Here is a 57,671-nt window from a genome sequence, read left to right as displayed (position 1 = left end):
TTCCAAATAAATCTTCTTTGAAACCTTGTCTGATAAGCCGTGACGGATTCCGGATATTCTTTCATAAGGGATAATTTTAATTCCGGCGAGAGAAAAGTCATTCGTCTCTTCTATCATAATAAAATCATCAGATGCTTTTACAATGAAACCTAAAATTGAAGAATCATTTTCAAGATTAACTTTCACAAAATCACACTTGTCAATATGTTTTTGGATGATTTTTTTGAATACTTTATCAGAATAAGTTTTATCAGACATAATTATTTTAGAAATATTAAACTAAAATAAGCTATTCTGCTAAAAAGAAAGGTAGAATTGATTTTAAAAAGAAATTAAATTTACTCTATCTTAAAAATCAAATTTTATAGAGGACTGTTTTAAAGAATATTAACTTCCCTTTCCAGTTCAATTCCGAATTTTTCCTTCACAGAGTCAATAATCATCGTCGAAAAATCAAAAATTTCTTTTCCTGTTGCATTTCCGGTTGCGTTGACAATCACTAAAGCCTGTAATTGGTGAGAAGCAACATTCCCGATTTGTTTTCCTTTCCAACCACATTGTTCGATGAGCCAGCCTGCGGGAACTTTCACAAATTCACCATTCGGATAACCTTGAATATTAGAGAATTTTTCTTTCAAATTTTCAAATTGATCTAAAGGAATTGTTGGGTTTTTAAAGAAACTTCCGGCGTTACCAATTTCTTTTGGATCGGGAAGTTTACTTTGTCGGATGTTGATGACAGCTTTCGAAATATCCTGAATAGTAGGATTTTTTATTCCTGAATTTTCCAGTTCAGATTGTATGGCACCGTATTCTGTTTTAATTAAATGATTTTCCTTTGTCAACTTAAAACGAACTTCCAAAATCACATATTTTCCTTTTCCTTCCTGCTTAAAAATAGAATCTCTGTACCCAAATCTGCATTTTTCAAGATCGAAAATTTCCACTTCCAAAGTTTCAAGGTTTAAAACTTTACAGTCAACAAAAATATCCTTGATTTCCGTTCCGTAAGCTCCTATATTCTGCATCGGTGAAGTTCCTACATTTCCCGGAATTAAGGAAAGATTTTCTAATCCGCCATAATTTTTATTTAAACAAAAAAGGACAAATTCATGCCAGTTTTCTCCCGCTTTTGCAGTCACTAAAACCTCTTTTTCATTTAAAACCTCTTCAGAAATTCCTTTTAAATTTAATTTAATAGCTAATCCGTCAAAATCTTGAGTAAACAATAGATTACTTCCGCCTCCAAGAAATAAAAGTGGGAGAGTTTGAGTGTGAGAGTGTTTAAGAGTTTCAATTAATTCTTCTACAGAATTTATTTCAATGAAATATTTTGCCTTCGCTTCTACACCAAAAGTATTAAAAGGTTTTAATGAAAAATTTTCCTGCATTGGATTTTGTAAATGTTAGAATTAAATTGGATCGTTTTATTGATATTCTTTAGGAAGAATCTTTAAAATTTGCTGTTTAAAATTAGCAAATTGCCTGTAATGAATATCATTTTGTGCATTAACGTAAACGTGAGATTTTTTGTTGGTCTTAATCTGAAAACTCTCATCAATTCCGTCAATCGGTTGAATACTTGGTGAGCTTTCGACGCTATCTAAATTTTTGATTTTAAAACAAGAAGTGATGTTTTTCCAATTCTTTGGATTTATTGCAGAGTGCCATTCTTTGTGCTTCTTCGTCAAGGTTTCTCCGGTTTCGAAATGAATAGAATCTTTTGTTACTTTTACAACCCTGTAATATCCTGATTGACCGCCAATTTCTGATAAACCAATAAAAGTGATTTCTTCAGTCTTAGAATCTGAATTTTTATCTGCAGTTTTTTGACTGCACGAAAAGAAAATCAGCAGTAAAAACATTGAAAACAAGATTTTCAAACCATTCATTTTTACTGCTGATTTATTAAGATTAAAGATTAAACTCTAATTTATATTTTTCAAGTGCATTTTTCAGAATTTCTGCACTTTTTCTTAAATCTTCTTCTTTCAAAACGTAAGCAATTCTTACTTGTTTTTTTCCTAATTCGGGATTGCTGTAAAATCCTCCTGCGGGAGCAACCATAATGGTTTCGTTGTTTAAAGTGTATTTTTCAAGAAGCCATTGCGCAAACTTTTCTGTATCATCTACAGGAAGTTCTGCAACACAATAAAATGCACCTTTTGGTTTCGGACAAATAACTCCAGGAATTGCATTCAGCAAATCAACCAAAACATTTCTTCTGTGTGTATATTCTTCTCTTACAGCTCTAATATAAGCTCCGTCATTTTGGTGAGCTGCAGTTGCTGCAATTTGTCCTAATAAAACCGGACTTAATCTTGCCTGAGCAAAAAGCATTGCCGCATCGTGAATTTTTTTAGAACGGGTAATTAAACATCCGATTCTTACGCCACACATTGAATAACGCTTAGATTCTGAATCGATAATAATGCAGTTTTCTGCCAATTCAGGAAAAGCAAGCATAGAAATTTGTTGTTTTCCATCGTAAACATATTCTCTGTAAACCTCATCAGAAATAACAACAATGTCATATTTAATAGCAATTTCTGCTAATTTTTGAAGTTCTTCTCTTGTATAAAGATATCCTGTAGGATTTCCAGGATTACAGATGACGATTGCTCTTGTTTTTGCAGTGATTTTTTTCTCAAATTCTTCAATCGGAGGAAGTGCAAAACCTGTATCAATAGACGAAGGAATTGCAACTACATTCACATTGAAAGTACTTGTGAAACCATTATAATTTGCATAATATGGTTCTGGAATAATTACTTCATCACCGTCATCGCAAAGCGTAGAAATAGCAAAATTTAAAGCTTCTGAACCACCGTTTGTAACAATGAAATTATCTGGAGTAAGATCTGTAAAATCTAAAGAATGATAATATTCTGTCAATGCTTTTCTATATTCGATATTCCCTTCTGAAAGAGCATATTCTAAAACTTTTAAATCAATGTTTTTTAAAGCATTAAGAGCAGTTTCAGGAGTTTCTATGTCCGGCTGACCGATGTTTAAGTGATATACTTTTGTACCTCTCTGTTTAGCCTGTAAGGCAAAAGGAACCAGTTTTCTTACCGGTGAAGGCGGCATCTGCTGCGCTCTGTTTGAAATGTTTGGCATTGTCTAAAAATTTGTATGTACAAAAATAGCAAAATATTTCGGCTCACCTCAAAATATCAAAGAAGGTTGTAAAGTATTATGTTTTGCATTTTAATTATTATATATGTGTTAATAATTCTAAAATTGAAATCATTTTAGTTGTGTAATCGATTATGCTTTGGGTTTATTTTGTTAATATTTTGATTTGGTTAAAAATAATTTAAAATTAATATTGCGGTTTTGTATTTAATTCTTAGTTTTACGCAACTAATAAAAAAATAAATATGAAAGTAAAAAGACTCTTTGGTCTTGCTGCTGTTGCTGCTTTATTTAGCACACAAAATGTAGCGGCTCAATACTATTATCCAGTTGCTGTAAGCGGATTTACAAGTGATGTAATCGCAAATGGAGTGGGCAATGCCACTGCAAGTACTACTGCTTCTGTAGATGCAGTAGATTACGCATATGTTTCTAAAGATTTTATGGCTACTGCAACGAGTCCGGCAATGACTTATGGACTTCCTGTAACTGGTCAATTTATGGGGGTGGTAACTACAACTCCTGGAATGACTTATCAGTTAGCGAGCTACAGTGCAAGTAATGCGTTGAAGTTAAATGCCACATCTGATTCTGGAACATTAACATTTGCTACACCTACTGCTGCATTTAATTTATATTTCTTGGCAACAGGAGGAAGTGGCTCTGGAACGGTAAGTGCTGTCGTTAACTTTAGTGACGGAACAAACCAAACTTTTACAGGGTTGACAGTGGGAGATTGGTACGATCAGGCTAACTTCGCAATACAGGGTATTGGTAGAATTAAAATTACAACGAATGCATTAGAAGATGGAGGTGGTATAAATCCCAGAATTTATCAGATTCCATTAGTCATTACTGCTGCGAATCAATCTAAAACTGTACAAAGTATAGCATTTACTAAAACAGCTGGAACAGGATTTGTAAATATTTTTGGTGTTTCTGCTGATAAATATACAACGTGTTTAGCACCTTCCGCTGTTACGGCATCCGCTGTTACAGCGAGTTCTGCTACAGTGAGTTGGACTGCCCCGGCAACACTTCCAACAAACTATGATATTTACTACACATCATCTACTGTAGCTCCAAGTACTACTACAGCTCCTACAATATCAAATATTGCTAGTTCATCATTATCTGCTAATTTTACAAGTGGAATAAATTCAATGACCAAATATCATGTTTGGATAAGATCTAAATGTGGTAGTAATACAGGTGAATGGGCTTATGGTACTACCTTTACAACACCATGTACTACATTCCCTGCATCTTATACAGAGAATTTTGATACAACGGCGGTTGGTTCTACAACAAATACCAATGCACCGATGTGTTGGTCATATTTAGAAACAAGTGGCTTTGCAGGTTACGGATACGTAACAAACAGTAATTCAAATTCTCCTACAAATAGTTATTATTTATATAATTCTTCTGGAAATTCAGGAAATCAAATGTTGGTTTCTCCGCAAACAACTGCATTGTCTGATGGAACGAAAAGAGTTAGATTTTTTGCGAAAGGAAGTTCTGCAAATTATACAGTACAAGTAGGTACTTTAACAAATCCGGCAGATCCAACTACATTTGTTTCATTCAATACGACAACTTTAACGACCACCCAAACTCAGTATACAGTTAATATCCCATCTGGTGGTGGTTCTTACTTGGCATTTAGGCATAATTTAGGAGGCACCTTTAGAGGGATTTATCTTGATGATATTACAGTTGAGGCTATTCCTTCTTGTTTGGAAGCAACTTCGCTTACAACATCAGCTGTTACAGCAAACTCAGCAACATTCAGCTGGACTGCTCCTGCAACTGCTCCTGGAAACGGCTACGAATATACTTATACAACTACAAATACAGCACCTACAGGAAGCGGAACTACTACTTCAGGAACTTCTGTTGTAGTGTCATTGCCTGCTCCTAGTACAACATATTATTTATGGGTAAGATCAAAATGTACAACAACTGATCTTAGCGCTTGGACAAGTATTGCAGTAAGTACCAAAGCTGTAAACGATGAGTGTTCCGCACCAGTTCTAATTACTCCTGGAGCATCATTTACAACTAATCCAATTGTTGGAACAACTGTAGGAGCAACTTCTACTACAGATGCAACTGCTACTCATACTTGCCAAACTACGGGTTATAATGATACTTGGTATTCTGTGGTGGTTCCAGCAAGTGGAAGCATTAAAATAGAAACACAATCTGTTTCTGGTTCTGCTGTTACAGATACGGTTTTAGGTGTTTACACAGGGGCTTGTGGTACCTTGACACAAGTAGGTTGTGATGATGATAGCTCAACTGACGGAAATTTCTCTTTGGTTACTTTGACAGGGCAAACTCCGGGAGCTACTTTGTTAATTGGAGTTTGGAACTATTCAGCTTCTACCAGCGGACAGTTTAGAATTTCTGCTTACGATGCTTCATTATCAACTTCAGAGGCTGCTGCAGCTAAAAAAGAAGTTAAGGTCTATCCAAACCCGTTCACTGACATTATTAATATCTCAGAATTTAAAGATATTAAAACAGTGAAAGTTACTGATGTAGCCGGAAGAACTCTTAAAACAATTGAAAATCCTACTAAGGAAATCAATTTAAGCTCATTGAATTCTGGACTGTATTTGATTACAATGTATTTCAAAGACGGTTCTCAAAATACCGTGAAAACCATTAAAAAGTAAACTATTTTTGAATTATTTTTTTATAAGCAGCTCTACATCTTTTTGTAGGGCTGTTTTTATTTTGTTTAAAATTTAAGTTTAATCAAAACCATTTATTTTTAAATTTGTTAAAAATTAAAACAATGCAAACTCCCAAAACAACTGTAGAAGATTATTTCTTGCAAATTCCTGAAGAGAGACAAGAGGTTTTTAAAAAAATGTTTGATACCATCACAGATAATTTGCCCAAAGGTTTTCAACAAGGAATCAGTTATGGTATGATGGGTTGGCAAGTCCCCTTAGAAACATATCCCGATGGTTATCATTGTACTCCAGGTTTGGCGCTGCCTTTTATGAGTTTAGCTTCGCAGAAGAACTTTATCGCTTTGTATCACATGGGAATGTATGCAAAACCAGAGCTTTTAGATTGGTTTGTGGCTGAATATCCGAAACACTCAAAAAGAAAGCTGGATATGGGGAAATCTTGTGTACGTTTCAAAAAAATGGATGAAATTCCTTTTGAACTGATTGCTGAGCTAAGTAAAAAAATGACTGTTGACGAATGGATTGATATTTATGAAACCAATTTTAAAAAGAAATAATTTTTTTGACCATGTATTAATTTTCGCTTTTCTGATAATACTTTCAGGATGTAAAAATTCAATTTCATCAGGTTTAAAAAATGGAGATTTGTTATTTGTCACCGCAAAAGAAACGGGTTTATCTGGAGCAATTAATAATGTTACTCAAAAACAAAAAAACGCTTCGTTTGATCATATCGGAATTTTACAAAAAAACAAGAATGGCACATTTGTACTTCATGCGGCTCCAAAAGGTCGTTCTCAAAGACAAAATTTAAATGATTTTCTTAAAGATCAAGCTGAAGACGGACAAAAAGTGGTGGTTTACAGATTAAAACCTGAATTTCAGAAAAATATTCCGAATGCGATTGAAAAAGCAAATTCAATGGTAGGAAAACCATATAATTTCAATTATATCTTAGACGAAAATTCTTATTACTGTTCAGATTATATTGAAAGAGCATTTAGAAAAGATCAGATTTTCAAATTAGAACCTATGACTTTCATTGATCCAAAAACCGGAAAAACCAATTCATTTTGGGAAGAATTTTATACAAAAAAAAATCTCAAAGTTCCGGAAGGGGAACTTGGTTGTAATCCAAACGGTTTAGCAGCTTCAGACAAAATTCAAAGAGTTAAAGAATTACAATAATCTATTTTTTGCCACAAATGCACGAATTTAATTAAGTATTTAATTTTTAAAGAAATTGATTTAGTTTAAAATAAAATTCGTGCATTCGTGGCTGTTTTTTATTACTTAAATGACGATAAAGACTGGAGAAACTGTAAAGCTTCTCTTTTTTTGTGTTAAAATTGAAATTTATTACCCTACTAATTTGGTGGACTAATATTTTTTTATACTTTTGTCAGGAATTAATTATTAAATATTTCAAAATGTAATTCACAAAGTATTGTTTAATCAAAATGTTTTAGTCATGATTACACCCAATTTGCAGGCGCAACCAAAGAATGCAAACCTTATCAAAAAAGAGCTGATCTTAGAAGTAGAATTGAACGGGAAAATGAAATTCGATCATCTTTTAAATGCAATTTATCAGCAGATGGGAATCTGTTATAAAGTATTGAGCGCAAATGTGGAGTATATGAACGGTAACAATTTTGGCTCATTTCAATTATACATCAATGCCACTCAGGAAGAATCTCAGGAATTGGAATTTTTTCTGAATAATAATAAACTCTTGAATACCACTGTTGAATATACCTGCAGAAAGTATTCATAACTGTAAGTCCATATAGTTTGAGGGGCGTTCAATTTATTGAGCGCTTTTTTTATTTCTAAAAAGTGACTTAGTTTTAAGATTATTTCTAACATTCTTCAATTCGAGCAAAATTCTGAAAGAATTTGTAACGAGAATTTCTTTCTATCATCAAAATTCTCAATACTTTTTTTAAAAATCTAGTCGAAGAAACGGAGTTGAATTAATATTCATTACAGATTTTATTCAACTTTCCGATAAAAAGTCTATTTTTAATCTAAATTAAATTACAAAATTATGATTCCATCACTTATTATTGTCGGTGTTTTAGTTATTGCATTGCTCTACGGAGTTTCTATTTACAATCGTCTCGTAAAATTGAGAAATTTGGTTCAGGAAGCGTGGAGTAGTATTGATGTAATGCTCAAAAAACGTCACGATTTGATTCCGAATTTGGTTGAAACCGTAAAAGGCTACGCTACTCACGAGCGTGAAACTTTGGAAAATGTAACCAGAGCGAGAAATCTTGCGGTAGGTGCAGATTCTGTAGAAGGAAAAGAAATTGCAGAAAAAAATCTAAACCAGGCGATGGTTAATTTATTCGCCGTTGCAGAACAATATCCTGATTTGAAAGCAAATGCTAATTTCCAGCAGTTACAGGCAGAATTAAGTTCAATCGAAAACGATATCGAAAAATCAAGAAGATATTATAACGGAACGGTGAGAGAAAACAATACTTTGGTAGAATCTTTCCCAAGCAATATTGTCGCAAATATGTACAAATTTGAGAAGTCTAAATTTTTCGAACTTGAAAATATTGCAGACAGAGAAGTTCCATCAGTAAAATTCTAAGGAATGAAAAAGCTTATAGCATTTCTATTTCTTCTTTTCTTTTCTCTGGGTTTTGCACAGGATGAGGTTGTTGTTCCCGACCAATTGGCTATTGTCAATAATACGGAGCGGATTATTAATTTCCATGCAGATATTGATGTCAACAAAAATTCAGGGTTAAGCATTACCGAAAAAATAAAAGTTCACAGTGAAGGTGAAAATATCAAACGTGGAATTTTTCGAACATTGCCTTTGGTAAGAAATCTCAATGATCGAACACAAAAAGTAAACTACAACATCGTTTCTATAAAGAAAAATGGAGTAGATGAAGATTATCACGAAGAAATTGAGGATGGTTATCTTAAAATTTATCTCGGAAATAAAGATATTATTTTAAGTCCGGGAGATTACGATTACGAAATAAAATATACTACAGAAAAACAAATTGGTTTTTTTGAAAAATACGATGAATTATATTGGAATGTCAATGGAACAGAGTGGGATTTTCCGGTAGACCGTATTTCAGCAACCGTAAATCTTCCTCAAGGTGCAGGAATTATTCAGAACTCTTGTTATAAAGGTGGTTACGGAAGTACTTCTCAGGATTGTTTGGCTAAAGTTCTTTCCGAACATTCGATTGAATGGAGCGCAAAAGATTTAGTTTTGGGAGAAGGTTTAACGATTGCGGTTGGGTTTAAAAAAGGAATTATGATTCCGCCGCCACCGCCAACTTTTCTTGAAAAGTTCGGAATTTTGATTGCCGGAATTATCATCTTTTTAGGACTATTGATGTATTACTATTCAACCTGGAAAAAGTATGGTGTCGATCCCGAAACTCCAACGGTTTATCCGCAGTTTAATTCGCCAGATGATTTATCGCCGGCTTCATTAGGTTATATTCAGAGTGAAAATTTTAAAAATAAATATCTTACCGCAGCTTTGGTTAATTTAGCCATAAAAGGCTATGTTCAGATTATTGAAAGCGAAGATTCCGGAGTTTTTGGTTTGTTTAAATCGAAACAATTTTCTGTAAAAAAGCTGAAAAATCCTGACCAGAATTTACCAAAAGAGGAAATCAGTTTGATGAACAGTTTATTCACAACTGGATTAGACACTGTAAAATTTGATGGAAAATATGATTCTAAAATCGAACAAACGGTTCGTAGTTTTCAATCAGCGCTTAAATTTGAACACGATAAATTACTAAATGAAGGAAATAATTCTAAAAAGCTGATTTTACCAATTTTATTGATTTTAGGAGTATATTTTCTAGGACTTTTTGTGAGTTTCACCATTTTCCCTGAATTTGAAAAAGTGTTTTTAGGAATTTTCATTCTAGCTATTTTAACCGTAGCATTTGTAATTGCTATTATAGTATTTAAATTTTTTCCGGGATTATTTAAGCTGTTTTTGGTTTTCCCGCTTTTAGCATTTGTTCTTTTAGGAGTATTAATGTACCGTGGAAGTGATTTTACGATCGATAATAATTTTAATGTCTGTTATATTTTTATTGTTTTAAGCTTTATGTCGTTGGTGATTTATCAGTTTTTGATTAAAAGACCTTCAGAAGAAAAGCTAAGAAAAAAATCTTTGATTGAAGGTTTCAAAATGTACATGGGAGCTGCAGAAAATCAACAAATTAAATTTCACAATCCACCAGAAATGACTCCGCAGTCTTTCGAAAAATTATTGCCTTTTGCAATGGTTTTGGGAGTTGATGAAATTTGGGGTAAGAAATTCGATGATTTACTCAAAAAAATGTCTTACGAATATCAAAGCAATTGGTATGTTGGTTCTTCAATGAATCATTTTGCAATGGCAAGTGTTTTAAATTCAAGCTTAACGCAATCTATACAGTCTTCGGCTACACAGCCTTCAAGTTCGGGAAGCAGCTCTGGTTCCGGTTCAGGCGGTGGCGGATTTTCCGGCGGCGGTGGTGGCGGTGGCGGTGGCGGCGGTTGGTAAAATTTCAAACATGAAAAATTTTATACAAATTATCACTTTATGCTTTAGTTTTCTTGTTTTTGGGCAGGAGAATATTATTGCAGTACCCACACGATCGGAAGATTTTGTTGAAACAAATCAAGATAATAGTCAACGTGAAAGAATTGTTTCTTTTAATGCAGATATTGATATTGCAGAAAATGCCGATGTAACGGTAACTGAAATCATCAAAGTTTTTGCGACAGGAAATGATATTAAAAGAGGGATTTTCCGTGCTTTGCCGACAGTAAGAAATATTAATGGCGGAAAAGTTCCAATAACTTACGAAATTATTTCTGTTGAAAAAGATGGTATCTCAGAGTCATTTCACAAAGAAACTCAAAATGGTGTCTTTAATCTTTATATAGGCAACAAAGATATTCAGCTAAATTCTGGTTTTTATACCTATAAAATTGTGTATAAAACGCAGGACCAAATTGGTCACTTTAAAGGATACGATGAGTTTTACTGGAATGTAAATGGAACAGATTGGGCATTTCCTGTCGAAAATATTCAAGCAGTCATTCACTTACCAAAAGGAGCAGGTATTCTCCAAAATTCTTGCTACACTGGAAATCATGGAAGTACCGAAAAAAATTGCATTAGTGAAAAATTATCATCTACAGAAATAACCTTCAAAGCTAATAATTTAGAATCCAGGGAAAATCTAACAGTTGCTGTCGGTTTTAAACCGGATGTTTTAAAAGAACCGTCTGCTTTTAATAAATGGCTGAAAAAAAATAAAACAAGTTTTCCGATATTTGCTGTAGGATTTTTATTATTGCTATTTTATTATTACAGTTGGAATAAGCATGGTAGAGATCCGGAAAAACCAACTGTTGTTCCGCAATACAATCCTCCTGTAAGTCTTTCTCCTGCAGCTTTAGGATATATTGATAAGGCTGAATTTGAACTCTCTCAAACGACTGCAAATCTGATTGATTTGGCTGTAAAAGGTTTTGTGGATATTGATGAGATTAAAACTGAAAAACAACTTTTTGGGTTCTCAAAAGTTTTCGACATAAAGATGCTCAATAGAGACAGTGGTTCTTTGCCGGAAGACCAAAACATATTGCTGAAAAAAATGTTTGGGAAAAACAAAAAGGTTTCGATAGCGGGGAATTACAGTCCGAGATTGAAAAGGGCAATCAGTGATTCTCAGGAAAATATTGCTGCTAAAAATTCGGTATATGTTGAAACCGTTTCTAATGCTAAAACGGTTTATAAATGTCTTAAAATTATTTTGATCGCTTTCTTTGTCTTGCTTATTATCAGTGCTTTAGTGACCGAAAGTTATAAAGCTCTTATTATGGCTATGCCATTAGTTTTGTTTAATGGTCTATTCTTAGCATTGCTGAATTATCTTTGGAAAGATAAGAGCAAGAAGCTTTTCTGGATTATTTTGATTTTTACGGCTCCGTTTTTTATTCCGATATTTTTTATCGCATTTTCTGCTTCAGATGATATTTCATATTTTGAATCAAACTGTTACAAGTTTTTGATCTTTGGAGTTATTTCCCTTCTTCCGTTTCAATATTTTATGAAAAGACCAAGCGTTGAAAGATTGGATATGAAAGCTCAGATTGATGGTTTCAAAATGTATCTTGGTACTGCAGAAGAAAATCAGCTTCAGTTTCATAATCCACCTGAAATGACGACTGATTTGTACGAGAAGTTCCTCCCTTATGCTATTGTCTTTGACGTAGATGGTATTTGGGGAAAGAAAATGCGAAATAAATTGAAGGAAACGCTTAATGCTGAAGATCCTGAGATGATTCAACAGCAGCATTTTAATTATAGTTTTGCATCGTCTTTTTCGCAGAGTTTAGCTGCAACATCAGTAGAACCTCCTAGAAGCTTTAGTTCAGATACATCTTCTTCATCGTCTGGTTCATCATCTTCCTCAAGATCTTCAAGCAGTTCATCCTATTCAGGAGGATCAAGTTCCAGCGGTTCTTCAGGAGGTGGTTCATCTGGAGGCGGTGGAGGCGGCGGAGGCGGTGGTGGTTGGTAACCATTGTCAAAAGTTAATTTTATTTAAAACATTAAAACATTATTATTTGAAAAACTTCTAAAATAAATTAAAATGTTATTTACAATAAAGAAAAGCGTTCAGAAAATAAATTCCGAACGCTTTTTATATTTTACTGTAAAATGTAATTTTGCTAATATCTAATATCTAATATCTAATATCTAATATCTAATATCTAAAAATTAAATTCTTTCAATATCCGCTCCAATCGCTTTCAATCTTCCGTCAATATTTTCGTAACCACGGTCAATTTGCTCAATATTGTGAATAATTGATTTTCCTTCAGCTGAAAGTGCTGCAATTAAGAGTGCGTTTCCAGCTCTGATGTCGGGAGAAACCATTGTCGTGCCTCTTAATGGAGATTCTTGATTTAAACCAATAACTGTTGCTCTGTGCGGATCACATAAAATAATCTGAGCCCCCATATCGATTAATTTATCAACGAAAAATAATCTTGACTCAAACATTTTCTGATGTACCAAAAGACTTCCTTTTGCCTGAGTGGCCACAACTAAAATAATGGAAAGCAAATCTGGAGTAAATCCAGGCCAAGGTGCATCTGAAACCGTAAGAATAGATCCGTCGATAAATTTCTGAATTTTATAATTTTCCTGAGATGGAATGTAAATGTCATCACCGCTTTGTTCAAGCTGAATTCCTAATTTCCTGAAAGTATTTGGAATAACACCAAGCTGGTTCCAGTTAACATTTTTAATGGTAATTTCAGATTTCGTCATGGCAGCAAGACCAATCCAGGAACCGATTTCTACCATATCCGGAAGCATCGTGTGTTCTGTTCCTCCCAAATGAGTTACTCCTTCAATCGTCAATAAATTTGAACCGATTCCTGAGATATTTGCACCCATTCTGTTCAGCATTTTACAAAGTTGCTGAAGGTATGGTTCGCAAGCTGCGTTGTAAATTCTTGTTTTTCCTTTTGCTAAAGCTGCGGCCATTACGATGTTTGCAGTTCCTGTTACAGAAGCTTCTTCCAAAAGGATAAATTTTCCGTTAAGTTCTTTAGCTTTTAAAGAATAGAAATATTCTTCTTCATCATAATGAAATTCTGCGCCAAGTTCAACTAAACCCTGAAAGTGAGTGTCTAATCTTCTTCTTCCAATTTTATCACCTCCCGGAGTTGGCATATACGCTTCACCGTAACGAGCCAACATTGGTCCCATCAACATGATTGAACCTCTTAGTTTAGCACCGTCTTTTTTAAATTCATTAGATTTAATATAGTCAAAATTAACTTTATCTGCTTTGAAAGTAAAATCTCCGTGAGCATTTTTAGTTACTTTTACTCCAAAATCACCTAAGATTTCAATTAATCGGTTGACATCATGAATGTCGGGAATGTTTTTAATTCTTACCTCTTCATCTGTCAACAAAACAGCACATAAAATTTGAAGCGCTTCATTTTTTGCTCCTTGTGGAGTAATTTCTCCATGTAATCTCTTTCCTCCTCTTATTTGAAACGTCCCGTTCATTACCTTCTATTCTTATTATTGTTGTTATTAGTGAATCTTCTTTTGTTAATATTATTGTTAGAATTACCTTGATTTCTATTGTTATTATTCTTGTTAGCATTATTTCTATTAGCGGTTGCATAATAGATTTTACTTTTATCAAGAGCTTCAATATTGGTTAAATCAAGTCTGTTTTCTGAAAGTTCTTTCAAATGACGGAAAATTACGTCATCTGTTACGTGTTCCTTATTATAAACATTGTAAGATTTCTTCATATTATTGGCAATCACTTCAATCAAGGCTTCTTTTTCGTCGCCTGGTTCTAGTTCTATTGCTTTTTCGATTAACTGAAGAATACTTTTTCCGTAAAATTTGAAATCGCCCTGAAGTTTTGGATATTCCATTCTTTTGGGTTTCTCCTCAAGTTCTTCTTTAGTAGGGAAGGGGTAAACAGGATCGATATCTAAATCATGATTTGATAAAATATATAAATGATCCCAAAGTTTATGTTTATAATTGTCTTCATCACGAAGTTGTGGGTTTCTCTGACCCATAAAATCGATGATTGCCATTGCCATTTCGTTTCTTTCTTCTTTTGTAGAAAGCTCCTTACAACGCTCAACCAATTGCTGTATGATTCTGCCATATTCCGGCATATTAAGCTGGGTTTTTTGGGTATTGTATTCCATAGTCTGCAAATATATGGATTAATAAAAATATGGGTTCAAAAAACTTAAAGGTTTATAAAAAATTAATAAAAATTCTAAGGTTTTTCAATTAATCAAATGTCAAAATTTAAACCAAATCAAACTTCTATAAATTTCTTTTTCTGATGTTTATCGGGAAGAAAACATTTTTGAGCCGAAAGTTTCATGCGGTTTCTTGAAATCATATCGTAAATACTATCACTGATAAACTTTGGCAATAAAGAACCTACAACCGAGACTTTATAAATTCCACCCAATAAACTGGCGATTTTTAAAACGGCTTTAGATTTTACTAAATAGTATTGATGAGGTTTCCAAAGATATAAAGTGTTGAATTGTTTTCTTTCTAAACCTCTTTCAGATAAAAATTTCTGCCCGAAATCCGATTGTAGGGAGGCAAACATGAATTGGTCTTTTTTATCTCTTTCAAGAATCCATTGTACCCAAAAATTACAGACACCACATTCGCCATCAAAAAAAACAATATGTTTCTGCTCCCAAGTTTCCTGCATGATTTCCGTTATTTTATTTTAAATTTCGTCTCTTCGATTTCTCTTTTGAAATAAGTAATCAATTCTTTTCGTTGAAGATCGGTGAGTTTTGCATCTTGATGACCTATATAATATGATTCTAAAGGCATTTCGTGTTTTTCAAGCATTTCTACACACTCTTCCATTTTATGAATTTGCCTTTCCGGCTCATAAGTTGCAAAAATTGAAAAATTTAGATGTCTTCTTCCTTCAATTACATGATTTTTCAGCCACCAGGAAGCAGGAGCTATACTCGAATACCAAGGATATTTTGTTTCATCAGAATGACAGTCGTAGCAAGAAGTATTGATGAGTTTTGCAACCTCGGGTTTTGTATTTTTAATTTTGAGAAAATCCATTCCGGGATTTAATGGAGCATTTGTTTTATCAATCGGAAAAAACTGAATGATTACAAAAGCAACTAAAATAATAACCAATATTTTTTTCATAGAATGAAATTTTTGAAAGTCTGAAAATTGAGAACAAATCAAATGCCTAAACTTTAAATATAAGAAAATTTAGGCAGTATCGGTTTGTAAATTAGTGATTTATATTAATCATTTTTAAATGCTAAAAAATAAAGACCTATCTTTGCAAAAAATTGAGCTCCAAAAGTTGGAGTAACTCATTGATAATCTTGTCCTATCGCTTTGTCGAAGGATTATTAAACATTTTTTATGTCAAATATTGTTGCTATTGTTGGGCGTCCCAACGTAGGAAAATCCACGTTATTTAATCGTTTATTAGAAAGAAGAGAGGCTATTGTAGACTCTACTGCAGGGGTAACCAGAGACCGTCATTACGGAAAATCTGATTGGAATGGTGTAGAATTCACTGTTATCGATACAGGAGGTTATGATGTAAATAATGACGATGTTTTCCAGGGAGAAATCTCTAAACAGGTTCAGTTGGCAATTGACGAAGCTACTTCGATTATTTTTATGCTGAATGTGGAAGAAGGTCTTACCGATACAGATTATGAAATTCATGAAATGTTGAGGAGATCAAACAAACCGACTTATATTGTTATTAATAAAGTTGATTCTGCGAAAGAAGAAATCGACGCTACAGAATTTTACCAGTTAGGAATAGACAAATACTACACTATTTCTTCTGCAACCGGTTCTGGAACCGGAGAAATTTTAGATGATATCGTAAGAGATTTCCCAACGACTGATTATAAAGATCCTTTCGAAGGATTGCCAAAAATTACCATTGCAGGTCGTCCAAATGTAGGTAAATCTACAATGACGAATGCCTTACTTGATGCGGAAAGAAATATCGTCACTGATGTTGCGGGAACTACAAGAGACAGTATTCAAACGCTTTACAATAAATTCGGACACGAGTTTGTGTTGGTTGATACTGCAGGAATGAGAAGAAAATCTAAAGTAAATGAAGATTTGGAATTCTATTCTGTAATGCGTTCTATCCGTTCTATTGAATATTCCGATGTTGTTGTCATTATGGTTGATGCAACTTTGGGATGGGAATCTCAGGATATGAATATTTTCGGTTTGGCCCAGAAAAACAGAAAAGGTATTGTAATTGTGGTCAATAAATGGGATTTGGTTGAAGATAAAACAACAAATACTGTAAGAGATTTTGAGAACTCAATCAAAGAGAAAATCGGTCAGTTCAGCGATATTCCGATTTTGTTTGTTTCAGCCTTAACGAAGCAGAGAATCTTGAAAACTGTTGAAATGGCAATGATTGTTTATGAAGACCGTAAGAAGAAAATCAAAACGTCTAAACTAAACGAAATCATGCTTCCTATTTTTGAAAGAACTCCACCACCTGCAAATAAAGGGAAGTTTATCAAAATAAAATATTGTGTACAGCTTCCAACGCCGTCGCCACAATTTGTATTCTTCTGTAATTTACCACAATATGTAAAAGAACCTTACAAAAGATTTGCTGAAAATCAATTGAGAAAAGAGTTCGGATTTACCGGAGTTCCTATTGAAGTATATTTCAGACAGAAATAATTTACCATCCCTTTTAGATTTCTAAGAGGGATTTTTATTTTTTATTTCATAATTTTGTTTTTAATCTAATTTTGATTGTTTTAATCAATAGGAACGGGCTTTAGCCCGTTTTTTATAAGAGATAGATCAAATTGGCTTTAGCCAAAACTTAGCATTTGTAAATAAATTTAGCTTCAAAACTTTTAATAATCATGACAGTAGTACTTTCACAACAATTTTCTTTAGTAAACTCTTGGATTAACGAATTGAGGAATGTAGAAATTCAGCATGACAGAATGAGATTCCGTAGAAATATGGAAAGAATTGGTGAAATTGCCGCTTTTGAAATCAGTAAAGATTTAGAGCAGAAAGAAATTGAAATTCAAACGCCTTTAGATACAATCATAGTTAAAGAAATTGCTGTGCAACCTGTAATCACAACCATTTTGAGAGCCGGAGTTCCTTTATTTGAAGGAATTTTAAATTATTTGGATAAAGCCGATTGTGGTTTTGTTGCTGCTTACAGAAAACACGATGCCAATGATTATTTTTCTATAAAACAAGATTATTTAACATGTCCGAATATTGATGGAAGACCACTTATCGTTGCAGATCCAATGTTGGCAACCGGAGCTTCTTTAATTGAAGCCATCAAAGATTTATTAACCAACGGAACGCCAACTCAACTTCATATTGTTGCTGCAATTGCTTCTAGACAAGGCGTCGAAACGATCGAAAAAGCTTATCCAAATGCAAAATTGTGGGTTGGAGCAATCGATGAAAATTTAACTTCAAAAGGTTATATTACACCAGGATTGGGAGATGCAGGAGATCTAAGCTACGGTGAAAAATTGCAGAGATAAATTTCTCCAATCATTTATTTTCCAAATAATTTTCACATTTAAAATTCTTTTATTTTTACGGGTACTGAAATTTTAAAATAGACCGAAGGAAAAATTATTTTTTCTCGTCTAAAATAAAAACTGACCGAAATGAAAATCGAAATATGAATTTCGAGCTTGTTTTTTATCAGTATCAGAAAATGGTGTATAACCTTGCATTGCAATATACCCAGAATACAGAAGATGCTGAAGAAATAACTCAGGATGTTTTTGTGAAAATATCTCAAAAATTAGATGGCTTTAAAAACGAGTCGTCTTTAAAAACATGGATTTACCGCATTGCGATAAATACTTCTTTAGATTTTCTTAAACATAAAAACTCACAAAAAAGATTCTTTTTCGGTTTATTAAGAGATTCTGATCATGAAAACAAGCAATATGAGCCGACGGATTTTAATCATCCAGGCGTAGTTTTAGAGCAGAAAGAAGAAATAATGAAAATATTTGGTTGTATTAATATGCTTCCAAATGATCAAAAAACGGCAGTCATTTTATTGAAAATTGAAGGCAATTCTCAGCAGGAAACTGCCGATATTATGAATCTCAGCCAGAAAGCGGTGGAGTCTCTTTTTCAGCGTGCGAAAAAAAATCTTATCCAGAAACTAAATCAACAGAAGGAATATGAAAAATAAATCGTCTAAATATGTAATGGAAGATCAGTTACGGATATTGGAAAATATTAAAGAAGTTGAGGCTCCTTCACAACTTTATTCGCAAATTCTCAGAAAGATTGAGAATAAGAAGAATGAATTTGTCTCTCCGAAATGGATTTTAATGGCTGCAGCGATGATCATCATTTTAATCAGCTTTAATATTAAACTTATTGACAGTAAAAAAGATTCTTCCAAATCCGATTTTGATGTCTTATTTATGATAAAATCACAAAATACCTTTTCTTATGAGTAAGAACAGTTTTTATATTTTTATCATAATTGGTTTGCTGGCTTCCAATCTGTTATTGGCAGTGTTTATTTTTATGAAAAAACCTCCGCACCACTCTGGTCCTAGAGATCTGATCATTGAACGCCTTCATTTTAATGAAAATCAAGTACGGAAATATGATGATCTAATTGTGCAGCACAGAATGCAGATCAGAGAAAAAGAGCATGAAATGATTGGTCTCAAGACGCAATATTATTCTTTGTTGAAGAATAGCAGTCAGGAAAATAGAGACTCTCTGGTTCAGCAAATCGGAAAGGTAAGTATGGAAACCGAAAAAATAAATTTTAAACATTTTCAAGATATAAAAAGAATTTGCCATCCCAATCAGATAAAGAATTTTGATGATCTTATTGATGAATTTGAATCTTTGTTTGCTACGGGTCCAAAACCACCACACGAGAGATGAAAAAAAATTATTTCGTTTTTATTTTTTTCGCTTCGGTGAATTTTCTTTTTTCGCAGAATACCTTTGCCGGATTAGAATTTAGTCCGGTTTGGGGTTCTGAAAAATTGGAAAAGGATAAAAAATATACATTGAAAGATGATGTCATTTCCATATCTAAATTAAAATTTTACGTTTCGGATATCTGTTTTAAAAAATCAGGAAAAACAATTTATAAAAATCAGGAAAAATCTTTTTTAATTGACCTTGAAAACAAACTTGAAATAAATTTTGATAAAAATATTTCTGAAGATTTTGATGAAATTCAATTTATTATAGGCATTGACAGTCTTACCAATGTATCGGGAGCAATGGGAGGCGATTTGGATCCCGTAAACGGAATGTATTGGTCATGGCAAAGCGGATATATCAATTTTAAAGTTGAGGGTACTTCAAAAAAATCTACATTTCCACACAAATATTTTCAGTTTCATGTGGGAGGTTATTTGCAGCCTTTTTCCGCTTTACAAACTGTTGTTTTACCATTAAAAAATAAACGGAACACAATTTTGATAGATATTTTGCAGTTTTTATCGCAAATTGATTTGAATAAAACTCATACCGTGATGTCTCCGGGAGAAAAATCGATGATTTTGGCTCGTCAGTTTCAAAAGGTATTTTTTGTAGGTAATTAATTTGATGTTTAAAATTAAAGATTGTTATGAATTTTAATAGTAAATATCATGTAGCAATAAGAGGAATAAAAAAATACCTTTTTCTTTTTTTGTTCCTTCTTCCTTTACTGGCTTTTACCATACAAGATCTTTACAAACTTTATATTCCCGAATATTTTCCTAAACCTGTCTATGATTTTAACAAAGAACCGCTTACCCGTGAAAAAGTAGAACTAGGAAGAGTTTTGTTTTATGATCCTGTTTTATCAAAAGACGGAACCATTTCCTGTGCTTCCTGTCATACTTCATACAATGCTTTTGCACATACAGATCATTCATTAAGTCATGGAATTGGTGATTCTATCGGTAAACGAAATGCTCCTGCTCTTTTTAATCTTGCTGGCAAAAACAATTCATGTGGGATGGAGCGATCAATCATATTGAAGTTCAGGCTTTAGCTCCGATTAGTGATAAAAAAGAAATGGCAGAATCTCTAGAGAATGTGATTAAAAAATTACAAGGAAAAAAAATGTATCGAACCCTTTTTTATAAAGCTTTTACCGATAGTACAATAACCGGACAGCATTTGTTGAAGGCTCTTGCCCAATTTCAGCTTACGTTGGTTTCGGCGAATTCTATATATGACAAAGTAAAAAGCGGAACAGAAAATTTTACTGAAAAGGAGCAAAAAGGCTATGAACTTTTTAAAAGAAATTGTAATTCCTGCCATCAGGAACCACTTTTTTCGTCTTATAAATTTGCGAACAACGGCTTGCCGAAAGATTCATATTTGAAAGATATTGGAAGAATGGGAGTTACCCAACGAAAGGAAGACAATTTGATGTTCAAAATACCTTCGCTCAGAAATCTCAGTTATTCTTATCCTTATATGCACGATGGGAGATTTACAAGATTGAGCCAGGTTATAGATCATTATACAAAAGGTATTCAGTCGAACTCAAAAGTTTCGAAAGAACTTGCCAAAAAGATTGTACTTTCCGATAATGATAAAGTCGATCTCATTGCATTTCTACTCACATTGAATGATAGAGAATTTGTGAAGAATTCCGATTTCCAGTTTCCGAAAGAAATTTTACAACAACCCGAAGGAAAGTAAATATAATGTCGTCTAAACAATTATTGAAAACTTCACATCAATAAAAGGAACTTCAAAAACATAAGCATGGGAAAAAAAAATACATTTCTGTTTTTATCTTTACTGGGAGCTTTTGCAGATGCTCAAGGTCCCGCAATTACTTCTTGGCTGCAAAATACTTCTGCAACTGGAACTTATTACCCGAACGGAAATTCTACACCTCAGTCAAACAGTATTTTGGTAAATTGTCAGGCTGTACAATATTCTGTGAGTAACGTATATATTTCTACAAAAGGTATCCCTGCTTATCCTACAGGTCCTTTTCAGGACGGAAATCCCAATCAGGCAGGAAATCAAAATGCTATTTTTAAATTCCCTTTAACTCCTGTACAAAATACAGGAACTCCCACTGCGACAGCATTAGGAAATATTGCGGTTTTTATCAATGGTGTTGCTGGATTTGATCCTAAGGATGGTGCATCTTGGAAATCATCCACAAACGCTTGGGCAGGTGGTCCTGTAGGTGGAACGGGTGATGGAGTTTGGCAACGTGATGCAATTGTTTATGAAAAATTGGGATTCGACTGCTCCAAAGGACATCCTGCAGGTACAAATTATCATCATCACCAGAATCCTTCAGCTTTTAAATATGACCTGAATGTAATTTCTACGGTGTGTAATCTTTATGATGCAAATGGGCTTTACACGATTAATACTTCTCAACATTCTCCTCTTATTGGCTTTGCTTACGACGGATATCCTATTTACGGAGCTTATGCTTACAAAAATGCAGACGGTACAGGTGGAATTATCAGAATGAAATCGGGATATCAGCTAAGAAATATTACAGTAAGAAATACGATTAATGGAGCTTCTGTTACTGCGGGTCCTCCGATTAATTCTACTTATCCTTTAGGATCATGTATTCAGGATTATGAATGGGTGGCTCATATAGGGCAGGATGATTATCTTGATGAACATAACGGAAGATTTTGTAAAACGCCTGAATATCCCAATGGAACATATTGCTATTTTGCAACTGTAGATGCGAATCACAATTCTGCTTATCCGTATTTAATAGGACCTACTTATTACGGAGTATATGCCAACAGAAAAGTAACGTCGGTAACAGAAACTACAACTACTTATCATTCCAACCTGGCTGTCTCTGAAGCTGAATTCAAAAATATCAATACGGTTTTGTTCCCAAATCCTGTTAGCGATTTATTGTTGATACAGGTTGATCATTTATTAAAATACGATTTAGACATAGATTTATATGATATGTCCGGAAAGTTGGTGATGAAAACACAATTGGTTAAAGGTAGTACCATTGCTTATTTTGATACGCAGACTCTGTATAACGGAAGCTACATTGTAAAAATTTCTAATGATAAAAACACGACTTCAAAGAAAATTATCGTAAAACATTAAAATTTAAAAACTTAAACTAAATATATTCAAAAAACAAATGATGAAAAAAAACTTAAAACTATTGCTTTTTCCCGCTTTCTTTGTTGTGGCAATACTTTATTCCTGCTCTGGAGATGATGTGTATGAAGGAATTCCTGTTAATCAGGAAGAGTATCCTGGGATTTTGGCGGCTTTTGGTTCCAATATCAATTTAAGTAGTCTCGAAAATTATGCTAATCAAGCCAAACCGGCATATATTACAAGAGATAATACGGCTGGAAATCCTATTACTGATAAGGGAGCGACTTTGGGAAGGATGTTGTTTTATGATAAAAATTTATCCAAAAACAACACGATTTCATGCTCAAGCTGTCATAAACAGGAACTTGCTTTTGGAGATAATGTTGTTGCAAGCGTAGGTGTAAACGGAAATACCGGAAGACATTCAATGAGGCTTGTAAATGCCAGATTTGGAAATGAAATGAAATTTTTCTGGGACGAAAGAGCAACAAATTTAGAAGCACAAACTACTTTTCCTATTCAGGATCATAATGAAATGGGTTTCAGCGGAACAAATGGAGACGGAACTCTTCAGGATCTGATAGCCAAACTTCAAAACATTAAATATTATCAGGAAATGTTCAAGTTTGTTTATGGAGATGCTACTGTTACGCAAACCAGAATTCAGAATGCTTTGGCGCAGTTTATCAGAAGTATTCAGTCTTTTGATTCTAAATATGATGCAGGAAGAGCAACAAGTCCTAATGATCAGCAACCGTTTGCGAATTTTACAGCGCAGGAAAATCAGGGTAAAAATCTATTCATTGCACCTCCTGTCTTCAATGCATCAGGAAATCGTACAGGAGGCGGATTGGGTTGTGCAGCTTGTCACGCTGCTCCGGAATTTGATATTGATCCAAACTCCAGAAATAATGGAATTATAGGAAAAATAAGTGGTGTAGGAATAGATATTACAAATACGAGAGCGCCAAGCTTAAGAAATGTAACGAGAAGTAACGGTATGGAGAACGGGCAGTTTATGCACACCGGAAATCTTACCACATTGCAACAGGTTATTGGTCATTATGCAAATATTAATCAGGCAGCAGGAAATACAAATCTTGATCCCCGTTTAACTCCGAATGGTGTCGGGCAAAAATTAAATCTGACTGCTCAAGAAACTGATGCTGTCATTGCATTTCTAAAGACGCTATCGGGAAGCGATGTTTATACCAATAAAAAATGGGCTAATCCTTTTAAATAATTTTTGATTTTTCTAAAGCTGTTCTCCACGGAACAGCTTTTTTTTGAAACCTTGATTGAACCATTGAAAAAGATTAAGATAAATTCCAAAAATCTTTCATCAGATTCAATAATAAATTAGGACGTACTTTATCCATCGGATGTTTCGTGCCGGGAAGTATGGCTAATTTTGCGTTCGGAATATTTCTGTAAACTTCAATGCTTTCTTCGAGTGTTACCATACTATCTTTATCTCCCACCATAATCTGAACCGGAAGATTGATTTTCTCCAAATGATTTTTTAATGGTGGATTTTTACCCAAAGAAATCATCATTTCAGAAATGGCAGGAAGTAATTGTCTCCATTTTTCACCATGTTGGTTTTTTAATAATTCAGCATATTTCGGAATTTTTTCTGCAATAACTTCAGGATTCAGCATCTTGCTTTCTTTCAAAGCTTGTTCTTCAGTCCAGTCGAATTTTGTTCCTAAAGTCATAATGGAATTCAATATTTTTTGATTTTCCAAAGCATAACAAAGCGCAACATAACCACCCATGCTGTGTCCGAAAATATGAATATCATTCAAGTTTTCTTTATCAATAAATTCTTTTAATTCTTGTGTGTATTTTTCAATCGTAATTCCATTTTCAGGAATTTCAATATTTCCGTGCCCTGAAAATAGAGGCTTATGAATAGTGAAATATTTGGAAAGTTCTTTTGTAAATGGCTCAAAAATATCACTGTGACCTAAAGCGCCGTGTAATAATATAAGATTTGGCATCATGATTAGTTTTTATTAAAATTATAAAAAAGAATAGAAAATATTACCGTCAAATAAAAGATAAATCTTATCAGAGTATTATTCATCCATCGCCATCACCAAAACACTCACTTTATTATCTCCAGCTTTCAAAATTTCCCAAGCAATCGAAGAAATCGTGTTTCCGGTTGTGAAAACATCATCAATCAGTAAAATATGTTTCCCCGAAATTTTTTGTGTAATAGAAAATGTATTTTCTGTAGCCAAACGATGTTCCTTATCTTTCAAAGCTTGAGCTTTTGAATAGTGGTTTCTTTTCATTACATCATGACTATAAGGAATTTCATAAAACTTCGATAAAGTTTCGGTAAACAAATGAAGCTGGTTGTATCCTCTCTCTTTCAGTTTTTTAGAATGTAAAGGAACAGAAACTAATAAATCTGGTTTTTCATCTTTAAAATCTAAATGGTCTGTCGTCCATTCAGCTAAAACTTTTCCTGCTCTTTCACGGCTTTTATATTTTAATTCGTGAATAATTTTTCGGCTTAAACTTTCTTCTTCAAACTGCATGAGAGAAAAAGCGTTCTCAATAGGAAAAAGTAATTTGCATTTTTCCTTAATGTAATTGTTCTCAAAAAAATTGAAATGGGTAAAATGAATTTGCTCAAAACAAAGATTGCAAACCAACGAATTGCCATCAATTATTTTATTGCAATGAATACAGCGATTCGGAAAGAAAATATCTAAAATCATTTGTGTGTTTTGTGAAACTAATTTAATCAAAATTATTCAAAGAAATGAGTTCAGATTGAAAATCCTATCTTTGAATATGGGTTTGATTTTTGAAAAGCAGATATTAATAACGGAAGAACATATCGACGGAAATAATCATGTCAATAATGTTCAATATGTGAAATGGGTTGAAGGAATTGCTGGTGAACATTGGGATTCTGTAAAAGATAAATTAGGTTTTCCAAACGATATTTGGATGTTACTTGATCATCACATTCAATACAAAAAGCAGGTTTATTTGAATGATTTAATTACCATAAAAACCTATCCAAAACCTCCCGAAGGAATTCGTCAGCCGAGAAAAGTTGAGTTTTATTGTAATGATCAGTTGGTTGTTGATTCTTTGACGCTTTGGGTTTTTATTAATAAAGAAACACAGAAAATTCAAAGGTTGGATGAAGATTGGCTAAATAAACTTTGATTATTCGCTCAAGATTTTCACAATCATATCAAACTTAGATTCATCGATAGTTCCTGTGATTTCCTGAATGTTTCCGTTTTTGTCAACAACAAAAGTCATAGGATTTCGGATGAGCTTGAAGTACGATTGCAGTTCTTTTAAAGAATCTGTGACATGCTGAAAATTGAATTCATGTTTGGTTAGAAATTTTTCAACTCTGTCATTGTTATCGTGAGTAATGGCTATAAATCTAACTTTATCTCCTAATTTTTCTTTTAATTTATTTAAATAAGGAAGCTCTTCAATGCAAGGGTTCGCAAGTGGTCGACCAAAAATTGATGAAAGTAGGCTTGTCTTTTAAATAATCGGATGTAAAATTTTTCCCATCCTGATTTTTATAGTTTTCAATCGGGAAATGTTTTCCTATTTTGTTTTCGAGAGAAGGATGTGTTGTCAATACTCTTTGTTGAGCAGCAATAAATGAGCTTATTGTTATTAAAAGTAAGGTTATAGTTTTCATATTTTGATAACGCATTTATTTAAATCTTATTTTTCAGCCGTAAATTTTAATTATTTTAATAAAAATCCTTTAGAAAATTAAAGAAGGTATGGGTTTAAGCTTTTATTTTTAAGAAATATCATTATTTTCGTCGTTCAATAAAAACTCCATGGAAACAAAAATCACTGAAAATCGTTTTGAAGAATTTGAAAAATATAATGTACTGTCTGACAAAGACGTTTTTACAAAAATCTGGACTGAACCTCGAAGGGTTTTTAGATTTATAAATGACACCCGCTATGAAAAATATTTTTACTTACTTTTATTTTTAGCAGGTGTGGTAAGAGCTTTTGAACGTGCAAGTTCAAAAAATATGGGCGATCACTCATCATTGTTTTCAATAGTTTTCGGATGTGTAATTATTGGTGGAGCTTTGGGGTGGATTTCCTATTATATTTATGCGGCACTGATAAGCTGGTCCGGAAAATGGTTGAATGGCGTTGGAAATACTTCTTCCATTTTTAGAATGATGGCTTATGCAATGATTCCTTCAATTTTAGGTTTGTCCTTTTTATTTTTGCAGATTGCCGTTTACGGTGTTGATTATTTTACGGATTTCGCAGGATATTTAGAAACAAATATTGTCGCAAACATCGTTTTCTGGATTTCATTCATCATAAGTATTTTATTATCGCTTACAACTCTTGTTTTTATGGTAATCGGGCTTTCAGAAGTGCAAAAATTTTCGATAGGTAAGGCTGTTTTAAATCTTATTTTACCGGTTTTAATTATTGTTGTTCCGATTGTTTTAGTTGCATCGATTGCAATGGTATTTTAGTTAAATCAAAATTAAAGTCAGGCAAAGGTCATTCGTTTACATATTGAATTTCCTTATCTTTGCACCATGATACGTATTACAAAAATTTTTACATTCGAAACTGCTCATGTTTTGTACAATTATGACGGAAAGTGTAAAAATATGCATGGACATTCTTACAAACTTTTCGTGACTGTAAAAGGAAAGCCAATCAATGATCTAGAAAATCCTAAAAATGGAATGGTGGTAGATTTTGGTGACATTAAAACCATTGTAAAGGAAGAAATTGTTGATGTTTGGGATCATTCAGTTTTAATAAATGGCGTTTCTCCGCATAGAGAAATGGGTGAAGAGCTTGAAAATAAAGGTCAGAAAGTGATTTATTGCAACTTTCAGCCAACTTGCGAAAATATGTTATATGCTATTGCAGCGAAAATAAAAACAAAACTTCCGGAAGGAATTTCTTTAGCCTATCTTAAACTTCATGAAACCGAAAACTCTTACGGAGAGTGGTTTGCAGAAGATAATCAATAAATTTTTGCTGAATTTAAAACGTAATAAGTGCTAAAGACAACCATCAATTTAGAACCCGGAAAAAAAGTTTACTTTGCTTCAGATCAACATTTTGGTGCACCAGATCCGAAACAGAGTAAAATTCGTGAGCAGAAATTTATCCGTTGGATGAATGAGATCAAAAATGATGCTCAGGTTTTGTTTTTGATGGGTGATTTGTTTGATTTTTGGCATGAATGGAATCACGTTATTCCAAAAGGTTACGTGCGTGTTCTCGGTAAAATTGCCGAATTAAAAGATCATGGAGTTCAGATTTATTTTTTTGTCGGAAACCACGATTTGTGGATGAAAGATTATTTGGAAGAAGAAATTGGATGTACCGTTTTTTATAAAAAACAATATTTCGAAATCGCAGGAAAACAGTTTCTTTTAGCTCATGGAGACGGATTAGGACCCGGAGATAAAGGGTATAAAAGAATGAAAAAAGTTTTTACAAATCCTGTTGCTCAATGGTTTTTTAAATGGCTTCATCCGGATATTGCTATGAAAATAGCGTTGTATATGTCTCAGAAAAATAAAATGATTTCGGGAGATGAAGACAAAGAATTTTTAGGTGAAGACAAAGAGTTTTTGATTATCTATTCTAAAAAAAAGCTGGAAACTGAGAAAATCGATTATTTTATTTATGGTCATCGTCATTTGCCGATGGTTTTAGATTTAGGAAAAGATTCAAAATACATCAACTTAGGAGACTGGATTTCGTATTTCACCTATGGAGTTTTTGAACATGATTTTGAGTTAAAAACTTTTGAAAAACAGGAATAAAAAAAATTACCCCAAAAGAGGTAATTCTTGAATAAAGGTTCTACAGCCTTTATTACTAATCCATATTCCGCAGTTCATGTTACAAAAACCTAACCAAAATTGGCTCTTTTAAATAAATTAATTGTGAATTATTAAGCTTAAATCCATAAAAGATTCATTTTGAATCAATAAGCTTTACATTTAATCTGAAAATTACATTGAAAAATATTTTTGACATACAAACCGAAGAAGATTTTTTGACAGCTTGTCTCGAAACTTTCCGTTTTCAATATGAAAATATTGATATTTATAGAAAGTTTGTTGATTATCTGAATATCAATCCTCAAAATGTAGATTCGTTGGCGAAAATTCCTTTTTTGCCGATTGAAATGTTTAAAAATCATCAGATTTTAAATAAAAATATTTCAACAGATTTGTTTTTTCAGAGTTCTGGAACAACGCAGATGAATTTGTCTAAACATTTTATTGCTGATACAAATCTTTACGAGGAAAGTATTTACAAAAGTTTTGAACAGTTTATTGGAAAGCCGGAAGATTTTATTTTCTTAGGTTTATTACCAAGTTATTTGGAAAAACAAAATTCGTCGCTGATTTACATGGTTGATTACCTAATGAAAAAATCTGATAAGCGAGAAAACGGATATTTTCTTTATAATCACGAAGATTTATTTACATTATTGAATGATTTAAAAGATAAAAAAGTTAGTCTTTTTGGAGTCTCTTTTGCACTTTTAGACTTTTTAGATTATTGCAACTCAAACTCTCAAACTCTCAAACTCTCCAACACTTTGACCATAATTGAAACCGGTGGAATGAAAGGCAGAAAAGAAGAAATGACAAAAGATGAATTGCTGGAAATTTTGCAAAACGGATTTAAAACCAATAAGATTTATTCTGAATATTCCATGACGGAGTTACTTTCTCAGGCATATTCTTTAGGTGAAAATATTTATCAGTGTCCAAGTTGGATGCGGGTTTTGGTAAGAAATGCTGAAGATCCTTTTAATTATGAAAAAGAGGGTAGAACCGGAGCGATTAATATCATTGATTTGGCAAATATTCATTCGTGTTCATTTATTGCAACTCAGGATTTGGGTAAAATAATAGGCGATAAATTCCAAGTATTAGGTAGAATTGATCATTCTGATATTCGTGGTTGCAGTTTGCTTGTTTCTTGATTTGAAATTTAAGATTAAATGAAACTGAAAATTGAAGAACTTGTTCATGCTTATATTCATTCTCAATGTGATTTTGAGAAAGAAATTGTATTGACCAATCACTTTCAGGCGGATTGGGAAGCTGATATTTTGATTATTAATGCAGAAGGTTTCAGTCATGAAATAGAAATTAAGCTTTCAAAAAGTGATTTTAAAAATGATTTTAAAAAATCTTACGTCAATATTTCTACAGGCGAAAAATTTTTAAAACACGATAAAATTTGTTGTGGAGATTATATTTGTAATTCTTTCAGCTTTCTATTACCAATGGGAATGATTGAACATTCTGCAATTCCTGAACATTGCGGAATTATCGAATTTTATCACAATGTTGATTCTTGGGAAACTGAATTTTATTTAATTCGAAAACCTAAAACTGTTCACGAAGATTCTTATTGGAAATTGGCAGATAAAGATTTATTTATTAGAAAAATGGCGCTCAATCTTTTATACAAGAAAATGGAAGTCAAAGGAAAACACAAAGAACTCATCTTTAAAAATCCTTTTGATATTAAGAAAATAAAATAGAAAATCCTGTCCGATAAAGACAGGATTTGATTTTTATATAAATTCTGAAACTATTTCGCTTCAGGTTTTTCAATTAACAAATTGTAAGTAAATGCTGCAAAAATTCCTCCTAAAACTGGTGCTACAATAAATAACCATAGTTGAGAAAGTGCTTCTCCGCCTGCAAAAATTGCCGGACCGATACTTCTTGCCGGGTTTACAGAAACTCCAGTGATTTTAATTCCCACGATATGTATTAAGACTAAAGCCAGTCCTATTGCTAAACCAGCAAATCCACCATTGATGTTTTTTGTAGAAGTTGATCCTAAAATCACCATCAAAAAGATGAATGTGAAAACAAATTCCGCCACGAAAGCTGCAGTCATGTTGTAAGCATCTAAATATCCTGTTCCCCAACCGTTTGATCCTAAAGCCCAAGGTTTCATTTCTGCACCGGGATGATTGATGAAAATCAGGTATAGAATTCCGGCTCCGATGATGGCTCCAAGAATTTGAGCGATCACATAACGAACTGCTTCGTCCATTTTCATTCTTCCGGCTGTAACCATTGCAATAGAAATTGCGGGATTAATGTGGCATCCTGAAATGTGGCCAATCGCATAAGCCATTGCTACGACACTTAAGCCAAATGCAAAGGAAATTCCTAAAAGTCCTACGCCTGTAGTTCCATCTGCGCCTGCAATAACTGCGCTTCCGCAACCCATTAATACCAAGACCATTGTTCCGAACATTTCTGCTACGAATTTTGAAGTTTTTGAAATCATCTTTTAATGTATTTTTAAATTAGAGAGCTAATGTACAAAAATTAATAATTTATTATTTATATATTTTTAATATTTATAAATTGGGTGTTGTGGTCTATTTTTTAATGATTATTTAATTATTTAACATAATTTACAGGTGTTTTTTTAATCGTAAATTATTATGACGTTGCATTAAATTAATATCTTTGAGCGTAAGAAAATCAAAATTTACTTGTTTTAAAATTCTAAATAGCTTTTCATGAAAAAGTACCTGTTTATAATTCTTATTATTTTTTCACATTCTTTTTACAGTCAAAAGTCGACAAAATCTCTTCCTTGTTATGATTTAACTGAGGTTTTGAAGGTTGAGCCAACTGCGCTTTATAAGCCACATTTGGATGCATCAAAAAGTTTTAATGTGAACATTCTGAAAAACACTTCTCAGGTTCAGAAATACATCAACAAAGGGAAGTTTCACACGGTTAAAAAATCAGGAAAAGGATTTAAGGTTCAAAAATTAGATTACAGCAGAGCATATTTAGTTTCAAAAGCAAAATCCACTTTAGAAAAAATCGGTTCAAAATTCAGCAAAGAAACTAAAGGCCATACTTTTACAGTTTCTTCGATTACGAGAACGCTTGAAGATCAATGCAGACTGAGAAAAGTAAATTCTAATGCAAGTTTAGGGATTAGTTCACATAATTATGGCAATTCTTTCGATATTTCTTACGTTCGTTTTAACGGAGTTTTAAAAAATAATCCAAAAATGGAAGTGGCTTTGGAAAAGGTTTTAAAATATTATGCTGATGCAGGTCGAATTTATTATATTAAGGAAAGACAGCAAAGTTGTTTTCATGTTACGGTGAGGAATTATTAAATTATTCTTATTTATTAAACAGATGTTTGTATAGCTTCTGTAGATTCGATAAATTTATGGCCTAAACTTAAAAAACCTTTATTAATGCAGAATCTAAACAGAGATCAGTACACCACAGCAGTGGAAGGATGGATGACTTCTAAGACCGATTTACGAAGTCTTGAAAATCTTTTCCCGGAGAATTATATTTTTAACATCACCCCAGAACAAGTTGATTGGCTTAAAAAAGCAAACGCAAACAAAGAATTTTGTGCTGAAGTTGGCGTTATTGAAGGTCGATTAAACATCATGCTTTGCCCACTTGACGAAAAAGGAAATAAAATGGCAGTAGGAGAAGTTCCATATTCTGTTTTCGAACCTTTAGAGCAAGATTTAAAACTCACAGAAATTCAGACCTATACGGTTGTGAAGAATGCTGTTTTGTCGAAAGATATGCGCAAAATAGATAATGATTCTGATATGTTTATGCCGGTTGCGAGCAAACCAATCATGGAGCAGGATAAAGCGGTTGATTCTATTGAATCTTGGCAAAGTAACGGACAGGATTGGTTTTATGCTGAATACAAACAAAACGGAGGGAAAAGTATTTTCAATAAATTTTATGTTCCGTTTGATAAAATCACCAAATCTGAAGTGGAAGTGAGCTTCGTTTGTTCATTTGGATTAAAATATTCTGAAATTTATCAAAAGCAGCTTCCTGCGCTTATTTTTATTTCTTTTGTTAAAAATCTAGGCGGAAGTACAGAAACAATTTCGAATACCTTTGATTATGCAAAGCCTTGTCCTCCGGTTTGCAAAATCCCTGATGGATTTGAATAGAAATTTAGATTAATAAATGGTAAATTTTTATAAAACATTTTTGTTTCTCAATTACGGATTACTTTTAATAATAGTTTTTCTGATATTTTGGAAATATACCATTCTAAATAAAAAAGAAAAACAATATGCGTATTATATTGTTTTTCTTTTTCTTGTCGAATTAATTAGTCTTTTTTTTGCTTATGTAATCGAATTACAAGATACTTCATTCATTTATCCGTATTACATAGCTGGAGAATTTTTACTTCTTACAAGTTTGTTTATTAAAAAGCTTGATTTGTCAAAATATTTATTTGGGATAACTTCTGTTGTTGCATTGTTATTTTTAATTACCAGTAATATTCCAACAATTACATTTAATTTTGATGAAGTAAAAGTGGGATCAAATATTATCATTATTTGCCTTGCCGGATTTACACTGGTTCAACAGGTTAAAAACAATAAGAATGTAAATAGATTTACTTTGATTGATGCTTGTATTTTCTTTTATTATTCTGTTTCGGTATTTGTTTTCATTATTTTTCAGCAGCTTCAAAATCTTTCGGAAGATAATTTCTATATGGTTTTAGGAGTTAATACAGTTTTGTCAAGTATTCTATACAGTTCATTTATTTATACCTTTTTAAAATTAAAGAAGTAACCCTAAATATCAACCTGCTAGTTTTAATAATCGTCACATTGGCGATTATTGTATTCTTTATTTTGGTGCTTTACAAAACATTTATTGATCGTATTGTCAGAGAAAAAGATGTACAAAGCAGAGCTGAAATTCAGCATCAGAAGCAGTTGGTTTTAGAAAATACCAAAGTTCAGGAAGAAGAGCGAAAAAGAATTGCCGTTTCAGTACATGATGACATTGGTAATAGATTAAACATCCTTTCTTTATGGTTAAATAATTTGGATATTGAAGATGAATCTACTTCAGAAGTTATTTCCAACCAAATCTCTGAACTGATTGATAGTACAAGAAGTATTTCTCATTCCTTATATCCTGTGAATTTAGAGAAACTTGGTTTGATTTTATATATTGAAGAATTAATTACCAATTTATCGGCAAGAATCAATATTTCTTTGCACGTTTCTTCAAAATATACTCAAAGAGATTTATTTGTAGAAGTTCAGATTTATCGTATTATTCAGGAGTTTACAACGAATGTGATTAAGCATTCTACAGCAGACAAGATCGATATCATGATTAAAGATTTTCAAAGTTTTACCGGAATTGTTATCTTTGATAACGGACAAGGTTTTGATTACGAAAAAGTTAAAAAAGGAATGGGAATCAAAAACATAGAATCCAGAATGAAATCGATGGATGCAGAATTTAAATGGAAAAGTATCCTCAATAAAGGAAGTCGATTAATTTTTAAAATTCAGAAAAAACAATGAGTGAGCAAATAAAAATTGCCTTGGTAGATGATGAGCAGTTGATTCTTGAGGGTGTAAAAATGCTTTTGTCTAAAGAAAAAAACTTTTCGGTAACGACGATGGCAAATGATGGAAATGTTTTTCTCGAAAATCTTGAAACAATTGACAGCGACAAATTTCCCGATATTGCATTAGTTGATGTACAAATGCAACCGATGAATGGTTTTGAATTGGTCGAAATTTTAAAAGATAAATATCCAAACTTAAAAATTATTATTCTTTCTTCGCATTACAAAACATCGGTTTTGGGCTACATGGTGAAATTAGGAGTTTCTGCGTTTCTTCCGAAAAATTCCAACAAAAAACTTTTTATAGAAGCCATTACAAAAGTTCATGAGAACGGAATCTTCTTCACCAATGAAGATCACGAAATGCTTCTTTCATACATGAATAATTCTTCAAAAAAAAAGTCACTCTTTGATATGGAAGACGATCTTTCGGAAAGAGAAAGAGATGTTGTCAAATTAATCTGTCAGGAATTAACCAATAATGAAATTGCCGAAAAACTTTTTATCAGTCCACGCACGGTAGAAAGTCATCGTCAACGGGCCATTGAAAAAATTGGAGCAAAAAATACGGTGGGAATCGTAATTTACGCCATCGTTAATAATATTTATGCCCCCGCTTAAAAGAAATTGATTCCGTAGAAATACGGAGTTTTTTATTTACGTATTTCTACTCATATTATTCCCAATTTTCGGTCGTTACTTTGTCATGTTCATTTAGAGCAACTACATGAAATTACTGATGATTGAAAATTCCTGCTTAATTTCAGAAATTATATTCTAGGCAAACGTTCTTTTTAAAATTTAGCGGGGAGCTGTCATTTAGACGGCTCTTTTTTTATTTTCCTGTCATTCATTTCTTTTCCGTATTTTTGCACCCGAAAAAGATTCACATTCATTATTCACTTTTAATATTCATTTCAAATGCTTTCGGTTCAGGGTTTAGGATTACATCATTCGGGTAATTATTTATTTCAAAACGTAAATTTTACCATTAAAAAAGATGATAAAATTGGTTTGGTTGGTAAAAACGGAGCAGGGAAATCTACGCTTCTGAAAATGCTTTCCGGAGAAATTACTTTCTACGAAGGAAACGTTGTTCCTGAAGGAAATATTACCATCGGATTCCTAAGACAAGATCTTGATTTTGTGAAAGGAAGAACCGTTTGGAACGAAACCATGCAGGCTTTTGAGCAAATTAATGCATGGAAAGATGAATTGGAAGAAATAAATCATCAATTGACGGTAAGAACCGATTACGAAAGTGATTCTTACACAGATTTGATCAACAGAATGACAGATTTGAATGATCTTTTGATGCACCACGATGCTTATAATTTGGAAGGTGATATCGAAAAAGTTCTATTTGGTTTAGGATTTAAAGCAGATGATTTCCAAAAAATCACCGATGAATTTTCCGGAGGTTGGAGAATGAGAATTGAATTGGCAAAATTGCTTCTTCAGAAAAATGATTTGATGCTTCTCGATGAGCCTACCAATCACTTGGATATGGAATCGATCATCTGGCTGGAAAACTTTTTGAAAGATTATCCCGGAGGAATTCTTTTGGTAAGTCACGATAAACAATTTATGACTGCTGTTTGTAACCGGACTTTTGACGTAAACAACAGAAAAGTAGACGATTATAAAGCTAATTATTCTAAATATTTAATCATGCGCGAAGATCGCCGTGAAAAACTGATTCAAGCTAAAAAGAATCAGGATGCGGAAATCAAGCAAATGGAAGATAACATTAATAAATTCCGTGCGAGCGCAACGAAAGCTTCTTTTGCCCAGTCTTTGATTAAAAAATTAGATAAAATTGAGCGTATTGAGGTTGATAATGATGATGTTTCGAAATTCAATATCCGTTTTGTACAGTCTGTAGTTCCCGGAAAAGTTATTTTTGAAGCTGAAAAATTAGGTAAAGCTTACGGACAAAAGCAGATTTTCAGTGATGTAGATTTCATCGTTCAAAGAGGCGATAGAATTTCACTTTTAGGACAAAACGGACAAGGAAAAACGACTTTAGCCAAAATTCTTGCCGGAGATATTAAAGAATTTTCAGGAAACTGGAATTTGGGTCATAATGTAAACATTGGTTATTTTGCTCAAAATCAAGAGGAAGTTTTAACTCCAAATAAAACTGTTCAGGAAGAGGCAGAAGACGCTGCAACTGAAGAAACAAGACCGAGAGTTCGTGATTTATTAGGATCTTTCTTGTTTCAGGGTGAAGCAGTAAATAAGAAGACAAAAGTGCTTTCTGGAGGTGAAAGAAACCGTTTGGCGCTTTGTAAATTGCTTTTGCGTCCTTTCAATGTTTTGATTATGGATGAGCCTACCAATCACTTGGATATCCAGTCTAAAGAGATTATAAAATTGGCTTTGCAGAGGTTTGAAGGTACATTAATTGTGATTTCTCACGACAGAGAATTTTTACAGGGATTGAGTGATAAAATCTATGAATTCCGTGACGGTAAAATGAAAGAATTTTTAGGCGACATCAACGAGTATCTTGATTTCAGACAAAAAGAAAGCATTCGTGAAATTTCTGCTGAAAAAGCAAAACTACATGGTGATGAAGCTAAAGTTGAGGTTAAAGTCAAGTCTGAGCCAAAAGTTGAAGTTCAGTCGAATGTAATCGTTAGTAAGGAGCAGAAAAGCATTCAGAATAAACTAAAAAAAGTAGAAGAAAAAATTTCTGAACTGGAAACTGTCATCGAAAATTTTGAAGCTACATTTACTAAAGAAAACCCTTCTGAAGAAACTTTAGAAAAATACAATAAAACCAAAGAAGAGCTTGATCTTGCATTACAGGAATGGGAACATTTGGGAACGCAGTTAGATTAATATCTAAATTTAAAATATTGAAAGATGGGCTTTGGTTCATCTTTTTTCTGATAGAGTTTGACCTAGGAAGCAGGAGCGTAAAGAAAATTTAAATAAAAGCCGTTAAAAAATTCCCATTGTTTGAGCGAGCCATATTGAGTCAAATGAAAAACAAATTTTGAATGCGAGCGAGTTTTGGGGATTTTAGGATTTTATTTCAATTTTTAGCGGATGATTCCAGTCTTGAACTTTTGGATACTTTTGTTTCAAGACAAAAGTATAATATTCAAAATCATAATTATTTAATATTTACTTTTCAAAAATTAATGTTTATTGAAACCTCTTTCAATAATTTTTTATAATTTTGTCCCATGATTTTCAAGGAAAGCCGACAACTAAAAAGCTTTATCTCAAAACTGATGTTTGGGATTTACTTTTTTGCGTTGTTTTCTTCAAGCTTTCACAGTCATGATTCTGCAGATGTTTTTGTAGGTTTTAATCTTAAAAAATCTGAGAATAATATTTCAAAATCTGATGCGAAAGAAAAAGCAGGCGACTGTTTGGCTTGTCATTTCTTAGCGACAGGAAATACTTTAGTTCCGGATGAATTTAGTTTCACTTTGATCAAACATACTCATGAGGTAGAGCAGGTTTTTGCTGTACAGGAAAAAATCTGGTCACAAACTAAATTTTCTTTTCAACTTCGGGGACCTCCCGCAATTTCATAATCAATAGATTCTTTTTCGGATTTTTTTGCTTTAAATTTTTCAAAGTTTGAATAATTTTAGATACGTGACGTATTTTAATTAAATTAATCCTGTTTTTCAACCATTAAGGTTAATTTAGGAATTAAGTTTTATTAAGAAAATTACATAGATTTTTTAAATTATCTCTTAAAAGCGAAGCTCAACTTAATTATTCTAAACTGCTCAAATAAAATCTTAATGGTTACAATTTAGCGTAAAGGTTTATAGTTCCAAAAAAATCCAATTCAAAATTTTAACGAAATGTATTTTCATGTTATTCATTTATTATAATGAGTGATCTGAAACTTACGAAATCTATCTATTTACAATGAAATTGATATATAGTTTATTGCTGATCCTTTGCGGATTTGCAATTGCAAACGCACAGAAAACTTACACGGTTGAAGGAACTGTTCAGGATTTTCACGATAAAACCATGCTTGAAAATTCGGTGGTGAAAATTGGTGATTTTACTTCTAAAACTGATAAAAAAGGTAAGTTTTCATTTAATAATATTCCTGCAGGAAAATATCAGCTCATTGCAAAACACCCTCTGTGCGATGATTATACTGAAAATGTGGGAGTCGACAGAGATTTGCATTTAGCCATTACTTTAGAACATCACATCGGCGATATTGAAGCTGTTACAATTCACGGAAGCCATAAAACAAAAGGTTCTGTGATTATGAGTACGCTTAATAAAATTGAAATTGAGAGAAATTCTACGGAAAATTTAGGGAATTTATTATCAAAAATTTCGGGAGTTACAGCCTTGAAAACAGGAAATAATATTTCAAAACCTGTGATTCGTGGTTTGTACGGAAGTCGAATTTCTATTCTAAATAATGGAGTGAAAATGGCAGAGCAGGAATGGGGAGTTGAGCACGCTCCCAATGTTGATGTGAATGATTTTGAACACATCGACGTCATCAAAGGTGCATCTGCTTTGAAGTACGGAAATGAAGGAGTGGGCGGAGTTGTCGTTTTGGAACCGGCTATTTTACCAAAAAAAGATACCATCATGGGAAGCCTGAAACTGTCAGGAATTTCTAATGGAAGAGGAGGTGAAATTGCTGCAAATGTTGCTAAAACTTGGGAAAACCAATGGTTTGTAAAAACCGGCGGAAGTTATAGAAAAACGGGAGATCAGTATGTTCCGCATCATACGTTGCAGAATACAGGTCAGGAATTTAATTCTTTCAATTTCTCTGTCGGAAAACATAGCTTTCTACAAGGTTTTGATGTTTCATACAGCGGAATCAATCAGGAATTTGGGATTTATAAAGGTGCACACTTGTCGAGTCCTGAAGATTTTTACAATGCGGTGAATTTCGGTCAGTCCTATTATTTAGATCAGTTTACACACGACATCGACAATCCGAAGCAGGAAGTGGCGCATCATATTGCAAAACTTTCGGCTTACAGAAGATTTGCTGATTTTGGAAAACTGACTTTTCAATACAGTTTTCAATTAAACCGAAGAAAAGAATTCGACATCAGAAGAGGTGAATTAAATGATTTGCCATCAATGGATTTGAGGTTAATTACACATTCTGCAAGTTTGGTTCACTTAATTGAACGCTCAAATTGGAGTTTGGAAAGCGGAATTTCAGGAGCCTTTCAAGATAACTTTCCTGATCCGGCAACAAAAGCAAGACGTTTGATTCCAGATTATTATCGATATGATACAGGAGCTTTTTCTGTTTTTAAATATCGTTTTAATTCAAAATTTAATGCAGAAGCTGCAGCGAGATATGATTTCAGCAGATATGATGCCTACAAATATTATGATTCTGATAAGTGGAATGATAATTATGCAGACTTGTTTCCGCAGTTTTTTGTGAGCGAATCGGGAAGCAGAAATTTGACGAGACCAATTTTAGATTATCATAATTTTTCAGCAAATGTTGGATTAGATTATAAGCCAACTCAGAATTTTGAGTTTAAATTAAATCTTTCTCGAGCAGATAGAAGCCCGAATGCTGCAGAATTATTCTCAGACGGATTGCATCATTCTGCAGCTGTGATGGAAGAGGGCAATTTAAGCATTAATAAAGAAACGGTTTATAACGTTAATCTTTCTTTAGCAGGACAGTTTGATATTTTGAAAGGTCTTCATATCGAAGCGAGTCCGTATTTGATGATTTCGGATAATTTCGTAAACCAGATTCCGACGAGTGTTTTGAATACAAATAGAGGCGTTTTTCCGGTTTGGACGTATCAGCAAATTAAAGCGAGAATTTATGGGTTGGATGCCGATGCAGAATTATCAATTCTGGATAATGTAAAATGGAAATCAGGATTCAGTATCTTGAAAGGTGACGATCTTTCGAATAATGAACCATTGATTTTAATGATGCCCGCAAAATTGAGAAATTCAGTAGAGCTGAATCTTAATAAACCAAAGAATTTCTATGTCACTTTAGAAAACGAAAATACATTTAAGCAAAACCGTTTTCCGATAAGAAATTTACCGGTTACTTTTATTAAAGACGGCGTGGAAAGGAATGAAACCGTTGATTTCAGCTCTACACCCGCTGCGTTTAATTTATTTAATGCTTCAATAGGAGCAGACTTAATTAAAAATCTGAATTTGAATTTCAGAATCAATAATGTATTTAATGTAGAGTATCGCGAATATCTGAACAGACTCAGATATTATATGAATGAACCCGGAAGGAATTTCGTGGTGACTCTTAAATACAATTTCTAATTATTTACAACTTAAAATTTAAAATTAAAATGAAAAAATTTATCAATATTACATTAGTTCTTTTTGCTGCACTTTTTATCTTCTCTTGTAGGAATGACGACGATGCGGTTCCTGAAGATGTTCATGAGCATGACGAAATCGGGAAAGTGGTTTTAAAATTAACGAATAAAAATGATGCTGCAGATGTTCAGACTGTAAACGTAATTTCTGGTGTAGCTGATGCGCACTTACATTTACACCAAGGTGATACTTATTTGGCGGAATTGGATTTCCAAATTAAGCATGACGATCATTATCATTCTTCAGACGAAATTGAAGAAGAAAAAGACCATCATTTCATTACTTTCGGTCCTGCAAATGCAGATATTGTTGTGATGAGAGCTACAAATGATATCGTAAGAACAGATGGACAAAAGTTAGGTTTAAGAACAGAATGGAAAATTAATTCTACACAATCAACAGGAAAAATGAATATTAAATTGATTCATGGACCTACAACTGTTAATCAAAATTATCCTTCTGCAACGAATCAATTAGGCCAGACTACAGGAGGCGAAACTGATGTAGATATTACGGTTGACGCACATTAATATTTAGTCAAACAAATTTTTAATATTACAAAAAAGCATTATTTCGGTAATGCCTTTTTTATTTTAACGTATTATAACAAAAGGAATGTCTTGTTTTAATAAAAAATTCATATTTTTGCAACCTAAAATTTTAATCAATAATGAAGGTTACCGCAAAAAACCATGATGATGTAAGTGCATTGCTTACAGTAACATTGGAGAAATCTGACTACAAAGAAAAAGTAGAAAAGCAATTGATTAATTATGCTAAAAACGCACAGGTTCCTGGTTTCAGAAAAGGAAAAGTGCCTTTGAGTATGGTTAGAAAGCAATATGAAGCAGGGATTGCATTCGAAGAAATCAACAAACAAGTTTCTGATGCTTTAAATAACTATATCAACGAAAACAAACTAAGATTAGTTGGTCAGCCGGTTCCACAGCCTGTAAATGATTTCAATCATAATGCAGAGAAATTGGAAGTAGCTTTCGAAGTAGGCTTCGAGCCGGAATTCTCTATCGATCTTTCTAAATATGAAGCTGCACACTATAAAGTTTCTGCTTCAGATAAAGAAATCAACAAGAGCATAGAAAATATGCAAAAGCGTTTTGCTGAGCAGGTTCCGCAAGACAAAATCACTAAAGATTCTTACATCAATTTCGAAATTACTCAGGTTGTAGAAGAAGATGCAGAAGGTGAGCACAATCACGCTCCAAAAATCGCTACCATTACTGCTGAGAACAAAGCAGCTTTCAAATTACTTAAAGGTTTGAAAATGGATGAGTCTGTGAAAGTTTCTAAAGAAACTCTTGCTTCTGACGAAGATTTAGCTAAAGAATTAGGTTTCGCTAAAGAAGAAGTTGAGCATTTACACCACGCTGAAGTTGAGGTTAAAGTAAAAGATTTCTATAGCTTAAACTTGGCAGAACTTAATCAGGAATTATTTGATAAAGTTTACGGTGCAGATACTATTAAAACTGAAGAAGAACTTAAAGATAAAGTGAAAACTGAATTAGACGAGTACTTCCAGCAAAATGCAGACGTACACTTTGTAAACAAAGTGTTGGAGCAGGTTTCTGAAAAAGAAGAAGTGAAACTTCCTGAAGAGTTTTTAGTAAAATGGTTAGTATTCTCAAACCAGAATATCCAGTCTGAAGAGCAGGCTAAAGAAATTCTTGAAGCTGAGAAAAATCAATTGAAATATCAGATCATCGAAGGTAAATTGATGAGTGAAAACGATATTCAGTTAGATTATGCTGATGTTTTGGCTCAGGCTGAGCAGTTGGTAAGAAATCAATTGGCAATCTACGGAATCCACCATTTAGGTGACGAAGAAGTTCAAAAATATGCTGCTGAAATGTTGAAAGACCAAGAGCAGGTAAGACAAATTTCTTCTGAAGTAGCAATGGCTAAGTTGAAAGACGTTATTCTTGAAAAAGCAACTAAAAAGGAAACTGAAATCTCTCACGACGAGTTTTTAGAAGAACTTAAAAAATAATTTATTTTAAAATAAATATTTGAAAACCTCCGATTCTTCGGAGGTTTTTGCTTTTTTTTGATTTATGTGATGTGTTTTTATGTTTTTATTGTAGAAAAAATATTGTAACTTCCTGAATATTAAAAATTCTACAATATGAAAACAACTCTATTCTTTGAAAAACCTCAAACTTCAGATTCAGTTTTATACGACGTGAAATTGAAAATTTCATTGGCATTTTTATTCATGGTAATGATTGCAGGATTTGTAAATTTAAAAGCGCAAACATCTAAAATAATTCCGGATAGTAATGTTTCCGGAAGCTTTTTGAGTCCTTTAGCAAATTCTGCAAGAACTTATCAGATGTTGATTGATGATACTCAGCTTACTCCTTTGGTTGGTAAATATCTCAATTCTATTTCATTCAGGCTTTTAGCTTCTGCATCTGCACCTTGGCCTGCAGCAGATGCTACATTCAGCAGTTATCAGATCTATTTAAGTAACGGAGTAGATCCCGCCAATCGACAATTAGATTTTGCAGCAAATATTACCGGAGCTCAAACAATGGTAAGAACAGGTGCTCTGGTTATTCCAGCCGGCTCTTTAACTTCAGGAGGCGATCCTAATGCGTTTAGCTATAATATTTTGTTTGACAGTCCATATCTTTACAATGGTGGAAATCTAATTATGGAAATACGTCATACAGGAAGCAACTCAACCTCTCTTTCTACACATGCCGTTACAAGCACCAATACTTCAGCTGGATATGGTACTCTTTTTTCTGCATGTTGGCAAGCATCAGGGTCGGTAACAAATGGTAACTTTACTTACATAAAGATTAACTCTCTTGATGCACTCGGCGTAAAATCTGTAACAATTGAAGATGGCTTTTCTATCTATCCGAATCCTGTAAAAGACAATCTTTATGTAAAATCAACGAAAGAGATTACAGAGTTTAATGTATTTAATTTTGCAGGTCAGAAAGTATTGTCACAAAAAAACAACACAAAAATTCCTCAATTAAATACGTCTTTATTACAAAAAGGAGCTTATATCCTGCAGATGATTGATAAAGAAGGAAATTCTACTTCTACGAAATTTATTAAGGAATGATAAACACTTTTTAATAAGAAAAGTTTAAACTGATTTTATTAAAACAACTATAATAACCTTCGAATTAACGAAGGTTTTTTTGTTTGCATAACAAATCATTCAATATGCTTACCTTTACTGCCTTAATTTAATAACGAAACCGAATATGTCTTCGGATTATTTTATAGGTTTCAAAAGGTTTAGATAAATAATTTTAATATGAAAAAGATCATCATTCCATTTTTCTCAGCGGTATTATTTACAACATCGGTCAATGCAAATGTTCATACAACTACTGTAGAAATTTCTGCCGTAAAATCACAACTTACTTCGCAACAAATTATAGATAAATATCTTGATGCTCTTGGCGGAAAAGCAAAACTAGAATCTGTAAAGTCAATTATCAGCGAAGATCTAATTTCCACTCAGGGGATTGATATCACATCTGTAACTAAAAAGATGGGGAATAAATTCAAATCTGTGCAGATGATTGTAGGAAGAGAGATTGTAAGTATTTTTGATGGAGAAAAAGGATATTCTAATCAAACAGGACCTAGAGTAGATTTTACTCCTGATAGAATTTCAGAACTAAAAAAAGCAAAAACGATAGACGCATTAGGATTAGATGCTTCTAAATTTACTGCTGCAGTAGAAACTTTAGACGGTAAAACCTGCAATGTATTGGTTTCCGAAAATGTGAAGATGTATTTTGACAGTTCTACAGGTTTGCTTTACAAAACAGGAAACGCTCTAAGCGGAGCCGTTATTAAAAGTTACATAACTGTTGACGGCATTAAGTTTCCGGAAGTTATGGAAGCTGAAGGAGGCGGACAAAAGTTGGTTATTAAAACAACAAAAGTTACCATCAACTCTGGTATTACTGATGCAGATTTTAAATAATCCTTATTAAATAGACAATAAAAGCCGGTTTTTGACCGGTTTTTTTGTTTTTAAAACTTTAACGCAAGTTTAACTAAATTATTAGTGATTAAATTTCTTGGAGTTGGGATAAATATTTAATTTTATCTCCGAGAAAAGATTTAAAATCAAATTGTATGAAAAAAATTTTATCGTCAGTAGCGGCTCTTGTATTAATGTCGTCTATGGCTTTCGCGCAGAACATCCCAATGGATCCTTCTGTAAGAACGGGTACTCTTCCAAACGGAATGAAATACTATATCAAAAAAAATACATTACCTGAGAAAAAAGTAGACTTCAGGCTGGCTATCAACGCTGGTTCAATCCTTGAAGACGAAAATCAGAGAGGTCTTGCTCACTTTATGGAGCACATGAACTTCAACGGAACAAAAAATTTCCCGGATAACAAATTAGTCGATTATCTACAGTCAATCGGAGTAAAATTCGGACAGCACCTTAATGCTTACACAAGTTTTGACGAAACGGTTTACATGCTTCCTGTTCCTTTAGACAAGCCGGGTAACCTGGATTCTGGTCTTAAAGTAATGGAAGATTGGGCATTCAACGCAACATTAACTGATGCTCAAATCAATAAAGAGAGAGGAGTTGTTTTAGAAGAATTAAGATTAGGTTTAGGTGCAGACAAAAGAATGTCTGATAAGTATTTACCTAAATTATTACACAAATCTCAGTACGCAAACAGATTACCAATCGGTACAAAAGAGGTTCTTGAGAACTTTAAGCCGGATGTTATCAGACAATTTCACAAAGACTGGTACAGACCAGATTTGATGGCATTGGTTGTAGTAGGAGATATTAATGTAGATGAGGTTGAAAAGAAAATTAAAGATAATTTCAGCAAATATAAAAACCCTTCTAAACCAAGAGAAAGAAAAACTTTTGATCTTCCAAACCACAAGGAAACTTTGGTAGCAATTGAAACTGATCCGGATGCAACCAATTCTATGGTTCAGTTCATCATGAAAGATGCAGATTCTTATCAGCCGGATGTTACGGTAGAGCAGTACAACCAAAGTTTGATTGAGAACATTTCTACAACAATGCTAAACAACAGATTGAGAGAATTGGTCAATTCAAACAATCCTCCGTTTACATTTGGTTCTGTTTATCATGGTGGAACGTATGCAAGAACTAAGGAAGCTTTCCAGGGATTTGCAATGGTAAAAGAAGGAAATCAGATTAGCGCATTGAAAGTTCTGTTGGAAGAAACGGAAAGAGCAAAAAGATTCGGTTTCACACAGGGAGAATTAGACAGAGCAAAATCTCAGATTATGTCTAATATGGAAAGATCTTACAACAATCGCGACAAAACTGAAAGCGATATGTTGGTAGACGAATATGTAAGAAACTTCCTCGAGCAGGAACCAATGCCGGGAATTGCCTGGGAATATGAAGATACGAAGAAGTTTTTGCCAACAGTTACTTTAGCTCAGACGAATGAGGTAATCAAGAAAATGGTGAAAGACGACAGTAGGGTAATCGTGATTACAGGTCCTAAAAAAGACAATGTAACAATGCCTACAGAAGCTTTAGTTCTAAAAACGTTTGATGATGTAAAATTAGCTGATCTTAAACCTTACGAAGAAAAAGCTACGATCAAAAATTTAGTAAAACCTTTTAAATCTGAAGGGAAAATTGCTAAAACTGAAACTGATGCTAAATTAGGAACCACAACATGGACGTTAAGCAACGGTGCAAAAGTAACTTTCAAAAAGACCGATTTCAAAGATGATGAAATTGTGTTCTCAGCGAGAAGCTTAGGTGGTAATTCATTAATCAACGACACTGATTACAACAAAACGCAGTTTGCTTATCAGGCTCTTACTGAAGCTGGTGTTGCAGGTGCTTCAAAAGCTGATCTTACCAATTATTTAGCTGGAAAACAGGTGAGCGTAAATCCTTACATCAGCGGTACTTTGGAAGGTGTTTCGGGTAGAACCAATCAAAAAGATTTAGGAACTGCAATGGAGTTGCTATATGCTTATTTTACAAGTTTAAATTACAGTCCTGAAGCATTTAATGCCTACAAAGTAAAGCAGTCTGCAATGTTGGATAATATTTTATCTAATCCTCAGACTTATTTCGCTAGTGAACACGCTAAGTTTACGAATCAGAAAAATCCAAGATTCATCGGTATTCTTCCGTTAGAGAAAGATTGGGCTGCGACTGATTACAAAAAAGCGTACGATATCTATAAAGAGAAATTTGCCAATGCAGGAAACTTCCACTTCTATTTTGTAGGGAATATTGATGAAGCTAAATTTAAAAATGAAGTTTTACAGTATATCGCAAGTTTGCCTACTACAGGAAAAACTACGAACTTCAAAGATACAGGATACAGAGGAATCACGGGTGATCATACCAAAGTATACAAAAAAGGTAAAGATCCGAAGAGTATGGTGCAAATCGTTTTCTCTGGAGAAACTGCTTACAACGAAAAAGAAGCTTTGGCTCTTTCAGCTTTAGGTGAGGTGGCTACAATCAAAGTGATTGAAAAACTGAGAGAAGACGAGAGTGGAATCTATGGTGGTGGAGCAAGAGGTTATATCGGAAAAGTTCCTTACGGAAGTTATTCTTTCAGCTTAAGTTTTCCTTGCGGACCGGAAAATGCTGATAAATTGACAAAAAGTGCAATTGCAGAACTTCAGAAGTTAATTGATAAAGGTCCTGAGCAAAAAGATCTTGATAAGTACAAAGAAGGTGAGATGAATGACTATAAAACAGACATCAAAGACAATTCTTATTGGATGAGTGCTATTTCTAAAAATCAGTTGGATGGAAGCGATAAATACGAAATCCTAAATTATGAGAGTAAAGTAAAAGCATTAACTGTAAAAGATCTACAGGATGCTGCTAAAAAATATCTTACTAAAAATAGAGTAATAGCAACTCTAATGCCTGAAGACGGGTGGGAAGCAACGGCAAAACCAACAGCTACCACAGTAAAATAATCTTAGTCGATTACATATATTGAAAACGACCGCAGGAATTTTCCTGCGGTCGTTTGTTTTTAATGCTTTGTTTTTAGTTAATAGGATTGCATCCTATTCTATAGAAAATCGTCCCTTCGGGACTTTGATTTAAATATAAAAAAAGAAAAGTTCTTAATCTATTTTGCAAAAAGTCCATCAACCAACAACTGTCAACCAACAACTATTTCCCGTACTCCTTTTTCCACTCCTCCGCAACATCGCTTAAAGTAGTGTAAAAATCTTCGCCATATTTTCTAGTAAGTGGAGTTTTCAGGAACTTATATACAGGAACCTGCAATTCTTTTCCTAAAGTACAGGCATCGCTGCAAACATTCCATTCGTGGTAATTCAAAGCAGAAAAAGTAGAGTATTCTGTAATTCTGATTGGATATAAATGACAGGAAATAGGTTTTTGCCAATCTACGGCACCATCTTCGTAAGCTTTTTCAATTCCGCATTTGGTAATACCTCTTTCATCGAAAGTAACATAAGCGCATTCTGCATTTTCAATCATTGGAGTAACATACATTCCGTCCATTGGATCGGTTGTCCATGTTCCTTGTTCATCTAATGCTTTAATTCCGGCTTCAGTAAGATAAGGTTTAATCTTGTCATAAATATTATCTAAAATAACCAGTTCGTCTTTATCCAAAGGAGCTCCTACGTCACCTTCCACACAACATGCACCTTTACATTTGGTAAGGTTACAAACAAATTCTTCAGAAAAAATATCTTCAGAAATTAATTTATCGTCTATTTGAATCATAATCTTTTTTTTAAAATAAGTTAAAGTGAGTTCCAGCTTTAAAAGCAATCAAACTTACAATGGTTAACCACACGCTTACTTCCTGCATCCAATATTTTGGTAGGAATTTCATCATTCTGCTCAATATAATCGTCGAAGGAAAAGCCAAAAGCAATAGATACTCATAACTTTTATCCATATAAAGGATGATACTTATTAATTGGGCCAAAGAAAAAACCAACAGGAAAGTATATTTATATCGACTTACAGGGCTTTTCTTATTATAATGCTTAAAGTGATCATAAATTGCATAAATCAGCATCAAAATAATCGGAATCAATGGAATTAATTCGGTGTAATCTGTCACCATTTTCATCTTTCCAAAAGGAATATAATCAGTATTCCAAAAATAAAACTGAAAGAAAAACATTACTGAGAAATAACTCAGCGCAATCATCGTAATTCCCAGAAGAAATCTGAAAATATTTAAACCGACTCTTTCAGACGTTACAATTAAATGAATTAATACAAAACACATCATCGGCCAAGTTGTAGGTAAGAAAATAAAATTTAACGCTACAATAGATCCTACTAAAACGTAAGATTTCTTTCTTAAATCTTCATCTGTACTCGTTAAAAGCAACAAAAGAAAAGAATTGGTAAGAATCGCAACGGCAATTCCGAGGTCAAGATTACCATCGTACAATCCGAAAATAAAAAATGTATAGAGAAAAAGTGGCAAATGCGTATTATAATTCAATGCAATTGCATTAAAACAAAAATATCCCAACGCAATTCCTACGAAAGTAATTACTGCTATAACTCCTTCATAAGTGTTGAAATTCAATATGTTAAATAATATTACTACTAAAAGAAGAAAACCAATATAAACAGGAATTGAAAAAATATTGCTTTCTTTTGAAAGTAATCTAAACATTTTTTATAAATTTGTGCAAAGTTAATTTAAAAAAGGAAAATAATGACGTCTTTCTTTCTATTCTTAAGTGATGCATTCAAATGGGCATTCGGTTTCTACGATATTTTCGGAAACGTACTAAACTGGGTTTTATTCGCAGTTTGTTGTGTATTATTTACTTATTGGTGCTACGTTTTGGTGGCAACTCTTGGGAATAATAAAGATAAAGACTATTTTTCTCCTACAGAAGGGAAGCATCCTTATTACGATCCAACGATCTATAAAAAAGAAGGTTAATTAATTGGTTATATAGAAAAAGACCGGTCAAATTTTTTGATCGGTCTTTTTTATTTTTAGTTGAAGCTCTACTTTTATTAGTGAATAGGAAGGACTAACACGGGAACTTTCGAATCTTTTGTCAGTCCTTTCGTTAAACTTCCTACAAAAACATCATAAATGCCGCTTCTTCCGTGAGAACCCATTACAATGTAACTGGCATTTTTTAGATCAGAATATTCCAAAATAATATCTTTGGCGATACCTTGTTTCAGAATATGTTCACATTCTACATCCTGAGCAAGAATTCTTTGGTTGATTTTATTTAAAAGCACCAATTCTTCTCTAATCTCATTTTCTTCAACTTCCGGAAAATACTGATATCCCATATCTCCGATTGCAAAACCTATGTCTGTAGGTGCAACGTGAATAAGGCAGATTTTTCCCTTTACTTCTTTCGCAAATTTTACGGCTCCATCTACGAGTTGATCTGTTTTTTCTCCAAAATCGACAGGTAAAATAATGTTTATCATAATTTGTAATTTAAGTCTTTTAAAGGTATGAAAAAAACAGACCAATCTCAAATGACTTTTTTACATAATTCTTATATCTAAGACTTTTTCGTCTTCAAGATAAGCTTCCAAAACATCATTTTCAGAGACTTTTCCCACACCTTCCGGAGTTCCTGTGAAAATCAAGTCTCCAACTCTCAATGTAAAATACTGCGAAACAAAAGCAATAATGTCATCAATACTGAAGATCATATCTTTTGAATTTCCGTTTTGTACTTTCTCTTTGTTTTTGAGAAGCGAAAAATTCAAAGATTCAAGATTATAATTTTCTTTTTTGAAGAAATTTCCCACAACAGCCGAACCGTCAAAACCTTTCGCCAATTCCCATGGAAGACCTTTAGATTTTAAATCACTCTGCAAATCTCTCGCAGTAAAATCAATACCCAAACCGATTTCTTCGTAATGCTTGTTTGCAGATTCTTTTTGAATATATTTTCCTCCTTTTGAAATCTTTACAACAACTTCCAGCTCATAATGTACATCATTCGAAAATTCCGGAATGTAAAAATCATTTCCTTTCAAAACAGCCGTATCGGGTTTCATAAAAATTACAGGCTTGTCTGGAATAGCATTTCCCAGTTCTTTTGCGTGTTCGCTGTAATTTCTTCCTATGCAGATTATTTTCATAGTTTATTTTTATTTATTCATGCGTAAATTCATTCTCACAATAATAACACACATATTTATCGCTTGACAACAAAGAAATTCCAAAGAAACTCGTCGAGCTGTCATCTTTATAAATATGATTGGAACCACATTTCGGACAAACAAAATCGAATTTCGGATTCTCAATCGTATGTTCTACTTCAAGAGCAAACTTTTCATTTTCTTGGTAATCAGTTAAGACCTTTTCAGCATTATCAAAATCATTTTCGAAAACCTGCAACTGAATTCCGCCAACAGCTTGTGAAAGCAGCCAATCCGACTGTATCAATTGCTCGTTTGCTATAAAACTATTAATTCCATTTTCTGCAAGAATCTGTTTATCACGATTAGCTTCCAAAGCAGTTTCATAAAATTTAAATTTAACTAAATCATTCATCTTTTAAATTTTTATAATTATTTTATTGCAAATCGAAGATTCGACGTAGTTAAAAGCAACAAAGAATGTGCTGGAAATAAAAGTTTACAAACTTACTTGTTTTTTATAACCTAAAAATTAAAATTTACTTGAAAGCTGAATTTTAGTAAAAACTTTTTTTGTGTACAAAGGAAAATCAGCATTTTGCAGCCATCCGAAATATCCCAAATCTTTTTGGAAAACTTCTTTTACAATCTGTCCTTTATATTTTCCGAAAGCAAATATTTCCTGATTTTTTGCATTGTAATGAATCATTCCAGCTAAGTCGGCAAATTTATTCTGAGTAGAAAATTCACTCAGTTCAGCAATTTCATTAGAAATATCATCGTATTTTCCAACTTGAGCGTCTAAAACTTCAAACGTTGCCAAAACATCAGCTTCAGCAGAATGGGCATTTTCTAAAGTTTTCCCACAATAAAATTGATAAGCTGCACCCAAATTTCTTGGTTCTTTTTTATGGAAAATTGTTTGTGCATCAACCAATTTGAATTTACTCAAATCAAAATCGAAATCTGCACGAAGCAATTCTTCAGCCAACAAAGGAACATCGAATCGGTTTGAATTAAAACCTCCCAAGTCTGTGCCTGTAATCATTTCAACAATTTTCGGAGCAATTTCTTTGAAAGTCGGTGCATCTTTAATGTCTTCATCATAAATTCCGTGAATCTCGCTTGATGCAATAGGAATCGGCATTTCAGGATTTACTCTCCATGTTTTACTTTCTCTTGAAGAATCAGGATTTACTTTTAAAATACAGATTTCAACAATCCTGTCTTTTCCAACGTTAGTTCCGGTTGTTTCAAGATCGAATACGCAAAGCGGTTTGTATAGTTTTAAGTTCATTTGTTTTATTAGTTATGAATTATAAGTTATGAATTATGAGTATTAAGAGCGATTAACTTATCACTGAAAACCCATCATTTATAACTATTTAAGTTGTTTTTGAAATATTAATGAAATGAAAATATAGTAAAGAATAACCAACGGAATTCCGACAGTTTTAAATATAATTAAAATAAGAATTGCGCCAATTAATAAAGCGATTTTTGGATAATTATCCTGCAACTTCATTGATTTGAATTTCATTGCTATCATTTTGATTGGGCTGATTAAAAGCCATGATGAAATTGCCGTTAGAAGCAATAAATAAAATTCATTTTCAAATAAAAAAGAAAAAGCGGTAGATTCTTTATGAGCGAAATATAATCCAAAAATCAAAATTGTATTTGAAGGAGTGTTCAAGCCTTTAAAATAATATTTCTGATCTTCATCCAGATTAAAAATTGCCAGTCTTAAGCATGAAAAAAGCGTAATTATAAATCCGAAATAAGAAATCCAGCGATGTTCTTTAAGAAGAAAATATCCGTAGTCAATAAAATTTAACGAATTACTGTTTTCAAATTCAAGAAGAGAAACAAAAATTGTCAATCCAGGAATCAGTCCGAAACTTACCATGTCTGCCAAAGAATCAAGCTGGGTTCCCAAATTGGAATTGGCTTTTAAAGCTCTCGCCACAAACCCGTCAAAAAAATCTAAAACCAAAGATAAAATAATGCAGATTGCAGTTGTCTGATAATCGCCTAAAATCAAATGTACAGCACCAACACAACCCGAAAAAAGGTTTCCCAGTGTGATGGCATTTGCCAGATTGTTCTTTATGAAATTCATGAGAGCAAAATTACATTTTTTAAAAATTTTAACCTTAATTAATATGAACTAAAAATTACAATCCTGTGAATTTAACGTAAATTTGCGTCGCAAATTTGTTATCGGCCAAAATTTTAAAGTAAAGTTTTGATTGATAACGTTTCATCTTTAAAGACAAGTATATACAAATGAAATCGCCATGATTTGGAAACTTAACCATTTATACAATGTAGCGATTGAATATGTCCTATGAAAAAAATAAATATCTACTTATGAAATTTTTTAAAGAATTCAGAAAAGAAGAATTCCTGATTTTGTGCTACAGGATTTTTTTGGCTTTTGTGTTTTATCAGATTGCGAGACTTCTGTTTTGGTTTTTCAATAAAGATTTAATAAAAGTAGACAGTGTTTCAGATTATCTGAGTTTGGCTTTTCATGGGATTGCTTTTGATTTGACGGCGATTCTTTATGTGAATGTGCTTTTTATTTTTTTAAGTTTAATTCCGATTGTAATTAATACTAAAAAAGTTTATCAGAAAATTCTTTTTTGGATATACTTTATCACCAATGGAATTGCTTATACCATGAATTTCGGAGATTTTATCTATTATAAATTTTCTCAGACAAGACTTACTTCGGCAGCTTTTCAGGTGGCAAAACATGAAACCAACATCATGAAAGTTTTTACCACATCAACCAAAGAACACCCTTTTGTGATTTTATGGTTTGTGGTGTTGATGATTTTATGGGTTTTTCTTTATAAAAGATTTAAAATTACTGAAAGAAAACCTATTAAGCTTGTTCCTTATTTTATTTGGTCGGTAGTGACTTTGTGTATTTCTGCAGTTTTAATTGTTGGCGGAATCAGAGGCGATTTTAAACATAGTACAAGACCAATTAACTTGGTGGATGCCAATAAATTTGTAAAAACTCCGATTCAGGGAAATCTTGTTTTGAATTCTACTTTTTCGTTTTTCAGAACATTGGGGACAAATAATTTTAAAGAAGTTCAGTTTGTTGATCAGAAATTTATTGATGAAAATATCAATACTTATAAAACGTATGACAGACAGGTCCAGGATAAACCTAATATTGTCATTTTTATTGTTGAATCTTTCGGAAGAGAATATTCAGGAGCATTTAATAAAGATAAAAACATCAAAGATTACGTTTCTTATACACCGTTTATCGACAGTTTAGCTAATCAAAGTTTGATTTTTCCAAATACTTTTGCTAACGGAAGGCAATCAATTCACGGAATGAGTAGTATTTTGGCAGGAATTCCGAGTTTGACGGATGCTTTTACAAGTTCGCCTTATTCAAACCAAAAAATTCAGTCGATTGTTTCGGTTTGTAATGATTTGGGTTATGATACTTCGTTTTATCATGGTGCACCGAATGGTTCAATGGGCTTTTTAGGTTTTGGAAATATTTTAGGTTTCAAACATTATTACGGAAAAGATGAATATCATGGTGATCAGGATTTTGACGGAATGTGGGCAATCTGGGACGAACCTTTCCTTCAGTATTTTGCAAAAAATGTAGGAAAGCAAAAACCTTTTATGGCGACAGTTTTTACTGCTTCATCGCATCATCCATTTAAAATTCCGGTAAAATATAATGGGAAATTTAAAAAAGGTAATATTGAAATGCATGAACCAATGCAATATACCGATTATGCGATCAAAGAATATTTTGAAACTGCGAAAAAACAGCCTTGGTTTAAGAATACTATTTTTGTCTTTACAGGAGATCATACCAATCAGGTTTATTATTCTGAATACGAAAAAGCGATGAATCGTTTTGCTGTTCCTTTAATTTTTTATTCTCCAAATCCAGCTTACAATTTAAAAGGTGTAAATAATGAATTGGCACAGCAAATTGATATTTATCCTACTTTGGCAGATTTAATTGGTTACAATAAAAAAATCAGAAGCTGGGGAAGAAGTTTGGTGAGTGAAAAAGTATATCAACCTTTGATTGTGAATTCAGACGGAACTTCGGAGCAGTTTATTTACGGAAATTATATTTATAGGTTTGATGGTAAAAATATTATCGGAATTTATGATAAAAATGATTTAGGTTTTGAAAATAATTTAAATGATAAAATAAAATCTCCGGAAACCAAAAAAGGAAAACAAATTGCAAAAGCGTGGTATCAGGATTATATGAGCCGAGTAATCAATAGAAAGCTGAATTGATTTTTATAATTGTTTAATTTTTAAAATTGGTCTGTCTATTGTTATATATGCAATGGATAATAAAAATGTTTGTGTGTTTAAAATTTATTTCTATTTTTAACTAATCAACATTTAAGCTATCTATAAATAAAAATTAAACTTAAAATAATATGAAAAAATTATTAGTAACATTTGTACTTTCATTATTCAGTGTGATGTCATTTGCACAAATTGAAGGAAAATGGAAAACCATAGATGATGAAACAAAACAGGCAAAATCTATCGTTGAAATTTGGAAAAAATCTGACGGTAAATATTATGGGAAAGTATCTCAATTATTGATAAAACCTGCAGATCCCAACTGTACAAGCTGTAAAGATGACAGAAAAGGTAAACCAATTTTAGGCTTGGAAATCATCAGAGGTTTAGCAAAAGATGGTGATGAATTTACGGGAGGAACAATTACAGATCCTAAAACCGGTAAAACTTATAAATGTACCATCACAAGAAGCGGTGATAAACTGAATGTAAGAGGTTACATGGGAGTTTCTATTTTAGGAAGAACACAAGTTTGGCAGAAAGTCAACTAATCAGTTTAAAATAATATTAAATATAGGGCAACTCAGCAATGAGTTGTCTTTTTTGTTATGTAAATAATAAATAATTACTATTTTTGTACTCTAAATTTTTCAAATAAATATGGCAGAATATACTTTTCGTGAAGTGATTGCGCAGGCAATGAGCGAGGAAATGCGTAAAGACGAATCCATTTTTCTAATGGGAGAAGAAGTAGCAGAATATAATGGTGCGTACAAAGCTTCTAAAGGAATGTTGGACGAGTTTGGTGCTAAACGTGTAATCGATACACCTATTGCAGAGCTTGGTTTTACAGGTATTGCTGTAGGTGCTGCAATGAATGGTAACAGACCGATTGTAGAATATATGACGTTCAACTTTGCACTTGTTGGGATTGATCAAATCATCAACAACGCTGCAAAAATTCGTCAAATGAGTGGTGGTCAGTGGAATTGTCCGATTGTTTTCCGTGGTCCTACAGCTTCTGCAGGTCAGTTGGGAGCAACTCACTCTCAGGCTTTCGAAAACTGGTATGCTAATATTCCTGGTCTTAAAGTAGTAGTTCCTTCAAACCCTTATGATGCGAAAGGATTATTAAAAACAGCTATTCAGGATAACGATCCGGTAATTTTCATGGAATCTGAACAAATGTACGGAGACAAAATGGAAGTTCCTGAAGAAGAATATTATTTACCAATAGGAAAAGCAGATATCAAAAGAGAAGGTACGGATGTAACTTTGGTTTCTTTCGGAAAAATCATGAAATTAGCGCTTCAGGCAGCTGAAGATATGGCTAAAGAAGGTATTTCTGTTGAAGTTATCGATTTAAGAACGGTTCGTCCTTTAGATTTCGATACAGTTTTGGCTTCAGTAAAGAAAACAAACAGATTGGTGATTTTAGAAGAAGCTTGGCCATTTGGTTCTGTGTCTTCCGAAATTACTTATATGGTACAGCAAAAAGCATTTGATTATTTGGATGCACCAATCAAGAGAATTACTACTCCTGATGCACCAGCTCCTTATTCAGCAGCTTTATTTGCAGAATGGTTCCCTAAACTTGAAAAAGTAAAAGAGGAAATCAAAAATGCGATGTACGTTAAATAATTATTAAGCGATTATAGAAAAAAACTTCCGAAAGGAAGTTTTTTCATTTATACAATGAATGACTTATGTGACGTAGCATCATTAATTTAATATAAATTTGCGCTTTTAAAAATAATAAGCTGAAATGGCAGAAGTTACAGAAGGAGGTCATCATATTGACCTTAAGAAACTTTCATTTGTGGGAGTTCTTGTTTCACTCGGAATAGTTTTCGGTGATATTGGTACTTCACCGCTTTACGTGATGAAAGCGATTGTGAATGCAAGTAAAGATTCTACAATGCCTTTCGATACTTATATTGAAGGTGCAATTTCATGTATCATCTGGACATTAACGCTGCAAACTACTGTAAAGTATGTAATTATAGCATTAAAAGCAGATAACAAAGGTGAAGGTGGAATTTTAGCGCTTTATTCTCTCGTTAAAAAGCTCAAAAAAAAATGGCTCTATGTCGTCGCCATTATTGGTGCATCAACTTTGGTTGCCGATAGTGTAATTACGCCGTCTCTTACTGTAATGTCAGCAATTGAAGGGCTCAAAATCTACAATCCTGAGACACCGGTTGTGATGATTACTATTCTTATTTTATTTATAGTATTTGTCGTTCAGCAATTTGGTACGGCTTCTATTGGTAAATTTTTTGGCCCTATCATGGTTACTTGGTTTTTGGCATTAGGAGTTTTTGGTTCGGTGCATATCGTAGAGCACTTTGAGATTCTAAAAGCATTCAATCCGATGTATGCATATAATCTGATCACTCACTCACCAAGTGCAATCGTTATTATGGGAGCTGTTTTCCTTTGTACAACGGGTGCAGAAGCATTATATTCAGATCTTGGACATTGTGGTGCGAAAAACATCAGAGTGAGCTGGATTTTTGTTAAATTAATGTTGATTCTAAATTATTTGGGTCAGGGAGCATGGCTTTTAACGAATTATAAACAAGTATTTACAGGGGTTAATCCATTTTTTGGAATCATGCCGGAGTGGGCAGTTTTGCCTGGAGTAATCTTAGCAACATTAGCCGCAATCATTGCCAGTCAGGCTGTAATTACAGGTTCTTTTACAATGTTTTCAGAGGCAATGTCGATTTCATTTTGGCCAAATCAGCATATAGAATATCCTTCAGGAATTAAAGGACAGATGTATATTCCAAGAATCAACTGGGGATTGATGGCTTTGTGCTTTGGAGTTGTTATTTTCTTCAAAGAATCGGGCAAAATGGAAGCCGCTTATGGTTTAACGATT

At 33.1% G+C, this 57,671-nt stretch carries 59 protein-coding genes and 3 pseudogenes (2 of these 62 cut by a window edge); 41 read left to right on the top strand and 21 right to left on the bottom strand.

Annotation, left to right across the window (positions count from 1 at the left end):
* The 4 genes from OF897_RS09275 to OF897_RS09260 all read right to left on the bottom strand — a co-directional run.
* Positions 1-258: the beginning of a hypothetical protein gene (locus OF897_RS09275; RefSeq protein ID WP_267265417.1), read on the bottom strand. Its footprint begins 303 nt before the window's first position; 258 of the gene's 561 nt are visible here — the first part of the coding sequence; the start codon lies at positions 256-258; its stop codon lies beyond the left edge, outside the window.
* Positions 259-377: 119 nt separating this feature from the next.
* The gene (gene murB / locus OF897_RS09270; protein ID WP_267265416.1) at positions 378-1,391 is read right to left on the bottom strand and encodes a UDP-N-acetylmuramate dehydrogenase; all 1,014 of its coding nucleotides are present in this window, start codon (positions 1,389-1,391) and stop codon (positions 378-380) included.
* Between the two features lie 36 nt (positions 1,392-1,427).
* Entirely contained in the window at positions 1,428-1,865 is a 438-nt protein-coding gene (locus OF897_RS09265) for a hypothetical protein (protein ID WP_267265415.1), read from the bottom strand.
* Between the two features lie 49 nt (positions 1,866-1,914).
* Positions 1,915-3,120, bottom strand: a complete 1,206-nt coding sequence (locus OF897_RS09260) for a pyridoxal phosphate-dependent aminotransferase (protein WP_267265414.1) — start codon at positions 3,118-3,120, stop codon at positions 1,915-1,917.
* A gap of 263 nt (positions 3,121-3,383) precedes the next feature.
* Between OF897_RS09260 and OF897_RS09255 the strand changes: the two genes are divergently transcribed.
* The 7 genes from OF897_RS09255 (at position 3,384) to OF897_RS09225 (ending at position 12,427) form a co-directional block, all read left to right on the top strand.
* Positions 3,384-5,822, top strand: coding sequence for a T9SS type A sorting domain-containing protein (locus OF897_RS09255; RefSeq protein ID WP_267265413.1), 2,439 nt, complete (start codon positions 3,384-3,386; stop codon positions 5,820-5,822).
* Between the two features lie 122 nt (positions 5,823-5,944).
* Entirely contained in the window at positions 5,945-6,403 is a 459-nt protein-coding gene (locus OF897_RS09250; RefSeq protein WP_267265412.1) for a DUF1801 domain-containing protein, read from the top strand.
* The gene (locus OF897_RS09245; RefSeq protein ID WP_267265411.1) at positions 6,378-7,034 is read left to right on the top strand and encodes a YiiX/YebB-like N1pC/P60 family cysteine hydrolase; all 657 of its coding nucleotides are present in this window, start codon (positions 6,378-6,380) and stop codon (positions 7,032-7,034) included. The genes OF897_RS09250 and OF897_RS09245 overlap by 26 nt, the downstream gene beginning before the upstream one ends.
* A 283-nt stretch (positions 7,035-7,317) precedes the next feature.
* Positions 7,318-7,623 carry an NIL domain-containing protein gene (locus tag OF897_RS09240; RefSeq protein ID WP_267265410.1) on the top strand — a complete coding sequence of 102 codons (306 nt, stop codon included), beginning with the start codon at positions 7,318-7,320 and terminating at the stop codon, positions 7,621-7,623.
* Positions 7,624-7,896: 273 nt separating this feature from the next.
* The gene (locus tag OF897_RS09235) at positions 7,897-8,451 is read left to right on the top strand and encodes a LemA family protein (RefSeq protein WP_267265409.1); all 555 of its coding nucleotides are present in this window, start codon (positions 7,897-7,899) and stop codon (positions 8,449-8,451) included.
* 3 nt (positions 8,452-8,454) lie between these two features.
* Entirely contained in the window at positions 8,455-10,395 is a 1,941-nt protein-coding gene (locus OF897_RS09230) for a DUF2207 domain-containing protein (RefSeq protein ID WP_267265408.1), read from the top strand.
* 10 nt (positions 10,396-10,405) lie between these two features.
* A complete protein-coding gene (locus tag OF897_RS09225) occupies positions 10,406-12,427 on the top strand; it encodes a DUF2207 domain-containing protein (RefSeq protein WP_267265407.1) in 2,022 nt (673 codons plus the stop codon).
* A gap of 200 nt (positions 12,428-12,627) precedes the next feature.
* On the opposite strand, the gene murA is transcribed toward OF897_RS09225, so the two are convergent.
* The 4 genes from murA to OF897_RS09205 form a co-directional block, all read right to left on the bottom strand.
* Positions 12,628-13,935, bottom strand: coding sequence for a UDP-N-acetylglucosamine 1-carboxyvinyltransferase (gene murA / locus OF897_RS09220; RefSeq protein WP_267265406.1), 1,308 nt, complete (start codon positions 13,933-13,935; stop codon positions 12,628-12,630).
* Positions 13,935-14,603, bottom strand: a complete 669-nt coding sequence (locus OF897_RS09215; protein ID WP_267265405.1) for a DUF4290 domain-containing protein — start codon at positions 14,601-14,603, stop codon at positions 13,935-13,937. The genes murA and OF897_RS09215 overlap by 1 nt, the downstream gene beginning before the upstream one ends.
* Before the next feature lie 116 nt (positions 14,604-14,719).
* Positions 14,720-15,133, bottom strand: coding sequence for a thiol-disulfide oxidoreductase DCC family protein (locus OF897_RS09210; protein WP_267265404.1), 414 nt, complete (start codon positions 15,131-15,133; stop codon positions 14,720-14,722).
* An 8-nt stretch (positions 15,134-15,141) separates the two neighbouring features.
* On the bottom strand, positions 15,142-15,600 hold the full coding sequence (locus tag OF897_RS09205; protein ID WP_267265403.1) for a heme-binding domain-containing protein: 459 nt from the start codon (positions 15,598-15,600) through the stop codon (positions 15,142-15,144).
* Positions 15,601-15,828: 228 nt separating this feature from the next.
* Here OF897_RS09205 and der point away from each other — a divergent pair, with 228 nt between their 5' ends.
* From der to OF897_RS09155, 10 genes and pseudogenes are all read left to right on the top strand, one after another.
* On the top strand, positions 15,829-17,139 hold the full coding sequence (gene der, locus OF897_RS09200; protein WP_267265402.1) for a ribosome biogenesis GTPase Der: 1,311 nt from the start codon (positions 15,829-15,831) through the stop codon (positions 17,137-17,139).
* 191 nt (positions 17,140-17,330) lie between these two features.
* Positions 17,331-17,981 carry a uracil phosphoribosyltransferase gene (upp, locus tag OF897_RS09195; RefSeq protein WP_267265401.1) on the top strand — a complete coding sequence of 217 codons (651 nt, stop codon included), beginning with the start codon at positions 17,331-17,333 and terminating at the stop codon, positions 17,979-17,981.
* A gap of 143 nt (positions 17,982-18,124) precedes the next feature.
* Positions 18,125-18,652 carry an RNA polymerase sigma factor gene (locus OF897_RS09190; protein WP_267265400.1) on the top strand — a complete coding sequence of 176 codons (528 nt, stop codon included), beginning with the start codon at positions 18,125-18,127 and terminating at the stop codon, positions 18,650-18,652.
* Positions 18,642-18,926 (top strand): hypothetical protein, encoded by a 285-nt coding sequence (locus tag OF897_RS09185; protein ID WP_267265399.1) that lies wholly within the window; start codon positions 18,642-18,644, stop codon positions 18,924-18,926. The genes OF897_RS09190 and OF897_RS09185 overlap by 11 nt, the downstream gene beginning before the upstream one ends.
* Positions 18,919-19,368 (top strand): hypothetical protein, encoded by a 450-nt coding sequence (locus OF897_RS09180; RefSeq protein ID WP_267265398.1) that lies wholly within the window; start codon positions 18,919-18,921, stop codon positions 19,366-19,368. Before OF897_RS09185 ends, OF897_RS09180 begins: the two co-directional genes overlap by 8 nt.
* A complete protein-coding gene (locus OF897_RS09175; protein ID WP_267265397.1) occupies positions 19,365-20,039 on the top strand; it encodes an MbnP family protein in 675 nt (224 codons plus the stop codon). The genes OF897_RS09180 and OF897_RS09175 overlap by 4 nt, the downstream gene beginning before the upstream one ends.
* 26 nt (positions 20,040-20,065) lie before the next feature.
* A pseudogene (locus OF897_RS09170) lies at positions 20,066-20,625 on the top strand (cytochrome-c peroxidase); the annotation flags it as partial.
* A complete protein-coding gene (locus OF897_RS09165; protein ID WP_407648298.1) occupies positions 20,605-21,135 on the top strand; it encodes a cytochrome-c peroxidase in 531 nt (176 codons plus the stop codon). The pseudogene OF897_RS09170 and the gene OF897_RS09165, both read left to right, overlap by 21 nt.
* Before the next feature lie 66 nt (positions 21,136-21,201).
* A complete protein-coding gene (locus tag OF897_RS09160; RefSeq protein WP_267265394.1) occupies positions 21,202-22,548 on the top strand; it encodes a YHYH protein in 1,347 nt (448 codons plus the stop codon).
* Positions 22,549-22,588: 40 nt separating this feature from the next.
* Positions 22,589-23,791 carry a cytochrome-c peroxidase gene (locus OF897_RS09155; protein ID WP_267265393.1) on the top strand — a complete coding sequence of 401 codons (1,203 nt, stop codon included), beginning with the start codon at positions 22,589-22,591 and terminating at the stop codon, positions 23,789-23,791.
* Positions 23,792-23,864: 73 nt separating this feature from the next.
* Here OF897_RS09155 and OF897_RS09150 read toward each other — a convergent pair whose 3' ends face one another.
* The 3 genes and pseudogenes from OF897_RS09150 to OF897_RS21600 form a co-directional block, all read right to left on the bottom strand.
* Positions 23,865-24,554 (bottom strand): alpha/beta fold hydrolase, encoded by a 690-nt coding sequence (locus tag OF897_RS09150; protein ID WP_267265392.1) that lies wholly within the window; start codon positions 24,552-24,554, stop codon positions 23,865-23,867.
* 75 nt (positions 24,555-24,629) lie between these two features.
* Complete coding sequence (locus OF897_RS09145; RefSeq protein WP_323809040.1) at positions 24,630-25,100, bottom strand: ComF family protein; 471 nt, start codon at positions 25,098-25,100, stop codon at positions 24,630-24,632.
* A gap of 126 nt (positions 25,101-25,226) precedes the next feature.
* Positions 25,227-25,283, bottom strand: a pseudogene (locus OF897_RS21600) (hypothetical protein); the annotation flags it as partial.
* Positions 25,284-25,338: 55 nt separating this feature from the next.
* Between OF897_RS21600 and OF897_RS09140 the strand changes: the two are divergent.
* The gene (locus tag OF897_RS09140; RefSeq protein ID WP_267265390.1) at positions 25,339-25,743 is read left to right on the top strand and encodes an acyl-CoA thioesterase; all 405 of its coding nucleotides are present in this window, start codon (positions 25,339-25,341) and stop codon (positions 25,741-25,743) included.
* 117 nt (positions 25,744-25,860) lie between these two features.
* Here OF897_RS09140 and OF897_RS21670 read toward each other — a convergent pair.
* Positions 25,861-26,028, bottom strand: a pseudogene (locus OF897_RS21670) (peroxiredoxin family protein); the annotation flags it as partial.
* Positions 26,024-26,242: a TlpA family protein disulfide reductase gene (locus OF897_RS09135; RefSeq protein WP_267265389.1), complete on the bottom strand. Its 219-nt coding sequence runs from the start codon at positions 26,240-26,242 to the stop codon at positions 26,024-26,026. The pseudogene OF897_RS21670 and the gene OF897_RS09135, both read right to left, overlap by 5 nt.
* Before the next feature lie 148 nt (positions 26,243-26,390).
* On the opposite strand from OF897_RS09135, the gene OF897_RS09130 reads away from it, so the two are divergent.
* The 5 genes from OF897_RS09130 to OF897_RS09110 all read left to right on the top strand — a co-directional run bounded on the left by OF897_RS09130 (position 26,391) and on the right by OF897_RS09110 (position 30,121).
* Complete coding sequence (locus tag OF897_RS09130; protein ID WP_267265388.1) at positions 26,391-27,059, top strand: Yip1 family protein; 669 nt, start codon at positions 26,391-26,393, stop codon at positions 27,057-27,059.
* A gap of 66 nt (positions 27,060-27,125) precedes the next feature.
* Positions 27,126-27,572 (top strand): 6-carboxytetrahydropterin synthase QueD, encoded by a 447-nt coding sequence (gene queD / locus OF897_RS09125; RefSeq protein ID WP_056034206.1) that lies wholly within the window; start codon positions 27,126-27,128, stop codon positions 27,570-27,572.
* A 27-nt stretch (positions 27,573-27,599) separates the two neighbouring features.
* Positions 27,600-28,376: a UDP-2,3-diacylglucosamine diphosphatase gene (locus tag OF897_RS09120; RefSeq protein WP_267265387.1), complete on the top strand. Its 777-nt coding sequence runs from the start codon at positions 27,600-27,602 to the stop codon at positions 28,374-28,376.
* A 197-nt stretch (positions 28,377-28,573) separates the two neighbouring features.
* Entirely contained in the window at positions 28,574-29,554 is a 981-nt protein-coding gene (locus OF897_RS09115; protein ID WP_267265386.1) for a long-chain-fatty-acid--protein ligase, read from the top strand.
* Positions 29,555-29,572: 18 nt separating this feature from the next.
* Entirely contained in the window at positions 29,573-30,121 is a 549-nt protein-coding gene (locus tag OF897_RS09110) for a hypothetical protein (RefSeq protein WP_267265385.1), read from the top strand.
* Positions 30,122-30,171: 50 nt separating this feature from the next.
* Here OF897_RS09110 and aqpZ read toward each other — a convergent pair whose 3' ends face one another.
* The gene (gene aqpZ, locus OF897_RS09105; protein ID WP_267265384.1) at positions 30,172-30,885 is read right to left on the bottom strand and encodes an aquaporin Z; all 714 of its coding nucleotides are present in this window, start codon (positions 30,883-30,885) and stop codon (positions 30,172-30,174) included.
* Between the two features lie 238 nt (positions 30,886-31,123).
* Here aqpZ and OF897_RS09100 point away from each other — a divergent pair, with 238 nt between their 5' ends.
* The 13 genes from OF897_RS09100 to OF897_RS09040 all read left to right on the top strand — a co-directional run bounded on the left by OF897_RS09100 (position 31,124) and on the right by OF897_RS09040 (position 47,307).
* Positions 31,124-31,741, top strand: a complete 618-nt coding sequence (locus tag OF897_RS09100) for a DUF5715 family protein (RefSeq protein ID WP_267265383.1) — start codon at positions 31,124-31,126, stop codon at positions 31,739-31,741.
* A gap of 84 nt (positions 31,742-31,825) precedes the next feature.
* Positions 31,826-32,560: a hypothetical protein gene (locus OF897_RS09095; protein ID WP_267265382.1), complete on the top strand. Its 735-nt coding sequence runs from the start codon at positions 31,826-31,828 to the stop codon at positions 32,558-32,560.
* Between the two features lie 277 nt (positions 32,561-32,837).
* Positions 32,838-33,200: a hypothetical protein gene (locus OF897_RS09090; protein WP_267265381.1), complete on the top strand. Its 363-nt coding sequence runs from the start codon at positions 32,838-32,840 to the stop codon at positions 33,198-33,200.
* A 38-nt stretch (positions 33,201-33,238) separates the two neighbouring features.
* A complete protein-coding gene (locus tag OF897_RS09085) occupies positions 33,239-33,949 on the top strand; it encodes a sensor histidine kinase (protein WP_267265380.1) in 711 nt (236 codons plus the stop codon).
* Positions 33,946-34,617: a response regulator transcription factor gene (locus OF897_RS09080; RefSeq protein WP_267265379.1), complete on the top strand. Its 672-nt coding sequence runs from the start codon at positions 33,946-33,948 to the stop codon at positions 34,615-34,617. Before OF897_RS09085 ends, OF897_RS09080 begins: the two co-directional genes overlap by 4 nt.
* Before the next feature lie 300 nt (positions 34,618-34,917).
* Positions 34,918-36,843, top strand: coding sequence for an ABC-F family ATP-binding cassette domain-containing protein (locus tag OF897_RS09075; RefSeq protein ID WP_267265378.1), 1,926 nt, complete (start codon positions 34,918-34,920; stop codon positions 36,841-36,843).
* Between the two features lie 350 nt (positions 36,844-37,193).
* Positions 37,194-37,550 (top strand): hypothetical protein, encoded by a 357-nt coding sequence (locus OF897_RS09070; RefSeq protein ID WP_267265377.1) that lies wholly within the window; start codon positions 37,194-37,196, stop codon positions 37,548-37,550.
* A gap of 346 nt (positions 37,551-37,896) precedes the next feature.
* Positions 37,897-40,281 (top strand): TonB-dependent receptor, encoded by a 2,385-nt coding sequence (locus OF897_RS09065; RefSeq protein WP_267265376.1) that lies wholly within the window; start codon positions 37,897-37,899, stop codon positions 40,279-40,281.
* 29 nt (positions 40,282-40,310) lie between these two features.
* Complete coding sequence (locus OF897_RS09060) at positions 40,311-40,871, top strand: hypothetical protein (RefSeq protein ID WP_267265375.1); 561 nt, start codon at positions 40,311-40,313, stop codon at positions 40,869-40,871.
* Positions 40,872-41,011: 140 nt separating this feature from the next.
* Positions 41,012-42,346 carry a trigger factor gene (locus tag OF897_RS09055; protein WP_267265374.1) on the top strand — a complete coding sequence of 445 codons (1,335 nt, stop codon included), beginning with the start codon at positions 41,012-41,014 and terminating at the stop codon, positions 42,344-42,346.
* 135 nt (positions 42,347-42,481) lie between these two features.
* Positions 42,482-43,438 (top strand): T9SS type A sorting domain-containing protein, encoded by a 957-nt coding sequence (locus OF897_RS09050; protein WP_267265373.1) that lies wholly within the window; start codon positions 42,482-42,484, stop codon positions 43,436-43,438.
* A 198-nt stretch (positions 43,439-43,636) separates the two neighbouring features.
* Positions 43,637-44,317, top strand: a complete 681-nt coding sequence (locus OF897_RS09045; RefSeq protein ID WP_267265372.1) for a hypothetical protein — start codon at positions 43,637-43,639, stop codon at positions 44,315-44,317.
* A 155-nt stretch (positions 44,318-44,472) separates the two neighbouring features.
* Positions 44,473-47,307 carry a M16 family metallopeptidase gene (locus OF897_RS09040; protein ID WP_267265371.1) on the top strand — a complete coding sequence of 945 codons (2,835 nt, stop codon included), beginning with the start codon at positions 44,473-44,475 and terminating at the stop codon, positions 47,305-47,307.
* 202 nt (positions 47,308-47,509) lie between these two features.
* On the opposite strand, the gene OF897_RS09035 is transcribed toward OF897_RS09040, so the two are convergent.
* Positions 47,510-48,094 carry a DUF3109 family protein gene (locus OF897_RS09035; RefSeq protein ID WP_267265370.1) on the bottom strand — a complete coding sequence of 195 codons (585 nt, stop codon included), beginning with the start codon at positions 48,092-48,094 and terminating at the stop codon, positions 47,510-47,512.
* A gap of 10 nt (positions 48,095-48,104) precedes the next feature.
* A complete protein-coding gene (locus OF897_RS09030) occupies positions 48,105-49,010 on the bottom strand; it encodes a DUF6427 family protein (protein ID WP_267265369.1) in 906 nt (301 codons plus the stop codon).
* A gap of 42 nt (positions 49,011-49,052) precedes the next feature.
* Here OF897_RS09030 and OF897_RS09025 point away from each other — a divergent pair, with 42 nt between their 5' ends.
* A complete protein-coding gene (locus tag OF897_RS09025; protein ID WP_267265368.1) occupies positions 49,053-49,286 on the top strand; it encodes a DUF6341 family protein in 234 nt (77 codons plus the stop codon).
* A 77-nt stretch (positions 49,287-49,363) separates the two neighbouring features.
* On the opposite strand, the gene OF897_RS09020 is transcribed toward OF897_RS09025, so the two are convergent.
* The 5 genes from OF897_RS09020 to OF897_RS09000 form a co-directional block, all read right to left on the bottom strand.
* Positions 49,364-49,798: a universal stress protein gene (locus tag OF897_RS09020; RefSeq protein ID WP_267265367.1), complete on the bottom strand. Its 435-nt coding sequence runs from the start codon at positions 49,796-49,798 to the stop codon at positions 49,364-49,366.
* Positions 49,799-49,858: 60 nt separating this feature from the next.
* Positions 49,859-50,464 (bottom strand): fumarylacetoacetate hydrolase family protein, encoded by a 606-nt coding sequence (locus OF897_RS09015; protein WP_267265366.1) that lies wholly within the window; start codon positions 50,462-50,464, stop codon positions 49,859-49,861.
* A gap of 13 nt (positions 50,465-50,477) precedes the next feature.
* Positions 50,478-50,879, bottom strand: coding sequence for a putative signal transducing protein (locus OF897_RS09010; protein WP_267265365.1), 402 nt, complete (start codon positions 50,877-50,879; stop codon positions 50,478-50,480).
* Between the two features lie 117 nt (positions 50,880-50,996).
* A complete protein-coding gene (locus tag OF897_RS09005) occupies positions 50,997-51,761 on the bottom strand; it encodes a 3'-5' exonuclease (protein ID WP_267265364.1) in 765 nt (254 codons plus the stop codon).
* A gap of 84 nt (positions 51,762-51,845) precedes the next feature.
* Entirely contained in the window at positions 51,846-52,586 is a 741-nt protein-coding gene (locus OF897_RS09000) for a CDP-alcohol phosphatidyltransferase family protein (RefSeq protein ID WP_267265363.1), read from the bottom strand.
* Positions 52,587-52,837: 251 nt separating this feature from the next.
* On the opposite strand from OF897_RS09000, the gene OF897_RS08995 reads away from it, so the two are divergent.
* From OF897_RS08995 to OF897_RS08980, 4 genes are all read left to right on the top strand, one after another.
* Positions 52,838-54,766 (top strand): LTA synthase family protein, encoded by a 1,929-nt coding sequence (locus OF897_RS08995; RefSeq protein WP_267265362.1) that lies wholly within the window; start codon positions 52,838-52,840, stop codon positions 54,764-54,766.
* A 149-nt stretch (positions 54,767-54,915) separates the two neighbouring features.
* Positions 54,916-55,335 carry a DUF2147 domain-containing protein gene (locus tag OF897_RS08990; protein ID WP_267265361.1) on the top strand — a complete coding sequence of 140 codons (420 nt, stop codon included), beginning with the start codon at positions 54,916-54,918 and terminating at the stop codon, positions 55,333-55,335.
* A gap of 109 nt (positions 55,336-55,444) precedes the next feature.
* A complete protein-coding gene (locus OF897_RS08985) occupies positions 55,445-56,425 on the top strand; it encodes a pyruvate dehydrogenase complex E1 component subunit beta (protein WP_267265360.1) in 981 nt (326 codons plus the stop codon).
* 124 nt (positions 56,426-56,549) lie between these two features.
* On the top strand, positions 56,550-57,671 hold the 5' portion of the coding sequence (locus tag OF897_RS08980) for a KUP/HAK/KT family potassium transporter (protein ID WP_267265359.1). It continues 867 nt past the right edge of the window; only the first 1,122 of its 1,989 coding nucleotides appear in the window; the start codon lies at positions 56,550-56,552; its stop codon lies off the right edge, out of view.

This window comes from Chryseobacterium formosum (genome assembly GCF_026460885.1).
Classification (GTDB): Bacteria; Bacteroidota; Bacteroidia; order Flavobacteriales; family Weeksellaceae; genus Chryseobacterium; species Chryseobacterium formosus.
Note: the sequence above shows the minus strand (reverse complement) of the source record. Positions and strands in the feature narration are given on the sequence as shown.

Bases quoted from the DNA above. Each gene is read 5' to 3' on its own strand.
- murB (WP_267265416.1), bottom strand. From the start codon at position 1,391: ATGCAGGAAAATTTTTCATTAAAACCTTTTAATACTTTTGGTGTAGAA.
- OF897_RS09265 (WP_267265415.1), bottom strand. From the start codon at position 1,865: ATGTTTTTACTGCTGATTTTCTTTTCGTGCAGTCAAAAAACTGCAGAT.
- OF897_RS09260 (WP_267265414.1), bottom strand. From the start codon at position 3,120: ATGCCAAACATTTCAAACAGAGCGCAGCAGATGCCGCCTTCACCGGTA.
- OF897_RS09255 (WP_267265413.1), top strand. From the start codon at position 3,384: ATGAAAGTAAAAAGACTCTTTGGTCTTGCTGCTGTTGCTGCTTTATTT.
- OF897_RS09250 (WP_267265412.1), top strand. From the start codon at position 5,945: ATGCAAACTCCCAAAACAACTGTAGAAGATTATTTCTTGCAAATTCCT.
- OF897_RS09245 (WP_267265411.1), top strand. From the start codon at position 6,378: ATGAAACCAATTTTAAAAAGAAATAATTTTTTTGACCATGTATTAATT.
- OF897_RS09240 (WP_267265410.1), top strand. From the start codon at position 7,318: ATGATTACACCCAATTTGCAGGCGCAACCAAAGAATGCAAACCTTATC.
- OF897_RS09235 (WP_267265409.1), top strand. From the start codon at position 7,897: ATGATTCCATCACTTATTATTGTCGGTGTTTTAGTTATTGCATTGCTC.
- OF897_RS09230 (WP_267265408.1), top strand. From the start codon at position 8,455: ATGAAAAAGCTTATAGCATTTCTATTTCTTCTTTTCTTTTCTCTGGGT.
- OF897_RS09225 (WP_267265407.1), top strand. From the start codon at position 10,406: ATGAAAAATTTTATACAAATTATCACTTTATGCTTTAGTTTTCTTGTT.
- murA (WP_267265406.1), bottom strand. From the start codon at position 13,935: ATGAACGGGACGTTTCAAATAAGAGGAGGAAAGAGATTACATGGAGAA.
- OF897_RS09215 (WP_267265405.1), bottom strand. From the start codon at position 14,603: ATGGAATACAATACCCAAAAAACCCAGCTTAATATGCCGGAATATGGC.
- OF897_RS09210 (WP_267265404.1), bottom strand. From the start codon at position 15,133: ATGCAGGAAACTTGGGAGCAGAAACATATTGTTTTTTTTGATGGCGAA.
- OF897_RS09205 (WP_267265403.1), bottom strand. From the start codon at position 15,600: ATGAAAAAAATATTGGTTATTATTTTAGTTGCTTTTGTAATCATTCAG.
- der (WP_267265402.1), top strand. From the start codon at position 15,829: ATGTCAAATATTGTTGCTATTGTTGGGCGTCCCAACGTAGGAAAATCC.
- upp (WP_267265401.1), top strand. From the start codon at position 17,331: ATGACAGTAGTACTTTCACAACAATTTTCTTTAGTAAACTCTTGGATT.
- OF897_RS09190 (WP_267265400.1), top strand. From the start codon at position 18,125: ATGAATTTCGAGCTTGTTTTTTATCAGTATCAGAAAATGGTGTATAAC.
- OF897_RS09185 (WP_267265399.1), top strand. From the start codon at position 18,642: ATGAAAAATAAATCGTCTAAATATGTAATGGAAGATCAGTTACGGATA.
- OF897_RS09180 (WP_267265398.1), top strand. From the start codon at position 18,919: ATGAGTAAGAACAGTTTTTATATTTTTATCATAATTGGTTTGCTGGCT.
- OF897_RS09175 (WP_267265397.1), top strand. From the start codon at position 19,365: ATGAAAAAAAATTATTTCGTTTTTATTTTTTTCGCTTCGGTGAATTTT.
- OF897_RS09160 (WP_267265394.1), top strand. From the start codon at position 21,202: ATGGGAAAAAAAAATACATTTCTGTTTTTATCTTTACTGGGAGCTTTT.
- OF897_RS09155 (WP_267265393.1), top strand. From the start codon at position 22,589: ATGAAAAAAAACTTAAAACTATTGCTTTTTCCCGCTTTCTTTGTTGTG.
- OF897_RS09150 (WP_267265392.1), bottom strand. From the start codon at position 24,554: ATGATGCCAAATCTTATATTATTACACGGCGCTTTAGGTCACAGTGAT.
- OF897_RS09145 (WP_323809040.1), bottom strand. From the start codon at position 25,100: ATGCAGTTTGAAGAAGAAAGTTTAAGCCGAAAAATTATTCACGAATTA.
- OF897_RS09135 (WP_267265389.1), bottom strand. From the start codon at position 26,242: ATGAAAACTATAACCTTACTTTTAATAACAATAAGCTCATTTATTGCT.
- OF897_RS09130 (WP_267265388.1), top strand. From the start codon at position 26,391: ATGGAAACAAAAATCACTGAAAATCGTTTTGAAGAATTTGAAAAATAT.
- queD (WP_056034206.1), top strand. From the start codon at position 27,126: ATGATACGTATTACAAAAATTTTTACATTCGAAACTGCTCATGTTTTG.
- OF897_RS09110 (WP_267265385.1), top strand. From the start codon at position 29,573: ATGAAACTGAAAATTGAAGAACTTGTTCATGCTTATATTCATTCTCAA.
- aqpZ (WP_267265384.1), bottom strand. From the start codon at position 30,885: ATGATTTCAAAAACTTCAAAATTCGTAGCAGAAATGTTCGGAACAATG.
- OF897_RS09100 (WP_267265383.1), top strand. From the start codon at position 31,124: ATGAAAAAGTACCTGTTTATAATTCTTATTATTTTTTCACATTCTTTT.
- OF897_RS09095 (WP_267265382.1), top strand. From the start codon at position 31,826: ATGCAGAATCTAAACAGAGATCAGTACACCACAGCAGTGGAAGGATGG.
- OF897_RS09080 (WP_267265379.1), top strand. From the start codon at position 33,946: ATGAGTGAGCAAATAAAAATTGCCTTGGTAGATGATGAGCAGTTGATT.
- OF897_RS09075 (WP_267265378.1), top strand. From the start codon at position 34,918: ATGCTTTCGGTTCAGGGTTTAGGATTACATCATTCGGGTAATTATTTA.
- OF897_RS09070 (WP_267265377.1), top strand. From the start codon at position 37,194: ATGATTTTCAAGGAAAGCCGACAACTAAAAAGCTTTATCTCAAAACTG.
- OF897_RS09065 (WP_267265376.1), top strand. From the start codon at position 37,897: ATGAAATTGATATATAGTTTATTGCTGATCCTTTGCGGATTTGCAATT.
- OF897_RS09060 (WP_267265375.1), top strand. From the start codon at position 40,311: ATGAAAAAATTTATCAATATTACATTAGTTCTTTTTGCTGCACTTTTT.
- OF897_RS09055 (WP_267265374.1), top strand. From the start codon at position 41,012: ATGAAGGTTACCGCAAAAAACCATGATGATGTAAGTGCATTGCTTACA.
- OF897_RS09050 (WP_267265373.1), top strand. From the start codon at position 42,482: ATGAAAACAACTCTATTCTTTGAAAAACCTCAAACTTCAGATTCAGTT.
- OF897_RS09045 (WP_267265372.1), top strand. From the start codon at position 43,637: ATGAAAAAGATCATCATTCCATTTTTCTCAGCGGTATTATTTACAACA.
- OF897_RS09040 (WP_267265371.1), top strand. From the start codon at position 44,473: ATGAAAAAAATTTTATCGTCAGTAGCGGCTCTTGTATTAATGTCGTCT.
- OF897_RS09035 (WP_267265370.1), bottom strand. From the start codon at position 48,094: ATGATTCAAATAGACGATAAATTAATTTCTGAAGATATTTTTTCTGAA.
- OF897_RS09030 (WP_267265369.1), bottom strand. From the start codon at position 49,010: ATGTTTAGATTACTTTCAAAAGAAAGCAATATTTTTTCAATTCCTGTT.
- OF897_RS09025 (WP_267265368.1), top strand. From the start codon at position 49,053: ATGACGTCTTTCTTTCTATTCTTAAGTGATGCATTCAAATGGGCATTC.
- OF897_RS09020 (WP_267265367.1), bottom strand. From the start codon at position 49,798: ATGATAAACATTATTTTACCTGTCGATTTTGGAGAAAAAACAGATCAA.
- OF897_RS09015 (WP_267265366.1), bottom strand. From the start codon at position 50,464: ATGAAAATAATCTGCATAGGAAGAAATTACAGCGAACACGCAAAAGAA.
- OF897_RS09010 (WP_267265365.1), bottom strand. From the start codon at position 50,879: ATGAATGATTTAGTTAAATTTAAATTTTATGAAACTGCTTTGGAAGCT.
- OF897_RS09005 (WP_267265364.1), bottom strand. From the start codon at position 51,761: ATGAACTTAAAACTATACAAACCGCTTTGCGTATTCGATCTTGAAACA.
- OF897_RS09000 (WP_267265363.1), bottom strand. From the start codon at position 52,586: ATGAATTTCATAAAGAACAATCTGGCAAATGCCATCACACTGGGAAAC.
- OF897_RS08995 (WP_267265362.1), top strand. From the start codon at position 52,838: ATGAAATTTTTTAAAGAATTCAGAAAAGAAGAATTCCTGATTTTGTGC.
- OF897_RS08990 (WP_267265361.1), top strand. From the start codon at position 54,916: ATGAAAAAATTATTAGTAACATTTGTACTTTCATTATTCAGTGTGATG.
- OF897_RS08985 (WP_267265360.1), top strand. From the start codon at position 55,445: ATGGCAGAATATACTTTTCGTGAAGTGATTGCGCAGGCAATGAGCGAG.